Source organism: Bacillus sp. 491mf (assembly GCF_900112415.1).
Taxonomy (GTDB): domain Bacteria; phylum Bacillota; class Bacilli; order Bacillales; family Bacillaceae_G; genus Bacillus_A.
The window spans coordinates 1-55,844 of record NZ_FOLV01000017.1; the positions used below are offsets into that span (position 1 = coordinate 1).

The 55,844-nt window shown below is 36.6% G+C and carries 65 protein-coding genes and 2 pseudogenes; 35 read left to right on the plus strand and 32 right to left on the minus strand.

Annotated elements, in window-relative coordinates:
• Positions 1-298, plus strand: a 298-nt coding sequence (locus BM211_RS15730; protein ID WP_305728499.1) for a thiol-activated cytolysin C-terminal domain-containing protein, incomplete at its 5' end; no start/stop codon positions are given.
• Between the two features lie 118 nt (positions 299-416).
• Here BM211_RS15730 and BM211_RS15735 read toward each other — a convergent pair.
• The 4 genes from BM211_RS15735 to BM211_RS15750 all read right to left on the minus strand — a co-directional run bounded on the left by BM211_RS15735 (position 417) and on the right by BM211_RS15750 (position 2,566).
• The gene (locus BM211_RS15735; RefSeq protein ID WP_231559709.1) at positions 417-641 is read right to left on the minus strand and encodes a VanZ family protein; all 225 of its coding nucleotides are present in this window, start codon (positions 639-641) and stop codon (positions 417-419) included.
• An 83-nt stretch (positions 642-724) separates the two neighbouring features.
• The gene (locus tag BM211_RS15740) at positions 725-1,330 is read right to left on the minus strand and encodes an ABC-2 transporter permease (RefSeq protein ID WP_035433095.1); all 606 of its coding nucleotides are present in this window, start codon (positions 1,328-1,330) and stop codon (positions 725-727) included.
• Positions 1,323-2,189 carry an ABC transporter ATP-binding protein gene (locus BM211_RS15745; protein ID WP_035433093.1) on the minus strand — a complete coding sequence of 289 codons (867 nt, stop codon included), beginning with the start codon at positions 2,187-2,189 and terminating at the stop codon, positions 1,323-1,325. Before BM211_RS15745 ends, BM211_RS15740 begins: the two co-directional genes overlap by 8 nt.
• Before the next feature lie 5 nt (positions 2,190-2,194).
• A complete protein-coding gene (locus BM211_RS15750) occupies positions 2,195-2,566 on the minus strand; it encodes a GntR family transcriptional regulator (protein WP_035433092.1) in 372 nt (123 codons plus the stop codon).
• Between the two features lie 241 nt (positions 2,567-2,807).
• Between BM211_RS15750 and BM211_RS15755 the strand changes: the two genes are divergently transcribed.
• The 3 genes from BM211_RS15755 to yunB all read left to right on the plus strand — a co-directional run bounded on the left by BM211_RS15755 (position 2,808) and on the right by yunB (position 5,359).
• Entirely contained in the window at positions 2,808-4,199 is a 1,392-nt protein-coding gene (locus BM211_RS15755; protein WP_090998495.1) for a bifunctional metallophosphatase/5'-nucleotidase, read from the plus strand.
• A gap of 67 nt (positions 4,200-4,266) precedes the next feature.
• Positions 4,267-4,569, plus strand: coding sequence for a YunC family protein (locus BM211_RS15760; RefSeq protein WP_035433091.1), 303 nt, complete (start codon positions 4,267-4,269; stop codon positions 4,567-4,569).
• Positions 4,570-4,621: 52 nt separating this feature from the next.
• Entirely contained in the window at positions 4,622-5,359 is a 738-nt protein-coding gene (yunB, locus tag BM211_RS15765) for a sporulation protein YunB (RefSeq protein ID WP_035433089.1), read from the plus strand.
• A 23-nt stretch (positions 5,360-5,382) separates the two neighbouring features.
• Here yunB and BM211_RS15770 read toward each other — a convergent pair whose 3' ends face one another.
• On the minus strand, positions 5,383-6,372 hold the full coding sequence (locus tag BM211_RS15770) for a M23 family metallopeptidase (protein WP_090998497.1): 990 nt from the start codon (positions 6,370-6,372) through the stop codon (positions 5,383-5,385).
• Between the two features lie 189 nt (positions 6,373-6,561).
• Between BM211_RS15770 and lipA the strand changes: the two genes are divergently transcribed.
• Both lipA and BM211_RS15780 read left to right on the plus strand, forming a co-directional pair.
• Positions 6,562-7,458 (plus strand): lipoyl synthase, encoded by an 897-nt coding sequence (lipA, locus tag BM211_RS15775; protein ID WP_090998499.1) that lies wholly within the window; start codon positions 6,562-6,564, stop codon positions 7,456-7,458.
• A gap of 77 nt (positions 7,459-7,535) precedes the next feature.
• Entirely contained in the window at positions 7,536-7,868 is a 333-nt protein-coding gene (locus BM211_RS15780; protein ID WP_035433083.1) for a DMT family transporter, read from the plus strand.
• A 29-nt stretch (positions 7,869-7,897) separates the two neighbouring features.
• Here BM211_RS15780 and BM211_RS15785 read toward each other — a convergent pair whose 3' ends face one another.
• From BM211_RS15785 to BM211_RS15805, 5 genes are all read right to left on the minus strand, one after another.
• Complete coding sequence (locus BM211_RS15785; protein ID WP_090998501.1) at positions 7,898-8,365, minus strand: YbaK/EbsC family protein; 468 nt, start codon at positions 8,363-8,365, stop codon at positions 7,898-7,900.
• Between the two features lie 22 nt (positions 8,366-8,387).
• A complete protein-coding gene (locus BM211_RS15790; protein ID WP_081904868.1) occupies positions 8,388-9,080 on the minus strand; it encodes an N-acetyltransferase in 693 nt (230 codons plus the stop codon).
• A gap of 58 nt (positions 9,081-9,138) precedes the next feature.
• Positions 9,139-9,705 carry a histidine phosphatase family protein gene (locus tag BM211_RS15795; RefSeq protein ID WP_090998503.1) on the minus strand — a complete coding sequence of 189 codons (567 nt, stop codon included), beginning with the start codon at positions 9,703-9,705 and terminating at the stop codon, positions 9,139-9,141.
• A gap of 137 nt (positions 9,706-9,842) precedes the next feature.
• Entirely contained in the window at positions 9,843-10,619 is a 777-nt protein-coding gene (locus BM211_RS15800) for a YhfC family intramembrane metalloprotease (RefSeq protein WP_090998506.1), read from the minus strand.
• Between the two features lie 124 nt (positions 10,620-10,743).
• Positions 10,744-11,316, minus strand: a complete 573-nt coding sequence (locus BM211_RS15805; protein WP_090998508.1) for a YhcN/YlaJ family sporulation lipoprotein — start codon at positions 11,314-11,316, stop codon at positions 10,744-10,746.
• A 184-nt stretch (positions 11,317-11,500) separates the two neighbouring features.
• Here BM211_RS15805 and BM211_RS15810 point away from each other — a divergent pair, with 184 nt between their 5' ends.
• Positions 11,501-11,803 carry a YutD family protein gene (locus BM211_RS15810; protein ID WP_090998510.1) on the plus strand — a complete coding sequence of 101 codons (303 nt, stop codon included), beginning with the start codon at positions 11,501-11,503 and terminating at the stop codon, positions 11,801-11,803.
• 55 nt (positions 11,804-11,858) lie between these two features.
• On the opposite strand, the gene BM211_RS15815 is transcribed toward BM211_RS15810, so the two are convergent.
• The 3 genes from BM211_RS15815 to glpX all read right to left on the minus strand — a co-directional run bounded on the left by BM211_RS15815 (position 11,859) and on the right by glpX (position 13,982).
• A complete protein-coding gene (locus tag BM211_RS15815) occupies positions 11,859-12,359 on the minus strand; it encodes an Hsp15 family protein (protein ID WP_090998512.1) in 501 nt (166 codons plus the stop codon).
• 369 nt (positions 12,360-12,728) lie between these two features.
• A complete protein-coding gene (locus tag BM211_RS15825; protein ID WP_020063086.1) occupies positions 12,729-12,995 on the minus strand; it encodes a DUF3055 domain-containing protein in 267 nt (88 codons plus the stop codon).
• Between the two features lie 15 nt (positions 12,996-13,010).
• Positions 13,011-13,982: a class II fructose-bisphosphatase gene (gene glpX, locus BM211_RS15830; protein ID WP_035433069.1), complete on the minus strand. Its 972-nt coding sequence runs from the start codon at positions 13,980-13,982 to the stop codon at positions 13,011-13,013.
• Positions 13,983-14,130: 148 nt separating this feature from the next.
• Between glpX and BM211_RS15835 the strand changes: the two genes are divergently transcribed.
• From BM211_RS15835 to BM211_RS15860, 7 genes are all read left to right on the plus strand, one after another.
• The gene (locus tag BM211_RS15835) at positions 14,131-14,571 is read left to right on the plus strand and encodes a type VII toxin-antitoxin system HepT family RNase toxin (RefSeq protein WP_035433066.1); all 441 of its coding nucleotides are present in this window, start codon (positions 14,131-14,133) and stop codon (positions 14,569-14,571) included.
• A gap of 67 nt (positions 14,572-14,638) precedes the next feature.
• Positions 14,639-15,274, plus strand: a complete 636-nt coding sequence (locus tag BM211_RS15840) for a helix-turn-helix transcriptional regulator (RefSeq protein WP_035433064.1) — start codon at positions 14,639-14,641, stop codon at positions 15,272-15,274.
• A 92-nt stretch (positions 15,275-15,366) separates the two neighbouring features.
• Complete coding sequence (locus BM211_RS15845; RefSeq protein ID WP_035433244.1) at positions 15,367-16,131, plus strand: TIGR01457 family HAD-type hydrolase; 765 nt, start codon at positions 15,367-15,369, stop codon at positions 16,129-16,131.
• A gap of 141 nt (positions 16,132-16,272) precedes the next feature.
• Positions 16,273-16,335 carry a tetracycline resistance efflux system leader peptide gene (locus BM211_RS27575; RefSeq protein WP_141771655.1) on the plus strand — a complete coding sequence of 21 codons (63 nt, stop codon included), beginning with the start codon at positions 16,273-16,275 and terminating at the stop codon, positions 16,333-16,335.
• Positions 16,336-16,409: 74 nt separating this feature from the next.
• Positions 16,410-17,750, plus strand: a complete 1,341-nt coding sequence (locus tag BM211_RS15850; protein WP_371261887.1) for an MFS transporter — start codon at positions 16,410-16,412, stop codon at positions 17,748-17,750.
• A gap of 316 nt (positions 17,751-18,066) precedes the next feature.
• Positions 18,067-18,855, plus strand: a complete 789-nt coding sequence (locus tag BM211_RS15855; protein ID WP_090998514.1) for an ABC transporter ATP-binding protein — start codon at positions 18,067-18,069, stop codon at positions 18,853-18,855.
• Positions 18,839-21,412, plus strand: coding sequence for an FtsX-like permease family protein (locus tag BM211_RS15860; RefSeq protein ID WP_090998516.1), 2,574 nt, complete (start codon positions 18,839-18,841; stop codon positions 21,410-21,412). Before BM211_RS15855 ends, BM211_RS15860 begins: the two co-directional genes overlap by 17 nt.
• Before the next feature lie 114 nt (positions 21,413-21,526).
• On the opposite strand, the gene BM211_RS15865 is transcribed toward BM211_RS15860, so the two are convergent.
• Positions 21,527-22,108, minus strand: coding sequence for an NAD(P)H-dependent oxidoreductase (locus BM211_RS15865; protein ID WP_090998518.1), 582 nt, complete (start codon positions 22,106-22,108; stop codon positions 21,527-21,529).
• A 172-nt stretch (positions 22,109-22,280) separates the two neighbouring features.
• Between BM211_RS15865 and BM211_RS15870 the strand changes: the two genes are divergently transcribed.
• On the plus strand, positions 22,281-22,754 hold the full coding sequence (locus BM211_RS15870) for a GNAT family N-acetyltransferase (RefSeq protein ID WP_090998520.1): 474 nt from the start codon (positions 22,281-22,283) through the stop codon (positions 22,752-22,754).
• Positions 22,755-22,842: 88 nt separating this feature from the next.
• Here BM211_RS15870 and BM211_RS15875 read toward each other — a convergent pair whose 3' ends face one another.
• From BM211_RS15875 to BM211_RS15910, 9 genes are all read right to left on the minus strand, one after another.
• Positions 22,843-23,844, minus strand: a complete 1,002-nt coding sequence (locus BM211_RS15875; protein ID WP_090998522.1) for an ABC transporter permease — start codon at positions 23,842-23,844, stop codon at positions 22,843-22,845.
• A 1-nt stretch (position 23,845) separates the two neighbouring features.
• A complete protein-coding gene (locus BM211_RS15880; protein WP_090998524.1) occupies positions 23,846-24,709 on the minus strand; it encodes an ABC transporter permease subunit in 864 nt (287 codons plus the stop codon).
• Between the two features lie 241 nt (positions 24,710-24,950).
• On the minus strand, positions 24,951-25,124 hold the full coding sequence (locus BM211_RS26515; protein ID WP_177206949.1) for a hypothetical protein: 174 nt from the start codon (positions 25,122-25,124) through the stop codon (positions 24,951-24,953).
• Complete coding sequence (locus tag BM211_RS15885) at positions 25,121-25,723, minus strand: MauE/DoxX family redox-associated membrane protein (protein WP_090998525.1); 603 nt, start codon at positions 25,721-25,723, stop codon at positions 25,121-25,123. The genes BM211_RS26515 and BM211_RS15885 overlap by 4 nt, the downstream gene beginning before the upstream one ends.
• The gene (locus tag BM211_RS15890; protein WP_090998526.1) at positions 25,720-27,525 is read right to left on the minus strand and encodes an ABC transporter ATP-binding protein; all 1,806 of its coding nucleotides are present in this window, start codon (positions 27,523-27,525) and stop codon (positions 25,720-25,722) included. The genes BM211_RS15885 and BM211_RS15890 overlap by 4 nt, the downstream gene beginning before the upstream one ends.
• 21 nt (positions 27,526-27,546) lie before the next feature.
• Positions 27,547-27,945, minus strand: a complete 399-nt coding sequence (locus tag BM211_RS15895) for a hypothetical protein (RefSeq protein ID WP_218160814.1) — start codon at positions 27,943-27,945, stop codon at positions 27,547-27,549.
• Between the two features lie 306 nt (positions 27,946-28,251).
• Positions 28,252-28,431, minus strand: a complete 180-nt coding sequence (locus tag BM211_RS15900) for a hypothetical protein (RefSeq protein WP_090998531.1) — start codon at positions 28,429-28,431, stop codon at positions 28,252-28,254.
• A 172-nt stretch (positions 28,432-28,603) separates the two neighbouring features.
• Complete coding sequence (locus tag BM211_RS15905) at positions 28,604-28,783, minus strand: hypothetical protein (protein WP_090998533.1); 180 nt, start codon at positions 28,781-28,783, stop codon at positions 28,604-28,606.
• 525 nt (positions 28,784-29,308) lie between these two features.
• A complete protein-coding gene (locus BM211_RS15910; protein WP_035433359.1) occupies positions 29,309-29,800 on the minus strand; it encodes a phosphatidylglycerophosphatase A family protein in 492 nt (163 codons plus the stop codon).
• 116 nt (positions 29,801-29,916) lie between these two features.
• Between BM211_RS15910 and yutH the strand changes: the two genes are divergently transcribed.
• Positions 29,917-30,918: a spore coat putative kinase YutH gene (yutH, locus tag BM211_RS15915; RefSeq protein ID WP_035433358.1), complete on the plus strand. Its 1,002-nt coding sequence runs from the start codon at positions 29,917-29,919 to the stop codon at positions 30,916-30,918.
• 279 nt (positions 30,919-31,197) lie between these two features.
• Here yutH and BM211_RS15925 read toward each other — a convergent pair.
• Positions 31,198-31,416: pseudogene (locus BM211_RS15925) on the minus strand (NifU family protein); the annotation flags it as partial.
• A gap of 178 nt (positions 31,417-31,594) precedes the next feature.
• On the opposite strand from BM211_RS15925, the gene BM211_RS15930 reads away from it, so the two are divergent.
• From BM211_RS15930 to BM211_RS15940, 3 genes are all read left to right on the plus strand, one after another.
• Positions 31,595-31,903: a YuzD family protein gene (locus BM211_RS15930; protein WP_035433357.1), complete on the plus strand. Its 309-nt coding sequence runs from the start codon at positions 31,595-31,597 to the stop codon at positions 31,901-31,903.
• Between the two features lie 81 nt (positions 31,904-31,984).
• A complete protein-coding gene (locus tag BM211_RS15935; protein ID WP_035433356.1) occupies positions 31,985-32,275 on the plus strand; it encodes a hypothetical protein in 291 nt (96 codons plus the stop codon).
• Complete coding sequence (locus tag BM211_RS15940; protein WP_035433355.1) at positions 32,263-33,060, plus strand: nucleotidyltransferase domain-containing protein; 798 nt, start codon at positions 32,263-32,265, stop codon at positions 33,058-33,060. Before BM211_RS15935 ends, BM211_RS15940 begins: the two co-directional genes overlap by 13 nt.
• Positions 33,061-33,452: 392 nt before the next feature.
• On the opposite strand, the gene BM211_RS15945 is transcribed toward BM211_RS15940, so the two are convergent.
• On the minus strand, positions 33,453-34,397 hold the full coding sequence (locus BM211_RS15945) for a helix-turn-helix transcriptional regulator (protein ID WP_035433354.1): 945 nt from the start codon (positions 34,395-34,397) through the stop codon (positions 33,453-33,455).
• Between the two features lie 147 nt (positions 34,398-34,544).
• Between BM211_RS15945 and BM211_RS15950 the strand changes: the two genes are divergently transcribed.
• Complete coding sequence (locus BM211_RS15950) at positions 34,545-35,048, plus strand: DinB family protein (RefSeq protein ID WP_035433353.1); 504 nt, start codon at positions 34,545-34,547, stop codon at positions 35,046-35,048.
• Positions 35,049-35,093: 45 nt separating this feature from the next.
• Here BM211_RS15950 and BM211_RS15955 read toward each other — a convergent pair whose 3' ends face one another.
• Positions 35,094-36,164: an NAD(P)/FAD-dependent oxidoreductase gene (locus BM211_RS15955; protein WP_035433352.1), complete on the minus strand. Its 1,071-nt coding sequence runs from the start codon at positions 36,162-36,164 to the stop codon at positions 35,094-35,096.
• A gap of 403 nt (positions 36,165-36,567) precedes the next feature.
• Between BM211_RS15955 and BM211_RS15960 the strand changes: the two genes are divergently transcribed.
• From BM211_RS15960 to BM211_RS15985, 6 genes are all read left to right on the plus strand, one after another.
• A complete protein-coding gene (locus BM211_RS15960; protein ID WP_035433351.1) occupies positions 36,568-36,807 on the plus strand; it encodes a YuzB family protein in 240 nt (79 codons plus the stop codon).
• Positions 36,808-37,028: 221 nt separating this feature from the next.
• Complete coding sequence (gene dapF / locus BM211_RS15965) at positions 37,029-37,895, plus strand: diaminopimelate epimerase (protein WP_090998537.1); 867 nt, start codon at positions 37,029-37,031, stop codon at positions 37,893-37,895.
• 41 nt (positions 37,896-37,936) lie between these two features.
• Positions 37,937-38,290: a HesB/IscA family protein gene (locus BM211_RS15970; RefSeq protein ID WP_035433349.1), complete on the plus strand. Its 354-nt coding sequence runs from the start codon at positions 37,937-37,939 to the stop codon at positions 38,288-38,290.
• A 455-nt stretch (positions 38,291-38,745) separates the two neighbouring features.
• The gene (locus tag BM211_RS15980; protein ID WP_090998539.1) at positions 38,746-39,999 is read left to right on the plus strand and encodes an ATP-binding protein; all 1,254 of its coding nucleotides are present in this window, start codon (positions 38,746-38,748) and stop codon (positions 39,997-39,999) included.
• Between the two features lie 86 nt (positions 40,000-40,085).
• On the plus strand, positions 40,086-40,256 hold the full coding sequence (locus BM211_RS26520) for a hypothetical protein (RefSeq protein ID WP_177206951.1): 171 nt from the start codon (positions 40,086-40,088) through the stop codon (positions 40,254-40,256).
• A gap of 482 nt (positions 40,257-40,738) precedes the next feature.
• Positions 40,739-42,076: an amino acid permease gene (locus BM211_RS15985; RefSeq protein WP_035433345.1), complete on the plus strand. Its 1,338-nt coding sequence runs from the start codon at positions 40,739-40,741 to the stop codon at positions 42,074-42,076.
• Between the two features lie 160 nt (positions 42,077-42,236).
• On the opposite strand, the pseudogene BM211_RS27580 reads toward BM211_RS15985, so the two are convergent.
• Positions 42,237-42,373: pseudogene (locus BM211_RS27580) on the minus strand (IS4 family transposase); the annotation flags it as partial.
• Between the two features lie 252 nt (positions 42,374-42,625).
• Between BM211_RS27580 and BM211_RS15990 the strand changes: the two are divergent.
• On the plus strand, positions 42,626-42,772 hold the full coding sequence (locus BM211_RS15990; RefSeq protein ID WP_081904872.1) for an FbpB family small basic protein: 147 nt from the start codon (positions 42,626-42,628) through the stop codon (positions 42,770-42,772).
• A gap of 196 nt (positions 42,773-42,968) precedes the next feature.
• Here the strand turns inward: BM211_RS15990 and BM211_RS15995 are convergent, their stop codons facing one another.
• On the minus strand, positions 42,969-43,421 hold the full coding sequence (locus BM211_RS15995) for a 2-thiouracil desulfurase family protein (protein ID WP_090998541.1): 453 nt from the start codon (positions 43,419-43,421) through the stop codon (positions 42,969-42,971).
• A 98-nt stretch (positions 43,422-43,519) separates the two neighbouring features.
• Between BM211_RS15995 and BM211_RS16000 the strand changes: the two genes are divergently transcribed.
• The gene (locus tag BM211_RS16000; RefSeq protein ID WP_035433343.1) at positions 43,520-44,410 is read left to right on the plus strand and encodes a helix-turn-helix domain-containing protein; all 891 of its coding nucleotides are present in this window, start codon (positions 43,520-43,522) and stop codon (positions 44,408-44,410) included.
• A gap of 16 nt (positions 44,411-44,426) precedes the next feature.
• Here the strand turns inward: BM211_RS16000 and BM211_RS16005 are convergent, their stop codons facing one another.
• The 4 genes from BM211_RS16005 to BM211_RS16020 form a co-directional block, all read right to left on the minus strand.
• On the minus strand, positions 44,427-45,677 hold the full coding sequence (locus BM211_RS16005; RefSeq protein WP_035433342.1) for an MFS transporter: 1,251 nt from the start codon (positions 45,675-45,677) through the stop codon (positions 44,427-44,429).
• A 172-nt stretch (positions 45,678-45,849) separates the two neighbouring features.
• Positions 45,850-46,167, minus strand: coding sequence for a magnetosome magnetite crystal formation protein family (locus BM211_RS16010; RefSeq protein WP_035433341.1), 318 nt, complete (start codon positions 46,165-46,167; stop codon positions 45,850-45,852).
• A 183-nt stretch (positions 46,168-46,350) separates the two neighbouring features.
• Entirely contained in the window at positions 46,351-46,827 is a 477-nt protein-coding gene (locus BM211_RS16015) for a GyrI-like domain-containing protein (RefSeq protein WP_371261886.1), read from the minus strand.
• 262 nt (positions 46,828-47,089) lie between these two features.
• On the minus strand, positions 47,090-48,079 hold the full coding sequence (locus tag BM211_RS16020; RefSeq protein ID WP_035433339.1) for an NAD(P)/FAD-dependent oxidoreductase: 990 nt from the start codon (positions 48,077-48,079) through the stop codon (positions 47,090-47,092).
• A 572-nt stretch (positions 48,080-48,651) separates the two neighbouring features.
• On the opposite strand from BM211_RS16020, the gene BM211_RS16025 reads away from it, so the two are divergent.
• The 7 genes from BM211_RS16025 (at position 48,652) to BM211_RS16055 (ending at position 55,499) form a co-directional block, all read left to right on the plus strand.
• On the plus strand, positions 48,652-49,860 hold the full coding sequence (locus tag BM211_RS16025) for an NAD(P)/FAD-dependent oxidoreductase (RefSeq protein WP_035433338.1): 1,209 nt from the start codon (positions 48,652-48,654) through the stop codon (positions 49,858-49,860).
• A 187-nt stretch (positions 49,861-50,047) separates the two neighbouring features.
• Positions 50,048-50,545: an NUDIX hydrolase gene (locus tag BM211_RS16030; protein ID WP_035433337.1), complete on the plus strand. Its 498-nt coding sequence runs from the start codon at positions 50,048-50,050 to the stop codon at positions 50,543-50,545.
• A 15-nt stretch (positions 50,546-50,560) separates the two neighbouring features.
• The gene (locus BM211_RS16035) at positions 50,561-50,878 is read left to right on the plus strand and encodes a YuiB family protein (protein WP_035433336.1); all 318 of its coding nucleotides are present in this window, start codon (positions 50,561-50,563) and stop codon (positions 50,876-50,878) included.
• 85 nt (positions 50,879-50,963) lie between these two features.
• Positions 50,964-51,590, plus strand: coding sequence for a 3D domain-containing protein (locus BM211_RS16040; RefSeq protein WP_035433334.1), 627 nt, complete (start codon positions 50,964-50,966; stop codon positions 51,588-51,590).
• Between the two features lie 87 nt (positions 51,591-51,677).
• The gene (locus BM211_RS16045; protein WP_035433332.1) at positions 51,678-52,058 is read left to right on the plus strand and encodes a DUF309 domain-containing protein; all 381 of its coding nucleotides are present in this window, start codon (positions 51,678-51,680) and stop codon (positions 52,056-52,058) included.
• 62 nt (positions 52,059-52,120) lie between these two features.
• Positions 52,121-53,608, plus strand: a complete 1,488-nt coding sequence (locus tag BM211_RS16050) for a leucyl aminopeptidase (protein WP_090998543.1) — start codon at positions 52,121-52,123, stop codon at positions 53,606-53,608.
• Positions 53,609-53,771: 163 nt separating this feature from the next.
• Positions 53,772-55,499 carry a phospho-sugar mutase gene (locus tag BM211_RS16055; RefSeq protein WP_090998545.1) on the plus strand — a complete coding sequence of 576 codons (1,728 nt, stop codon included), beginning with the start codon at positions 53,772-53,774 and terminating at the stop codon, positions 55,497-55,499.
• Positions 55,500-55,844 lie beyond the last annotated feature (345 nt).

Sequence of the window (55,844 nt, forward strand, 5' to 3'; positions counted from 1 at the left end):
ATATGTTGCTCAATTTGATGTATCTTGGGATGAATTCTCATATGATCAAAATGGAAAAGAAGTATTAACTCATAAAACTTGGGATGGAAACGGTAGAGACAGAACTGCTCATTTCAATACAGTAATCCCACTACCACCGAATGCGAAAAATGTAAAAGTTCTAGCAAAAGAATGTACAGGTCTTGCATGGGAATGGTGGAGAACAATTATTAATGAACAAAATGTTCCATTAACAAATGAAATAAAAGTTTCAATTGGAGGAACAACATTATACCCAACTGCTAATACTAGTCATTAATTAGAAGTGGAAGCGCCCTGTTTACAGGGCGCTTTTTTCATGACCAGAAATATATCGGCGCTTCGACATGGAAAAAAGATTCCTCGACCACGTTCGACACAAAAAAGCCACCTCATCATCAAAATGAGGTGACTTTATTAGTACGCTTATAGCGAATCCATAATTTTTTCATGCCGATGAAAATGCTGTAGCCGATTAATGCGCCGCTAGTATTCAGAATAATATCGTCCACATCAAAAATACCAGTAAAAGTTAGTGATTGCAGTAATTCGATAAAGAATACGATTTTAATAAAAAGCTTACAAGCTAATTTCCAGTTGTTTACTTTCGGGCATACATACAAATCGGATGAAATCTCACCGGATTTTTCTCCTTTAACAAGGATAGTGTGTTAAATTTTTGTTTTATAATATGGAAAATTTTGAATTAAAATGCTTTACGTTGATAAATGATTAATGATACTCCCCATGAAATCATATAAGCACATGCGATTATAACTGTAGCTATGCTACACAATGCAGGTATAGATAAGCTGAAAATAGCATCGGTAACTGTATTAAACTCTGTTGCAAGAAATTGTACCGCACCTGGACCAAAGAAAGTTAATACTAAAAATAAGCCCATAATAATCAAAAATAGATGATCTTGTTTAAATTGATAAAATAGTGGAAATGTAAAGGCGGCAAATAGTAAAAATAATGCATTGCTCATTATAATATGCTCTACAGTAAATGACTTTTGAAAGATGATAAGCATTGCGCTTGTTACAGTAATTGCTAGCAACATGTAAACAATTGCTCCAATATAACGTGAAGCGACAATTTCCTTACGTGTATATGGTAAAGAATTTAATAAAATATTTGTTTCTGCCTTTGCATCGTAGGCATGCGTATTAACTGGAATCAAAATACTTGCAATCGTAAATATTAAAATAGGATGCTTGTTCATCACAATAAAAAAGATAATAAAGCCTAAATAAAAGAGCAATTGTTTCTTCTGTAAAATTAAATCGCGTTTGATTAAATTAAGCATGATGCCCTACTCCTTTCGAGTAATACATAATATCTTCTAATGAGGCGTGTTCAATTATAACCTCATTACCAAAAATTTGTTCAACCTCAGCTACATTATTCGTTAATGCCTCAAAGCCAGTCGGTGCACGATGAACATGCATAAAGGCTTTTTCTGTATCGCGGTCTAATAAATCTGTACGACCTTTTACTAAGGCATAGTTTTCTTCCACCTCATGAATCGACTGATTAAACATTAATTTTCCCTCTTTTAAAAAGGCAATAAAATCAGCGATGCGATCTAAATCTGTCGTAATATGTGTAGAGAAGAAAATTGTGCGATTGCCATCAAGCATTAATTCATGTAGTAAATTGAGTAACTCACGTCTAAATATTGGGTCTAAGCCTGCTGTTGGCTCATCCATAATAATCAACTCGGCATGATGTGATAGCGCAAGTGCTAATGAAGCTTTCATCTGCATACCTTTTGAGAAGGTTTTAATCGCTTTATTCATCGGCAGTTCAAACTGCTCTACATACTGCTTAAATATCATTTCATCCCAGTTTTTGTAAGCGGGTGCGACCATTCGCTTAATATCCTTTAGATTTAAGCCCTCATAAAATACGTTACTATCAAAAACAAAACCGATGCGCTCTTTAATTTCCTTTTCGTGCGATGCGTAGTCTAAGCCGAAAATTTTAATCTCACCTGCATCTGGCTTTAATAAGTTCATCATCATTTTAATGATTGTCGATTTACCTGCACCATTTGCGCCAATGAAGCCTGTTACAAATCCTTTTTTGATTTGTAAATTTAATTGCTCTATCGAAAAACCTTGAAATGTTTTACTAACATTGTGTAGCTCTACTATATTCTCCATACATTTTACTCCTCATATAAAATAGTTAATAATTCTCGCAGTTCCGTTAAGGGTAGCCCGATTTCCTTACTATTAGTAATGACAGACAATAACTGTTCTTCAATAACTTTTAATTTTTTCTCACGTACTACATCTAAATTTTGTTCAGCAACAAAAGAGCCCCTACCTACAATTGAATAAATAAAGCCTGCTTTTTCTAACTCCTCATACGCGCGCTTTGTTGTGATAATACTGACTTGTAAATCCTTGGCGAGCTGGCGCATTGATGGGAGTGGCGATCCCTCTTTTAAATCACTACTCAAAATTAGTGATTTTATTTGATTGGTAATTTGTTCGTAAATTGGCTCCTTAGAACTGTTTGAAATAATTATTTGCATGCAAATCCCTCTTAGTCTTTATATTGTATATATACTTTATATACAATATATATATTTTGTATTAAAAATGCAATGTTTTTTCAGAAAATTTTTAAGGAGAATCTTTTGCTTTTTCACCCAATGAGAGTACAATGTAAAATAGCAAGAAAAGACGAAAAGTATTTACAGGATTTAAGCTTATATATAGCGTAAACAAGAAGTATGAAATTGAGAGGAGGTTTTTTCTCTGCAAGAAGTAACGATTCATCTTTATCATACGAATGATATACATAGTCATTTTGAAAATTGGCCGCAAATTTCTCGTTTTGTGTTAGAAGAGAAAAAGCGTCGTCTTGCGGCTGGTGAAGCGGTCTTTACTTTAGATATTGGCGATCATGTTGATCGTTTTCATATGATTTCTGAGGCAACGAGTGGAAAAGGAAATGTGCAGCTTTTAAATGAAGCATTGTACGATTATGTAACGATTGGGAATAATGAAGGGATTACACTTGCTAAAGAGCAACTGGATCATCTTTATGACGATGCGAATTTTGAAGTGCTTGTTGCTAATTTATTTGAAAGTGATCAAACGCGTCCGAAGTGGGCAAAACCATATGTACTGCAAACGCTTGATAACGGAATTACGGTCCTATTTATCGGTTTAACAGTTGCATATCCTGATTTTTATGCGAAGCTAGATTGGCATGTTGAAGATCCGTATTTGCATTTAGAAGCGATTTTAGAAGAGGTGCGTTCGCAGGCAGATGTGATTGTTGTTTTGTCTCATTTAGGGAAGAATGCAGATGAATATATGGCAGAGCATTATGACATAGATGTGATTTTAGGTGCGCATACTCACCATTTATTTGAACGCGGCGTATTGGTAAATGGAACGCTTCTTTGCTGCGGAGAGAAGTGGGGGCATTACGTCGGACATGTGCAAATAGACGTGGATGTAGAGACAAAGAAAGTGACGAAAAAAGATGGGCGGACAATTAGTACGAGGCGATTAGGTGCATACAGGGACTCACAAATTTTATTAGAAGAGCTTGAGCAAGAGAGTAAGCTGATTATGGCGGAGCCTGTTGTTACTTTAAATGAACCGTTAGAAATGGATTGGTTTCAGAAAACGAAATTTGCTCATATGCTTGCTGAATCGCTCAGAGAATGGTGCGATGCTGAAATCAGTATGGTAAATGCAGGCGTTTTACTTGAAGGACTGCAAGAAGGTGTCGTGACAAGAGGAGATATTCATCGCATTTGTCCACATCCAATTAACCCGTGCCGTTTGCAGATAACAGGAAAAACATTACGAGATGTCATTTTGAAAGCGCGTCGTCCCAATATGGAACAGCTTGAAGTAAAAGGTCTAGGATTTCGCGGAAAAGTTATGGGGAAAATGATATATGCGGGCGTTGAGGTGATTCCAGATACGATTCCGGGGAATAAACGATTACTCAAAGATATTATAATTAACGGAGAATCCTTAGACCTAGAACGAATTTACACAGTAGGGACAATCGATATGTTTACATTTGGCTATTTGTATCCAGAGCTTGCAGTTGTATCGGAAAAAGAATACTATATGCCAGAACTACTCCGTGATGTTTTGACAAATACATTACTGACATCTGTATCATCTGTAAAATTATAGACTACTGCGTTTGTATTCACATTCGTTTTTCTCTTTTCATACAGATAAAGAGAGAGGAGTGTGAGCTATGGTTAATATAGAACCTATTGTAATAAATGAACATACGTTTATAGCAGTGAGTGTACAGCTTCCGAAAACAAATCTGTTAGCTGTTAAGAGCGATAAAGGATATATTATGTGCGGCGCTCTGGATGTGGGGTTATTAAATGAAAAGTTAAGTGATCGTGGCATTCTTGCCGGGCGCGCCGTTGGGGTGAGAACAATTGAGCAGTTGTTAGAAGCCCCCCTTGAATCGGTTACGGTTGAAGCAGAGAGATTAGGAATTACAGCTGGTACAATTGGAAAAGAAGCATTGTTAAAAATGATTTAATATATCGTCCCTCTTTTTTGCATATACATGTGTAAGAAGGAGGGATTTTGTTATGCGTGCGTTTCGCCCCCGAACTTCTCGATTTCGGAAAGGACCATTGCCATTTCGTTACGTATTGCTGATTTCATTCGCTATTTTTATTTTGCTTACCTTACAAGGATTGTGGATTGTGAATAAAAGCATTCAGCCGACTTTAATGAAATATGCAGAAATGCAAACGAAGCGGACGGCGACAGTTGTGATGACGAAGGCAGTGAAAGATAGGGTTGCAAAAGGCATCAACGTTGATTCATTAATGAAAGTGCAAACGGATAAGAACGGAAAAGTTTCGACAATGGATTTAAATACAGAAGCAGTTAATGAAATTTTAACGTCAACAACAACGTACATAGAGGAATATTTACACCAGGTTGAAAAAGGAAATACGAAAGCGTTAGGATTATCAGAAGATGACGGGACGGCACTATCTGTTCCGCTCGGAAGAATTACGGATAACGCATTGCTCGGTAATATAGGACCAGATATTCCGGTTACGTTTACAACAATTGGTCATGTAACGACAAATATTAAACAAGATTTCCAGCAGCAAGGGATTAATAATACGGCGATAAAAATTGTGATGGAAATTGAAGTGGCACTGCAAGTGATTATTCCGTTCCATACAAAAGAAGTAACTGTGAAGCAAGATATTCCAATTGCCACGCGCATTGTTCAAGGTGAGGTGCCTGATTATTATGGAAACGGAGGAGTTGTTGTTCCAGAAAAGAGCGAGAAAAAAGCGGCTAACTGAAATGAGCCGCTTTTTTAAAATCATTATTTCTTGGAGTTCATTCGTTCTTTTCGTTCCCATAAGCTTAAATGCATGTATGGATCAAATGCCCACTCTGTATAGCCATTATCTTTATATAACCCAAAGTGCAAGTGAGGTGGAAATTTACCAGCTGTCCCAGGGGGGCCATAGCCAGTGCTGCCGACAAATCCAATGACGGTTCCGGGTTCAATGATTTGTCCAAGCTGTATTTCTTTTGAAAATCCGCCTAAATGTGCGTAGTAATGGTAGTTGTTGTGTAAGTCACGAATACCGATGCGCCAGCCGCCAAGACGATTCCATCCTTTCGTTTCAATAATGCCATAGCAAGTAGAACGAACAGGTACACCGTGCCCAGCAAAAATGTCTGTTCCCTCATGCATCCGCCGTCCGCCAAAGCTTCGTTTCGCACCAAATGTGCTGCGGTAGCTATGACTGCTGTGAATGGGCAAGGGAAAGGCATTTCCTTCTAAATCAATTCGATTGTAATGTTTATACATACGAGCATACCCTAATATTAACTCTACTGTTTTAGCCCGATGATAATATTCCCACAGCATAATTTTTAGTTGTTCGCGATCTGACCCGCGTTTTCCTAATATGGTAGCCATTGTATAGAGAACATCTTTTTCATTATTCTGGTCTGCCAATCCATCGTTATTTCCGTCTAACCCTATGCCTCCAAATAAGGAAATTGTGTACGGTCTTGTATCATGGAGGTCTGAATTTGCTGGACCGGACCATGCTTCTGGTTTGAAATAAATTGAAATCGTAGCATCTGGTTTTTTCGGAATATCGCGGCGTACAGAACGAATATTTCGCTCGTACTGATCAATGGCAGCGAAGTAGTACCATGGAATAAGAGAGACGGTCTCCATTTCTTTATATAATGTTATTCGCTTCTTATATATATCTTGCTTGTTTTCTTCCCCGTATACGATATTCGCTTGAAGAAGAAAAAAAATAACAAGCAAAAGGAAAAGTTTTCGATGCACGGTAGTAAGCTCCTTTCCGAATCACTACCTTTAGTGTGAGATATACACGATATTTCATTATAAGTAATAATTGGAAAGAATTCTTGCAATCTTCATTTGAGCAAATCGCTTTCATGCGATAGAATAGATATGTTACATTGAAAAAGGCGAACACGGTAAACTATTTCATATTGTGCGGAGTTGATGAACATGACAAAACAAACAGAATACAAGCGCAAGCCCGAATGGTTAAAAATTAAATTAAATACAAATGAAAACTATACAGGGTTAAAGAAGATGATGCGTTCTAAGAACCTTCATACCGTTTGTGAAGAGGCGAAATGTCCGAATATTCACGAATGCTGGGCTGTTCGTAAAACGGCAACTTTTATGATTTTAGGTGCAGTTTGTACACGTGCATGTCGTTTTTGTGCTGTTAAAACAGGCCTACCAACAGAGCTTGATTTACAAGAGCCAGAACGCGTAGCGGATTCCGTGTATCAAATGAACTTAAAACATGTTGTTATAACAGCGGTTGCACGTGATGATTTGAAAGACGGAGGAGCAGCTGTTTTTGCGGAAACAGTGCGTGCGGTTCGTCGTAAAAGTCCATTTACATCTATTGAAGTTTTACCATCTGATATGGGCGGGATAGAAGAAAATTTAAAAATGTTAATGGATGCACGTCCTGATATTTTAAACCATAACATTGAAACAGTGCGTCGATTATCTGACCGAGTTCGTGCAAGAGCAAAATATGACCGTTCATTAGAATTTTTACGTCGTGCAAAAGAAATGCAGCCAGACATTCCAACAAAATCAAGTATCATGCTTGGACTTGGTGAAACAACAGAAGATATTATTGAAGCAATGGATGACCTGCGTGCAAACAACGTTAACATTTTAACGCTTGGTCAATATTTACAGCCGTCTAAAAAGCACTTACCGGTTATTAAATATTACACACCAGCAGAATTTGCAGAGCTAAAAGAAATTGCACTTAGCAAAGGCTTTAGTCACTGTGAGGCTGGTCCACTTGTGCGTTCTTCTTACCATGCTGATGAGCAAGTACAATCTGCAAAAGAGAATACAGTACAAGCAAAATAATGAGGAGATCCTTCTTAGTAAATCTAAGGAGGATTTTTTTTCGAGAAAGATTACTAGATATTGAAAGGACGGAATTCATGAAAGGATTTATATTATTAGGCTTTGCAATTGTAAGTGAGGTTTTTGGAACAACGATGCTAAAGTTGTCAGAGGGTTTTACGAAAGTATGGCCAAGTATCGGAGTTGTTTTTGGCTTTGCATCTGCCTTTTATTTTTTGTCACAAACATTGCAGCATCTTCAAATTAGCACCGCTTATGCGATTTGGTCCGGAGTTGGTACAGCGTTAACGGCAGTAATTGGTGTTCTTATTTGGAAGGATGCTTTTACATGGCAGACACTCGTTGGTTTAGTACTTATTATTGGCGGGGTTGTTGTATTAAATATGTCGGGTTCGGGTGCACATGGATGAAACAAGAGCTGAAATGTTCAGCTCTTGTTTCATCCATATTCTAATACGGTGTTTCCACATGTGGATAAAATTTTTCGTAATTCTTCTGTGGATAAAGAAATTGTAAATTCAGGAACACCAGGTGAAATTAATATTTTTTCGTGTTGATAAACAGAAGAATCCACAATAATTGTTACATCTTGTGTATAACCAAACGGAGCAACGCATCCTGGAATGCATCCGGTTTGCTCTCTTAGTTCATCAGGTGAACAAAGTGATACGCGTGTACCGATGATATCTTTCATTTGCTTCATATCAATACGAGATCCTTCTAACGTAAAAAAGACATAGTAAGCCCCAAATTTTGTTTTCATAAACAGGCTTTTACTCGGTTCGCCATCTAAACCAAGGCGGTTTCGAATGAGCCGATCTGTTTCGTAATCTAAAATGGGTTCGTGTTCAAATTTCTCATATAAAACATTCGTTTTATGTAGCAACGAGATGACTTCTTCGTACATCGGAATACAAGCTCCTTTCGGCTCACTTTTGGAATGTTTTCCACAACTTTTCGAATTTCTTTTTGTTGATAATTTCATGTGTAAGAAATTGCCCATTATAAAAAGCGCTATATGTTGTAAAAGCACACGGCGCGGTTTGAGCAGCTTCTCGGTTTGAAATTTTATTGCGCTGAATGGCAATATTGTATTCTTGTTCAATTTCATTCAGTTCTTGCTGGACATAATAATCGGTAAACGGGCACTGATCTGTATAATAGACAACCAATCCTTCTTGTGTTTCAACGTGCATTTCTTTTGCGTTCGTATGAAATTTCGGAATAGGTGCCCCGGAATCAAACTTATACACAAGCAATTCAAAGTAAGGCGGCGCTGTATCACAAACTTCGAATCCTTTTTTCTTGAAATAACCGCCATCAGATAAATACGGGCGTTTCTTCTTGCTTGAAATCACAACAACACCGTGTTTACCGCCACTTTTTGCATCTTGTATACATTCGTCTAACAATGCCGCGCCGTGCCCATGTCCTTTAAAGCGTCCGGACACCCAAAAGCAGTTTATACACAAATATCCCGGAGCTATAATAGGTACCCAGGCGTATTCAGCTGGAAGGTATTCGATAAATACTTTTCCGTTTACATCTAGTTTTTTGAAGACAAGCCCTTCTTCAATCCGCTCTTGCAACCATGCTTTCTTTTGCTGGACTCCGCGTGCCATTCTCTTGTCGAATATAGCACAGCAAATATGTTCTGATTCTAAATTCTCGGTAGTTACTCTAATTTGTTTCACAATACATACCCCACAATCTGTGGATAATTGCTGCATCTTGTTCGATCGTAATTTCGTATACGTCTGGATTGCTTAAGCTTCTCCATGTGGAAAACTCAATGCTTTCGTCAAAAATCCTTAAGATGAGTGTGAATAAGTTACCGTGTGTAACGAGTAGTGTTACTGTTTGTGTATCATCTTGTAATATGCTGTGGATAAGTGATTGAACTCTCTCTGTCGCTTGGCGTGTAGATTCTCCGCCGGGAAAAGCGATATCTATGTCTGTAAATGTTTGCTCTAGCATTTGTAACCAATTACTCATTGGAGCGCTGCTTAATATACGCTCAGTTAATCGTTCATCCTTTTGGATAGGGAGTCCTATATGTGACGCATAAGGTGTAATGGATTGGACAGCACGAATAAAAGGACTAGAGATAATATTTTCGATTGGCAGCCGTTTTGTGATAAGAAAATTGGCAAGATCGTTTGCTTGTTGCTCACCTATTGCTGTAAGGGGAGCATCATGTTCTTGTCCAGTTGCTGCGCAGTGGCGCACAACAATTAATTTTTTCATAATGTATCCTCTCTTTTCTAACGGGTAGTAATCGTGTATAGGCGAACCTGTACGTACTTCGACAAATAGAGCGAAAAATCCTCTTTTTTCTAATTATTGGGAGCTAGTGACTACAAAAAAAGCTAAGCCAGATTGGCTTAGCTTGCATGTTCTAATGTGAATTTTGTTTTTATGTTACGAATGATCATGTAAGCACCGATACCAAACAGTATCATAAGTCCTTCGATTACGAACAAATGAATTTGTCCGCGTTGGTAGAGTGCTGCGAAAAAGTCAACAAACGCATGAAGGAATACCGCTAATCCTACAAACATGTACTTTTTATACTTTACACCGTATAAGACAAGCATTGTAAGAGCAATTTGCATAATAAAAGCAATGAGTCGTTCTACGCCGCCAAATAAATAGAGATAAGGCGAATTATGTACTAATGCGTCCTGGATAGCGCTAAGCCCTGGTGCCTTTTCAATCATTTTGGCGAAGGTGCCGTTATTAATAGCGAAAGCAAATACAAGAGTTTGGGCGCTGACAGTTGCTCCAATTAATAATGATTCAATTCCCCCGTGACCAATTCCATAAGCGAGACCGTCTTTATATTCTTGATACTTTTTGAGCAGGAAGTAAAAGGCGATAAAACGTCCAAGTTCTTCAAAAATGCCAGCTGTTAATCCGCCATATAGGGCATAGATAAACGAATTTTTTAACAGGGAAGCTGTCGCTGGATTCCCAAATATAAATACATGTAATGTTTTCTCTAAAATTTGTGAGAATCCAATAAAAAATACAACTCCGACACCGACAATTTTGAAAGAAACTCTATGTTTTTTCCGAAAATAAATGAGAGCAATAATCGGAATAAGAACAGAAATCGCGATTTGGACGATTATACTTCCAATTGCTGCATTTGAAACCATAATTTTCACCACTTTCTAATATATATACTCTATATTATGCATGAAAAACGGTGAAATGTTTAGGAAATAACCTGAGATTATCTTCCCAGGTTATTTAACGCACCCCGTTCTAACGGGCCGTACTTTACTTCATCGTATTAGGCATTGTATCCGTTTGCGTATTATTTAAATGTGTTTTTTTGCTCATCTCATGTTTGAGCATATCAATTGTTTGGGCATATTCTTTATCGTTTAATGTTCCTGACTTTAGCCCTTGAATTTGTGATATTAATTTTTGTTCTGTTGATACATATGCTTTGTAATAGCGGGGAACGATAGACAGTGCTGTTTTTTGGACTTGATCAGCAACTAAAGCTGGATCTGTTGTGTTTGCTCGGTAGACAATAAACACTTCGTCATCTGTTACAAGTGTTGCGGCGTTCATTACATCTGGTAGTTTCACGGTTAAATCTGTAATCATTTCTGCTAATCGTTCCTTGTTAATGGAACCAACTTGGCGATTGGACACTTCATCTTTTTGTTTGTGAGAATAGCCAACCCTTGTTAACATTCGGTTTGGGACGTCCTTCCCGTATAGGTCTTTATGTTCTGACACGAGTACACGGCTTCCTTCTTCACGTTCCATTTCTGCTTTCTTTGTTTGACATCCAGTAAAAATGGAAAGAGTGAGAAGGGTTAAAAGCAGTTGTTTTTTCATGATGATGTTCTCCTTATTTGATGTAAGCCCGATTAGTTCAACTAACCTTTTGGAGAAAAGCGCTCCAAAAGGAAGTTTCACCTTATAGCATTTCCCACTAAGAAGGTTTTTTGTATTTGAAATTGTTGGTTTTGTGGCTTTATGATACGATAAAAAGAAGAAAGAATAGGAAAGGGATTGGAAAATGGAGCAGAAACAGGAGATTCGCACTACAGTTTATGTGAATAATATCCATTATGAAGTAATCGAAGAGAACCGAAATGGATTTAATGAAGAAGCATTTAAAGCTCGTTATGCAGAAATTTTAAATAAATATGATTATATTGTGGGCGATTGGGGTTATGATCAGCTTCGTTTACGCGGCTTTTTTGATGATAGTAATCAGCGCGCGACGTATGATACAAAAGTTAGTACGTTATCAGAGTATTTATATGAGTACTGTAATTTTGGATGTTCCTATTTTGTATTGAGAAAAGTGAAGAAATAAAAAGAAGGAGCTGGCTTTAAAAGTCCAGCTCCTTTTTGCTTGGATAGGTTTCAAATTACATGTATATAGAAATGAAGTCACCAGCTGCAAGTTTGGCATTTGGTTTAATTTGTTGCCCGTTTAGTTGAATAGCGCCTTCTTTAATTTTTTCTGTAATGATGGTACGGCTCCATTCTGAAATGTAGCTGGCAAGTGCTTTGTCGATGCGAAATATGCCGTACACGGATTGTAATAGAATGGTTAGTTCAGTTGTTCCCGCAGCTTGATAGGGCGTGATTGAAATGTTGTTGATTGTTTCTTGTTGTTCTTCTTGAAAGGTATTAACTGTTTCGATGTGCTTAGTATAGGTTTTATAAATACGTAACTTTTTGTTCCACGTATGTCCTTTTTCGCATTTGTAAATCGCAAAGCGGTAAATGTTTTTACCGTTCGCGTTATGTCTGCGAATCTGTGTATCCGTAAAAATAACTGTGTAACCACAATTTTTACAATGTTTTTCGATAGTTGTTTCTAATTCAGTTTTATATAAGTTCCAAGAAAGTTGTACGTTCTGCATTTTCCTTCACCTCGTATTTAGATAAAGGAACGTGAGACATCTATTTGGATGTCTTGCGGTATGAAATATAGAAAAAAGAGAAAAATAAAAGAAGGTTCCCCTATGAGGAACCTTCGTAACCATCATACTGCAGATGTGCTACGTTCCTTTGTAATGGGAATTGGGCAGACTACTCCCTTGAAAAAGCATTGTGCTTTTTTGAGAGTAATGCTATCCAGTTGCTGATCCATTACAAAGTATATGTTGGCATACGTAGTGTAACATCCTTTCCATCCAAATAGATTTGTTATTAGTGTACCACAGTAAACTGAAAATTCAAAACTAATAATACAAAAAATTACCAGCTCTATGATAAGCTGGTAATTTGGATTACATCAGTTCAAATAAAAATGAGCGTAATTCTTCTGCGTTTTCTTCAGAAATCGAAAATGCATGTTCTAAGTAGCCAGGTTCTTCTAAATCGTCACGACCGATAATTGCAAATTTATTGCGCTGCATATCAAGGACGATTGTTTTGCCATAATGACGATCGGAGTACAAAAGCGCTAAATCGTGGCGCTCGTTTTCTCCCATAAAGCTTACGAAACGCGTTTTTGTTTCTACTGTGTCATCGTAAAGAAAAAAACGTTCTTCCATGAACATGACTCCTTTTTAAATATCTAAATTTAAGTGTGGTTTATGATCTAAATGATGGTGCGTTTTAATAAAGCGCACTGTTCTTGTTTTATAGCGCATAACGATTGAATATGTTTCTGCTAAATCGCCGCCAAGGAATTTCACACCGTCTAATAACTCGCCAGCAGATACACCTGTTGCTGAGAAGATGGCATCATCACCAGATACTAAATCATCTAGCATTAGCAGTTGACGCGGGTTTTCTAAGCCCATTGTTAGGCAGCGTTCTTCTTCTTCTTTATTCATTGGGACGAGACGTGCTTGCATCTCTCCGCCAAGGCATTTTAGTGCAGCCGCAGAGATAACGCCTTCTGGGGCACCACCAGTACCGATAAATAAGTCGATTCCTGTGCCTGGAAGAGCTGTTGCGATAGATGCACCAACATCACCATCACCGAATAATTTTACGCGTGCACCTTTTGCGCGAACACGGTCAATAATCTCTTGATGACGTTCACGTTCTTGGATAATAATTGTTAAGTCACGAATTTTTTTATTGTTTGCTTCTGCTACAATTTCAATTGTTTTTTCGATTGGATCATCTAAGCTAATTTTACCAGCTGCATTTGGGCCAACCGCGATTTTTTCCATATACATATCAGGAGCATGTAGAAGGTTTCCTTTATCAGCGACAGCGATAACAGCCATTGCGTTTGCAAGACCTTTCGCTACGATATTTGTTCCTTCTAACGGGTCAACGGCAATGTCTACTTCTGGACCGTTTCCTGTTCCGAGCTTTTCCCCAATGTAAAGCATCGGTGCTTCATCTAGTTCCCCTTCGCCTATCACAACAGTACCTGCCATGTTAACAGAGTCAAACATTGTACGCATTGCAGTTGTTGCAGCGTCATCTGCTTCATTTTTCTTCCCGCGGCCCATCCATTGTGCTGATGCAAGGGCTGCTGCTTCTGTTACACGGACAATTTCTAATGCGAGTTCACGTTCCATTGTGACATTCCTCCAATTTCGAAAATCATACAAATATAACTATAACAAAGAACGTGAAAAAGGTGAATTCGAAAAATTGTCGATTTTTTTTGAATAAAGGGTTACAATTGGGAATGAAAATGCTTTAATTTCCAGGTAGGTGACATATATGTATTTTGTAGACCGTAAAAAAATTGAACAAATGTTACAGTGTTTAGAGAAAGTTGTTGCAGCATTTCAAGCAAATCAAGAATATAAGGGAGCGCTTGAGGAATATGCGTTAGAGCGTATGGCGCATCTTATGATTGATTGTATTTTAGACGTAGGTAATGCCATGATTGATGGATTTATTATGCGCGACCCGGGTAGCTATGAAGATATTATTGATATTTTAATGGATGAAAAAGTGGTTACAAATGAAGAGGGAGAACGTTTAAAAGAAGTCATTCGTCTTCGTAAAATGATTGTGCAGGATTATATAAGTATGAACCATGAAGAAGTGTATCATACAGTGCAAAAGCATATTGATATGATCAAACAATATCCTATTAATATTCGCCGTTATTTGGAACAAGAGCTTGGTCCTGTATCTGCGTTTGTGGGAGAATAGATTATTTTTAGCTCTAATGGACCATGATGTATGCTGTCCATTAGAGCTTTTTAGAGGGGAGTAAACAATGGGGGAAGCGGCACGTTCCACAAGGGAGGAACTTATCCAACTTTTGAAAGTACGAGGAGAACAAACTGTTGCGTTATTAGCAGAAGCGTTGCAAGTTACAGAGATGGCCGTACGTCGTCATTTAAGTAAGCTTGAAAAAGATGAGCTCATTGAAATGAAAATGGTACGGCAGCATGTCGGAAGACCAATGTATGTCTACTGTTTAAGTGAAAAAGGCGAGGACTTGTTTCCGAAGCAGTATAAGCAGTTTGCAGTCGAAATGCTAGAAGATTTACAACGTATTGGTGATGAAGAACTTGTTAATGTACTTTTGCGGGCGCGAACAGACCGTATGGAAGAACAATTAGCGAAACGTGTAAATCGAAAGGAAACAACATTAGAGCGCTTAAAAGAAATTGCAATTATGCAAGAAAAAAATGGGTATATGGTACGCGTAGAACAAGAGAGTGAGCATTCTTTCATCCTACAAAAGCAAAATTGTCCGTTAATAGAGGTAGCTGAAAAGTTTCCGCAAATTTGTCATGATGAGAAAAGTATGTATAATAAGCTATTGCCAACCGCTGATGTAAAAGTATTATCGAGTATGTGCGGGGGAGACTGTTTCTGTTCGTATCAAATCATGGAAAAAAAATGAACTTTATGGGACGCTTTTTGAAAAAGCGTTTTTTTCTTTTGGAAAAGAGGATACGATAAGAAGCGAGTATGTATCAAGAAGGAGTGACACCTGTGTATAAAGGCTATTTAATTGATTTAGACGGAACAATGTACCGAGGCGAAGAACGAATTGAAGAGGCGAGCGATTTTGTAAAGGCGCTGCAAGAGCGTAACTTACCTTATTTATTTGTGACAAACAACTCAACACGTAAACCAGAGCAAGTTGCAGACAAGCTTATGCAGTTTGATATTCCGGCCACGCCAGAGCAAGTCTTTACAACAAGCATGGCCACAGCGAATTTTATATATGAAAGAAAACAAAATGCTTCTGTATATATGATTGGAGAAGAAGGGTTACGCGTTGCGCTTGTGGAAAAAGGATTCACACTTGTGGATAGTAATCCGGATTTTGTCGTTGTTGGGTTAGATCGAGAAGTTACATATGAAAAACTAACAAAAGCATGCTTAGCGGTTCGAAACGGAGCGACATTCATTTCAACAAACGGTGATATTGCCATTCCGACAGAACGCGGCTTATTACCAGGGAACGGTTCCTTAACATCCGTTGTAACAGTATCCACAACAGTAAATCCGATTTTCATTGGTAAACCAGAATCCATTATTATGGAGCAAGCATTAAAAGTGCTCGGAACAACGAAAGAAGAGACTTTAATGGTTGGGGATAACTACGACACGGACATTTTAGCAGGCATGAATGCGGGCATGGATACATTACTTGTCCACACAGGAGTCACATCTGTGGAAAAACTAACTGAATATGACGTGCAACCAACGCATGTTGTCCACAGTTTGACGGAGTGGATTGAGAAGATGTAAGAAGAGATAGGCAATCGTAAATGATTGCCTATTTTTTATTACAAAAAAATTCATGTGGTCGAATTGTGTGAGATTTTCTTTCTTTCTTGTTGAATAGATGAATGGTATAATTTGGAACAAATATGATGAGGAGGCGTACATATGAAGTGCACAAAAATGATGAGGGTACAAATTCAAGGGGATAACGTATCATTTACCCTATAAACTGCGTGGTTCCCCTTTAATATGGGGGTATCATCCTGATGGAAAAAGATTTGCCGAATTATTTGTTTACTGATATGAAGAAGGCTTTTTTATGGCTTGGTTTTCTTGCTTTCTTCAGTGTATTGAACGAAATGGTATTTAATGTAGTTTTACCTGATATCGCGAAAGACTTTGGTATACCACCGTCTTTGGCTAACTGGGTAAATACAAGTTTTATGATTTCATTTGCGATTGGGTCAATCGCATGCGGAACATTAAGTGATAAATATAGTGTGAAGAAATTACTTGTCTTTGGTTTGCTAGCTTATAGTGGTGGATCAATTTTAGGGGTGTTGGCACATTCTCATTTTTTTGCTGTAATTGCTGCGCGTTTTATTCAAGGTGTTGGGGCATCGGCAGTGCCAGCGCTTATTATGGTAATTGTTGCACGCTACGTGAAATCAGAAGACCGCGGGAAAGCATTTGGTATAATCGGCTCGTTAGTAGCCATGGGGGAAGGAATAGGCCCAGCTCTTGGCGGGATGATTGCCCATTATGTACAATGGCCCGTTCTTTTTCTGATCCCGATAATAACACTTTTCACGATCCCTTTTTTTCTAAAAGAACTTCCGAATGAATCCACAAAAGAGAAGAGGGTAGATACTTTTGGGATAGCGTTACTGTCCTGTGGAATTGTCACATTCACTATATATACAACGCAATATAATTGGTTGTATTTGGCGATTAGTTTTGCATTGTTTGCAGGTTTCACTTGGCATATACACAAGGCTGAACAGCCTTTTATAGAACCAAGATTATTGATGAACCGAAAGTTTATATTTGGAGTTCTAACTGGTTGCATTCTTCTAGGTACTGTGGCGGGTTGTATATCAATGATTCCTTATATGATGAGAGGTGTACACCAACTGTCTGCAAATATGATTGGGTGGGTGATATTCCCGGGAACGATGAGTGTCATACTATTTAGCACTGTTGGTGGCAGTCTAGTTGATAAACGAGGAACGACATTTGTTCTATGGCTTGGCTCATCTTTCATTCTTGCAAGTTTTTTTATCCTTTCATTATTTGCAGATCAAACACCATTGTTAGTTTCAGGTATGTTAATTGTAATGTTTGGTGGACTCTCTTTCGTTAAAACAGTAATTTCTACGAGTGTTGCGGCTGCTTTAGGGACGAAGGAAGTCGGTGCGGGTATGGGATTTCTCAGCTTCGCCTGCTTCTTAGCAGAAGGATTAGGGATGGCTCTAGTTGGCGGGTTATTAACAAAACATATACTAGAATATCCGTTACTTTCCACTATACAAAATGCGAAAGCGTACTTGTATAGTAATTTACTACTCGTTTTTATTGTTGCCGTATTAATTGGAGCAACCATCTATACGGTAGCTTATAGCCGAAGAAGAAATGAATTGTAATGGATGTTGAGAAGCCGAACAAAGTGTTTGGCTTCTTTTCATTCACCGGAATTTTTTCAAGAACAAGACGATTATGCAAAACTGCAAACTTTAATCATAATGCCTTCACAATCAGTAAATTTATAGAACACTTGCGTTTTGTCTTGTTTCAGGATTTATGTAAGAAACGATTAAATCATTGTGATTTTTTAGATTAGAACATGAAACCGTTACTTATATAAAGTTTGCGAAATGTATAATCTATATATTCTTAATTATAAAAATTGTATAATATTGTTATGGTTTTAAATGGAATTGGATAAAAGGGGTAGATAATATGAATATTATTGAAATTGAAGGTGTAGAAAAGTCATTTGAACTAGGGGATAGTCAAACAAAGGTTTTAAAAGGGATTAATCTTCAAATACAAAAAGGCGACTTTGTTTGTATTATGGGGGCGAGTGGATCAGGAAAGACAACGCTGCTACAGTTACTTGGTGGATTAGATATTCCGACAGCCGGAAATATTAGAATAGATAATACAGAAATATCATCTTTAAAAGAAAAAGAGCTTGCCTTGTTTCGTAGACATAAAATAGGATTTATTTTTCAACAGTTTAATTTAATCCCGGTGTTTAATGCAGAAGAAAATGTGGGTTTGCCTCTTTTATTAGATAACGCCCCGCAGAAGGAAGCGACAGCAACAGCAAAACGGTTGTTAGAGCTTGTTGGATTAAAAGGAAAAGAAAAACATTTGCCGTCACAATTATCTGGTGGTCAGCAGCAACGTGTAGCAATTGCAAGGGCATTTGCCAATGATCCTGCAATTATATTAGCCGATGAACCTACAGGGGCATTGGACTCTGAAAATAGTAAAAATATTATTGCAGCCCTTCGAAATGCGTGTGATGAGCTCGGGCAAACAGCTGTTATTGTAACGCATGATCCGTTCGTCGCAGCTCATGCAGATAAAGTTATTTTTTTATTAGATGGAGAAGTAATTCATGAGCACGCGGAAAAGAAAAGTTGGAAATTCCGTAGCATTCCCCAACAAGTTGCACATATTCAACAAATTATGAATATGCATTTTAAAGTTGGAGGTAGGGACGATGCGCTGGGTAATTAAATATGCTGTGAGATCGATAAAACAAAATTGGCTAAGAAATATGCTAATTGCCCTTGGAGCGGCCCTTGGTGTCATGCTGGCAACAATGTTACTTCTCGGAAATCAATCTGTAGAACAAACCGTTCAGCAGCAAGTTACAAGTCGCTATGGTGACTATGATATGCAATTTGGTTATATGAAAAATGATATTTATTTAACGAATGCACAATTAAAAGAGGTTGAAAGTCTTGGAAATGCCGAAAAAATATCGAAGGTGCTAATTCCATACCCTTTGCAGAATTATCAAGAACTTACTGGTAAGCCGTCCTATTGGGGCGTTGAACCGGACTCACCTGATATGTTGGCAAATAAGGTGGCAGAAGGGCGTTATCCAAAAGAAGGAGCAGAGGTTGCACTGACGAAAGCCTATGCTGATCGGGAAAATATAAAAGTAGGACAAGAAGTGAAACTGCCATTTCCGCCCCATGGTGAAAAAACAGTTAAAGTGGTTGGGGTTTTGAAGCCGCCGATGATGGCAGCGATGGGACATAGTGCTTATTTTCCAATCAAATGGCTACAAGAAGAATTACAGCTAAAAGGAAAATTCAATCTTGTTCAATTAAAAGTTTATCACCCAAGTGAAAAAGGGATAATTGCTGCCGATCTTAATAAGCAATTAAAGGATATAAAAATTGATCAACGTACATATGTGGATAAGGCATTTGAACGACTAAATGTAATGAAACCTTTACTATTTAGTCTTGGAGGAATTGCTTTATTCGTTGTAGCACTGTTAATTATGGGAAGCTTCTTCTTATCAGTTCGAAGCAGATTTAAACAGTGGGCGCTTCTGCGAGCGTTAGGAAGTAATCCAAATAAAGTTATTATGGTTGTATTGTTGGAAGCGCTAGTTATAGGTGGAATCGGATCTTTAGCAGGAGTTATTTTAGGTGCTTCTACACATCAACTTACGGCATCTTTGATTAATAAGTGGGTTAATACAGAAAGTACGGGAAATGAAGTCTTTTCTATTTCAGGAGAAATTTTAATTATAACTTTCTTCTTAGGAGTGATTATGTCTGTATTAGGAGCACTCATTCCAGCTCTTATGGTAAGAAAAATCCCTCCAGTACAAGCTTTGAGACCGGGGCTTCCAAATAATCAAAAAAAGGAAAGAAAGTGGAGTGTTGTTAGTCTCATCATCTTAGTAATAGGGACGATAATTGGTTTAGGTGGAACGACTATTGAAAAATACATTAACTTTAATCCAAGTGCAATTGGAGCGATTTTATTTGCGATCGGTTTATTATTTACAATTCCTTTATTGATTCGTCTCATTACTCCAATCGTTGCGAAACCTTTTTCTGTACTATTTCGAATTGAGACAACGATTAGTAGCCGAAATGTTATACGATATCGTCAAAAAGCAGTTGTTTCAGTTGCGATACTTGCATTTGGTTTTATGTTATCTCTTGTTGGTACGATGTATGTAGATTCTATGTATGCAGGTATGAAGAAGAGTTTGAATAAAATTTTGCCAGCAGATTTAGTCATTCGTGTTCCCGTTGAAGCTCAGGGGACAGAATTTTTACCTTTTAATTGGTTGTCAAAAATTAAAGGACTTAATGGTATCGAAGAAAGTGTAGGAATAGCTTCTGATGATACAGTTAAGTTACTTAATTATAACTTTAAAAAGGCAAATCAAGAATGGTATGAGTTTATGAAGGAGCGTAAATTTGATTACAAGCAGATGGAGGTTGCTGGAGTAGATATTGTAGCATTTCTAAAAATTACGAAAATGGACGTAGTTTCTGAAGGAAGCTTAAATACTCCTTTAAAAGATGGAGAGGGAGTTATTACGAAAGAAACTGCTAAAAATTTAGGGATAAAGGCAAATGATACAATTACAGTACAAGTAAAAGGAAAATCAGAACAGAAAATTAAAATTGTCTCTATTATTGAAAGAGATATACGCTTAAAAGGCTCGTATGTGTTTGTAAACGAAGAATGGGTACGCAATGCATTTCATCCAAAAGGATACGAAGCAATTCACATTAAGACGAATGCAAAAGTACCTTTCGATAAGGTTCAAAAAGAAGTAAAAGAGATTACGACGGGGAGAGATAATGTAGAGGTTATTAATAGTCGCGATCTTTTAAAAGAGCAAGAGCAATTATTATCCCAAATGGTGATGTTAATTCGTTTACTAGTAGGAATTATCTTTGTTATTTCAGGTATTGGATTGATGAATGCAATCGTAGCAAGTTTACATGAAAGACGCGCTGAAATTAGTATGATCCGGGCTGTCGGTGCAATCCCAAAACAAATGAGAAAAATTATATGGTTAGAGGGGACATTACTGGGAGCCATAGCTGGAACGATAGGAATTGGAGGTGGGATGATCTTTAGTTACATTGTATTATCAAGCTTAGAATTAACGACTTTTATTATCCCTTATAATCAAATTGTATTGCTTGCTGTTGTCAGTATTTTACTAGGAACAGGAGCAGCAATGATTGCTTCACTTCAAATTCGTCAGTTTAAATTAAGTGATACGCTAAAGGAATTATCGGCGTAACGTACGAGCAGTAAAGAAGAATGTTTTGGACCGCATTTCAAATGCGGTCCTTTTTGTTCTATTTCAACTGAATTTTACAATAAAAGGGTTCTTGCTGGTTTTCTTTCATTTTCATTAAAACAAACCATCCACAAGCCCTTTCACTTCTTCAAGGTATCGTTTTCTCGTCTCATTATCCACAGATGGAACGCTTGTATAAAAAGCGTGCTCTACTGTCTCAATACCAGTAAATTCAAAAATACCTGCACCAGTTGTTTTCTTGATTGCCTCAAACATACCGCTTGCCTCATAATTTTCTTTCGAATTACCCATTGTGGATAATAATAAACCTTTTTTACCTGTTAATAACTTTTCAATGCCATTTGCACCGTATGCATAAGCAAATCCGTGGCTAAATACACGATCTACATACCCTTTTAAGATGGCAGGAAGACCTGTCCACCAGACTGGATAAATGAAGGTAATCACATCTGCCCATGTAATATGCTCTTGCTCGGCTTTAATATCAGCTGGTGTATTTCCTTGTGAAAATGAAATGAAATCATCAGCAGCTAGTACAGGATTGAAGTTGATCGCATATAGATCGCGAACGCGCACTTCGTGTCCTTTTTCTTGTAGTTGTCCCTGCAGTGTTTCTAAAATTGCATGATTAAAACTTTGTGGATTCGGATGTGCATAAACGATTAAATGTTTCATTACAAGTCCTCCTATATGTGGATATGTGAGTAGTATGTTCAAAATCAATCAAAAACACCTACTGTAACCATTGTAGTTACTAGTTAGAAAGATAGCAAGGAAGATACTTTGCACAACAGGAATTCTTTTCGTCTGAGCGAATTGGTATAAGGAAAGCGAGGAGAACGTACAGATGAACATTCATAACCTTACATTAGAAGAAGCGAGAGAAATCAATACGTGGCAATATGAGGCCCCGTATGAACTGTATAGTTTTACTGGGAAAGATGAGACGCTAAAAGAATTGCTTGATGGTACGTATTACGGCGTTTGTGATGAACAGGATGAATTCATCGGTTATTTTTGTTTTGGGGATAACGCACAGGTACCAGGCGGAAGGGATGCGAAGTTATACACAGGTGAGCGCATTGTGGATATCGGACTTGGCATGAAACCAGCATTAACAGGAAAAGGGCTGGGGATATCTTTTTTACAAGCGGGATTACGGTTTGCGAAGGAAGAGTTTAGGCCAGAGAAAATTCGGTTAAGTGTTGCGGTTTTTAATGAGCGGGCTATTCATTTGTATATGAAAATGGGTTTCCAAAAAGGTGTAGTATTTATGAGTAGAGGTCGGGAGTTTGTATTAATGGAATATGAATTAAAATAATTATAGTGTTACCATGTGATCAGAGGTAAAGATTGACTCTTTTGTATGAAAAAAGTCAATCTTTTTTGTTTATAGTCTGAAAAGAGAGTTAACTCTCTTTATGAAAGGTGAAGGAATTTACGGAGTATGCCGTAATATGTTGATTTGTTTGTTTGTTAGATTCTTTTTCGGATGTCTTTTGTATGTTTTGATTTTCAATCGCAATTTTGATGCGCCGTGAAATTACATTAGCAGCAATAATAGTGAGGATGAAACATCCTATTGGTACCATTGGAATCCAAGGGTGAACAGTGAAAGAACGGAAGTAGAGTCCGATTAATCCAGACCATTCATTGCTGTCAGATTCCACCTCGTTAGCAGAGAAAAGGATTGTCCCTCCAAAATATAATTCTAAAATTCCTAAATGGGATAAAAGAATTAAAGCTTGTATAAATTGTTGCGTTAAGACAATCATAAAAACAGAAAATAAATGAGGGAACAAATGTCTTTTTATAAGATGCCATTTACTTCCCCCAAGTATTTGAGCGGCATGCATAAACTCTTCGGAAAGAAGTTTTTTTGTTTCATTTGCAAAATAAAATGATAGGGTAGGTAGGGCTAAAATGATAAGTACTATTATTTCAAATAAAGCACGCTGATAAAATGGAGGGGGCACAGCGCCATTATCAAATTTCAATACAGTGTTTAATATAAAGTAAGCAATCAACGTCATTGGGATAACTGTAAAACTATCAAAAGTAGCCTCTAATGTTTTAAATTTTCTTTTTACATAAAAAGCCATACAAATCCCAATGCCTATTCCTAAAATTGTTCGTATGAACGCAATGAGGAAGGTAATGCCAATGCTCCATTTTGCCCCTGCTACAACGCGGTGTAGTAGGTCATATCCTTTTCTATCTGTTCCTAATAAAAAAGTGGAAGATGGAGGGAATGGAGCGGCTTGTACATTGCCATTTTCATCAGATCGAATGGACACTTGGCGAATTTTTCCATCAGTAAGTACGGAATTCCCCATACTTGCTAGTACAAAGAGAAGAAGAAAGGAAATGCTAATAATAAAATATTTATCTTTTTTTAATGTACGCCACATGTTAGGCCTCTCCTTTCAATTCATCGGGAATGAAGATATGAAACAACTTGAATAAGAAGAAAATAGGAATATAAATGAGCATTAGAGCAATGGTGAAAATTTCAGGTGTTCCATAGTCTTTTAAAAATGTAAAAATGCCAGAAATGTTAAATAAATATTCAATAATATATAAATTAGATAGCATAAACCATATGTTTGTTTTTGAAAAATATAGCATACTAAGCAATACGTTTCGTAAAACATGATGATTTAAAATATAAAATTTATCAAATCCTTTGGAACGGGCTAACAACACGTAGTCTTTTTGTAGTTCTGTTTCAAATCGCAATAAGAGTAATTTTGTGAACAGTAAAGTGGTGGGGAGGCTAAGGCAAAGGATTGGTAATAATACGATAGATTCTTCACCTACTCTAGCGATATTTATAACAAGTAGATCTGTTTGTTTATAAATTAAAATAACGAGAAATTGAAGTCCGATAATAAGTAAAATATCGGGAATGGCCTCAAGAAACTCGAAAAAAATCTTTATTTTTTCTTTTCTCTTCTCAGACATTTGCAAGAGGAAATAAACGATAAGAAATGAGATAATTATAGAAGTAAGAAGTGACATAAAAAAAATAAACACAGTTTCTTTATACTGTATTAAAATTTGTGGAAATAAAGGCCTCATGTAAGCTGAATATGTTATAGGGGTATTGCCAATTAGTTTAGAAAATGTTGATGTGATCGCATTTATATAATTTGTGATATCAAATTTCATGCCAACAAATAATTGGGGCAATGTTCCTAAAAATAGAATAACAATGATTGATAAAATGAAATGAATTGGTATTTCTGTATATTTGTTGGTAAAAAATTTTTTCATACACAGCCCCCCATAGTTATTGCAATAACGTCATTAGTTAATGTTTTTTACTTTTTAATCTAATATGCAATAAAACCTTATAATAAAAATTGTGAAAGTGAAAAACTGTACTTATAAGTACAGTTTCCTTCCTATGGATCTTTTAGTAATCATCTTCTTTATATGTAGCGGAAAAACTAGTTTTTTGTCGATATCTTTTAAATGTATACGACAGAATATTTCGAAAATCCTTCTTGCCATTTTATATGTTTGTTATATCTTCTTCTTTATCTTCTTCGCTGGAATGAATCATTTTAATAATACCAACCTGTGTTTGAAATCGATTTAAAAAATCTGTTACGAGCTTAATTAATAAAAAAAGAACGATAATTTGAATAATCATACATGCCCAAAGTAAATAATCAGACCAGTTCATGTTTTTCTCTCTCCTTTTAAGTTCTTTGTAATTTCTAAAAATTGCTCTATATGACGATGCATAGCTATAAATAGACGGAAAATTGAAAAGAAAAATACGAAACAAATCGAAATACATATAGATAGAATGGCGCTTTTATTAAAGATATAAGAACCAGATTGTTCGTTAAAAAAAAGCTCTTGTAAACTTCCTAAATATGTTTCATTTTGTAAAAGAACATAAAGAGCTCCTAGCAGAATAGTGTTACGTAAAACTAGAAACCAAGATAATTGGTGATTCCCAGCCATTCCTCCACAGCCACATGAAATATGAGTTCGTTTCCTTAGTAAATTAACAGAAATACCAAGTGTATATAATGTTAATAAAATTAACAATCCCAAGCTTGCAATGGTAGAAAAAAGCCCTACGAGTAGAAAGAAAGCACATAACAATTCAATAATAACTTCAATTGTTGCAAAGAATTTAGCAGTTTGATTTGGAATGATTTGATATTCTTTTATAATAATTATATGTTCGCTAAAATGGGTTAGCTTACTTAGAGCTGTAGAAATAAATAGACAACCAATGATAATTCGTAATATAAGTATTAATTCATTCATATAACAACCTCGCTTTTCTCTTTCTCATACAAGTTAGCTTGTGTTGTATATAGTTTGTAATATGTCTGCTTGTTTTCCATAAGATTTTCATGAGAGCCAATTTCGACAAGCTTTCCATTATCGAGGACAATAATTTTATCAGCTAATTTAGCAGCAGACATTTTGTGAGAAATCATAATTGCTGTTTTTCCTTTTGTCATTTGATTAAATTTATCAAAAATCTCCTTCTCGGATAAAGGGTCTAAAGCGGACGTAGGTTCATCTAAAATCATAATTGAGCTATTTTTAAATAAAGCACGGGCTATTGCGATTTTTTGCCATTGACCACCAGACAATTCCTCACCATCTTGAAGAAATCTTCCTAAATATGTTTTTGATTTATTTGGAAGGTTCTCTATATACTTATAAATACCCGCCTGTTTAGCTGCTTTTTCAATTTTATTCTTGTCATATTTATTTGATATGTCTCCAAAATAAATATTTTCATCAATTGTAAAAAAATAGCGAGTAAAATCTTGAAAGATCACAGTTGTGTTCTCTCTTAATGAGTGTAAATTGATGTTGTGAATTGGAATATCATCAAAATAAATATTTCCAGATGTGACAGGATATAGTCCAATCATACATTTAATTAAAGTTGTTTTTCCAGATCCGTTATGCCCTACAATAACGATATTTTCCCCAGGTTGAATGGAGAAAGAGAGGTTCTGTAAAATTTTTTTATCACTATTTGGATAAGAGAACGATACATTTTCAAAACGAATTCCTTTTTTTAAAACAGCTGGGAATGGTAAGTATTCTGTTTTATCTAATTCAACTTCTTCAAATGAATCAATATAGTTGAAGTAATCATATATGTATAATATATCTTCATACAGTTGTGCAAAGTTTGTTGAAATAGCATGTAGGGCACTTTGTGTGCTATGGACAGCTTGTCCAATTGAAACAAAATCCCCAATTTTTACAGCTGATTTTTTTATAAGCCATATGATGATCCCAGCTGCTCCACAATATGAAATAGCAATGATGCCATCAAGAAAAATTTCAGCCTTACTTTTCACTTTTATAAAAGATAGAGAGTACTTCATATTTTCTTCATATTTTTTTTTCCATCTTTGAATAAAGTGAGGGTATAAGTTAAAGAGTCTTACTTCTTTAGAAGAGTCTTTTTCCATAATGAGATTTTCAATATAAGTTGTTTCCCTTATAATGGGAGTTAATGTTTTACTGAGTAAGAATCCTTTTTTTCCTAAGTGAGATTTGATCATAATCGTAGGAATGAAAACGATAGTGCTAATAAGTGCTAAACTCCAATGGATAGAAATTAATAAAATAATTAAAGACGAAATTGTAATTAGGGATTGTGTGATAGAAAATATGCTATTAATCGGCGACAAAATTCGTCTTCCAGTGTTTGATTTGACACGGTTTGTATGATTATAAAAGTCTGGATTGTCAAAATAAGAATAAGGAATTTTAATTGTTTTTTGTGCAATTTTTTCTGTTAAACATTTATTAAGTTCAAAGTGTAGTTTCTCATCAACATAATGTTGTATCTGTTTTATTACAGTTTCAGCAAGTAAAAGCATAAATTGTAAGATGAGTAAAAAAATTGCTAAATCATAATTTTGCTCGTTATCCATAATTAATAGAGACACTGTATTTACAAGTTCTTTTGTTACCCAAATTGTTGCAGCAGGTAATATTCCTAATATGAGCATAAATAATATGGAATAAAAGAGCCAAGACTTTTTTAGATTCCAGATGAGTTTATACGTTCTGAGAATATAGGAAAATAACATGTTTCCTCACCTTCTTTTCATTTAAATCGCTTTATCAGCTAGTGTGGAAAATTTTTTTATAATTCCTTGTGAGTCAATATGAATAAACGTCGGAAATAGAAAAATATTGAGACGATGTTGTTGCTTTTTTGAAAGTGGGAATACAATTAAATTACTTTTTTTGCTTATATTTTTTGTTATTTCTTCAAATATGATTTTGTCATCAGATTCTAAATACAAGATAAGATTATGAGAAAGATGTTTTTTCTTTGTTATAATTTCGTCTAGTTTTTCATGGCAAAGTTTACAAGTTGCTGACATGACCATAACAATAGATTCTTTATGATACTCATAAGAATGAGGTAAAGTTAAAATGTGTGTAATGTTTTGATCAAGTAAAGGATCTTTATATGGTATAGAAGAATTTAGTTTTGGGAGCATCTGAACTGCTTTTTTAAAAAATTGCAACTTAATAGCTAGTATTAAAATTAGGGATAACCACAGTGAAAATAATAGAATATATGTAATCATGGTAAACGCCTTTCTAAAAAAATGTAATCCAAAGCTAAGGATAGATATCTTTGGCTTTGGATTAGTGAGTATTAGCAACAACCGTTTTTGACTATTCTTCCAGTTGGAAGTAGACGGTATCCTTGTAGGTACTTTGGATTTGTTGAACAAAGTTCATCTCTTTGGCAACCATCTTCGGTCCTACAAATTCACCTTTTGTCACTCCAAATAATTTTGCTAAAATGGCCAGCAACAACCGTTTTTGACTACTTTTCCAGTTGGAAGTAGACGGTATCCTTGATAGTAACCTGAATTTGTTGAACAAAGTTCAGTTTTTTGACAACCATCTTCATAGTATTGCGGTCCCACAACTTCGCCTTTTGTTACTCCAAATAATTTTGCTAAAATGTTACTCATATTATTACCTCCATTTTCGTTTTTTGTAATGAAAGTAAAATTTTACTAAATGGAAGTAGACGATATCTTTGTAGGTACTTTGGATTTGTTGAACAAAGTTCATTGCGTTGGCAACCATCTTCACATCGTTGCAGTCCTACAACTTTACCTTTTGTCACTCCAAATAATTTTACTAATATGGCCAGCAACAACCATTTTTGACTACTCTTCCATTTGGAAGTAGACGGTATCCTTGTAGGTACTTTCGGTTTGTTGAACAAAGTTCATCACTTTGACAACCATCTTCATAGTATTGCGGTCCCACAACTTCACCTTTTGTTACTCCAAATAATTTTGCTAAAATGTTACTCATATCATCGCCTCCATTTGAATTTTTTGTAATACAAGTAAAATTCTACTAATTTTTACAAAAAATTCAACAATTATACTTTTTTATCAAGTTTTTATCATAATTTTAATTTGGGAATGATGAAGAAAACGTTGGAGAACTCATATGTTTATAGTAATAATATAGATTCATATGGGTTTAATTGGATATCGGGAAATCTTTATTATGTAGAGTGGTTATGTTTTTTTTATAAAAAGTTGAGAAAATTTTTTATGCTATTTATTTTAATTCTGATAAGGAGAACGAATGATTTTTGTATATAAACTTATGCAGAGGTTCTTTGTTTTCAAACAAATTCCATAATTTTAATTTTTGGGGGTGAAAAATAAGGAATCGGTGGTTTAGTATTGATATCGTGCTGGTAACAATAGATTGATGTAATAGAAAGAGACGAAAAAATACAACGGACCATGATTTGCAAATCATGGTCCGTTATATTTTAGTTGATTTTTTTGTATTTAAATTATGCCAGCTAAATAAATTCTAACTTTATTCAGCATGTTCAGCTCTATGCGCCAAGCGGCTTGAAGCAGCAGCAGCAATCGCCCCAACGATATCATCGAGGAACGTATGAACTTTACCTGTAGATTTGTCGTTTAAATATTGTAAAATACCTGGCTTTAATTTATCGATATAGCCAAAGTTTGTGAAACCAATTGAACCGTATACGTTGACGATAGATAAGGCAACAACTTCGTCTACACCGTATAATCCTTCATCGCGATGGATGATGTCTTGAAGAGGTGCACTTAGCAAACCTTTTTCGGCAAGAACATCTAATTCAATTCCTGTAATGAGGGCATTTTGTACTTCACGTTTGGATAAGACGCGTTCTACGTTATAACGGCATTCTTCCATTGTTAAATTTGAATGATAATTTTTTTGAAGAAAATGAACGAGATCTGCAATATCGTCAATTTTCACACCGCGTTCTTGTAGTAATTGTAATGCTCTTTCTTGTAGTTCATTTCGTTGTGTCATGTTTATCACCTTTTTTTCTTTTTAATATTGTATACGTATAGGTGTATGATGTGCATAGGCATGAAAGTTAATTACCGGCTCATATATATATAGAAAAAATGTAGGTGGCGAGTACGATGATTCAACATATTTATGAGAACTATCATATACACGTTAAAGAATTTACACCTCTTGGTCCTTATAACAGTTTTTGGGTTCGTAATAAAATTTATGTGCTTCTTCCTAGCGGTCATTTGCAAGAAGAAGAGCTTGTTGAAATGAAGAAATTAAGTGATTATATGAATCAGCAAGGTGATATTACCGTTGCGACGTTTGTGCCAAACGTACAAGGTTATTACGTTAGTGAGATAGAAGAAACAAATTATTGTTTGTTTAAAGGAATACGTACGTTAGAGCGTAATGTCATTTCACCAGGAAGTGAGCTATCGTTATTTCATAAGCGCGGTGCATTCTTTTCGGAAGAAATTGAACATCTCAGCCGAATTGGTGAATGGAAGTCGCTTTGGGAAAAACGATTAGATCAGCTCGAACGTTTTTGGCAATCTAAAATGGTGAGTCACCCTACTGATATGTTTGAACAATTATTTATTGAATCATTTCCGTACTACTTAGGTCTTGCCGAAAATGCGATTCAATATGTAGTAGATACAGAAATTGATGATACTCCTCAAGTTGCTGATGCTGCAACCATTTGTCAGGAACGATTTACACCATTGCTTTGGCGACAGACAAAGCGATTAAAGCTCCCGGTTGATTGGGTATATGACCATCCAAGTCGCGACTTAGCTGAATGGGTACGTCATACTTCTTTGGAAAAAAAAGAGAACTGGGAAGAAACGATTGCTCAGTTTTTAACCGACTACGAACGGAACTATCCATTATCTTCGTTTGGCTGGCGGTTATTATTTGCTCGTCTTCTCTTTCCGCTTCATTATTTTGAAACAGTTGAAGGATATTACTTGGCGGGAAGTGAGTCGCAAAAATATGTATATCAAGATAAGTTAGAAACCATTTTGAAGCGCGTAGATCAGTCGGAACAATTTCTTAAACAGTTTTATGACCTCATCCGTCTACCCATTGATAAGTTAGGGATTCGTAAGCTTGATTGGCTTACGTAATATGTAATTTAGAAAAAAGAGACCGTGGTGGGTCTCTTCTTCTAGTTTCAGCGGCTAGAACAGTCGGTGGCTTCGCGTCTTCCGCCGAGGCAAAAAGCGCCTCTATGTCAGAAGCTCCATCCCCCTCTTGTTCTGAGCGAGCCGCTTCCGCTTTTAAATTATCCAGCTCCGCCTCCCAGCCCCTTGCGTCTAAGAACCTTTCCCGCGAGAAGATAAAAAGCATCTTCTGCGGGAAAGAACCTTAGCCGTCGGGGCTAAACGGTCGGCTCCGCTTTTACATTAAAATACTTGTTCTACTTCAATTACTCCAGGTACTTCTTCTAAAAGAGCACGCTCGATACCAGCTTTTAATGTGATTGTAGAACTTGGGCAGCTGCCGCAAGCACCTAGAAGGCGTAATTTAACGATACCGTCTTCGATATCTACTAATTCTACGTCACCGCCATCGCGAAGTAAGAACGGACGTAATTTATCTAATACTTCTACTACTTGTTCGTGTAAGTTTTCGTTTTCCATTTTTATCGACTCCTTTCATCAGTTTTATTATAATCAAGATACAGGGGAAAATCTATTTTTTCTGTCTTTCTTATGTTGTCAAAATAGTTTATGGAAGTTTCCAGCTTATATGTGACAATAAGGTACGGAAAAAAATATATGTGCAAATGGGGGAGAGAATATGATAAAAGTAAGTGTTTACGGAGCAAAGGTTGTATGTGCAAGCTGCGTTGGAATGCCGTCTTCAACGGAAACGTATGAATGGCTACAAGCAGCGATCGGACGGAAATATGAAGGACAAGAAGAGAAATTCCATTTTGAATATGTGGATATTCATGAGGAGCAAGAAGAGGAAGAAAAACGCGCTTTTGCTGAGCGTGTCATTGAAGATGACTTGTTTTATCCTGTTGTTCTCGTAAATAATGAGATTGTTGGAGAAGGAAATCCACGCTTAAAGGATGTATACGAAGAAATTGAGAAATATTTATAATATAACTTATCACTCACAGAGCTCTTGCAACGTAGATTTCAAATCGCAAGGGCTTTTTCTGTGCTTAGGAGGATGAACGAGATGAAGAAAGGGTTTGTAATAGGGATAATCGGGCTTTTTGTAGTCAGTGGTATTGCTTATATGACAGGGGATGCAGCGATGGTTTATCCGTTTGCAGGTTGGCTGGGCCTCTTTTTCTTAGCTAGTGCAGTATTTCTTTGTATAGATGGATTCATTTTAGGAGCACGTGGGACATTTACTTCGGCAAAGCCGACGCGAAAAGAATCTCGCTTTCAATCTGCTAAAATGAACGCATTTGCCGCAATTCCTAATATGGCAGCATCGTTAGGAGTATACTTATGGCTATCGTAACGGAGCGTTCTATACCAAAAGAAGTGGAGTTCTTTTTAAATCAATATGTGAATGAACTTCAAAAAGTCATTTCAAAAGAAAAGCTAGTTGGTGTGTATGTGTATGGTTCATTAGCGCTAAATGCGTTTCATCTGGAAACGAGTGATATTGACTTTGTAACGGTTATGAAAGAACAAGTCAGTGAAGCAGAGAAAGTGAAAATCCGTGAATTACATAAGAGGCTCCGTACAGATGACCTCGGTAAACGAATGGATGGGATGTATATTCCGCTTGTTCATGTCGGAAAGCAAAATCATGAGATGTCACCGTACTTATATTGTTCAGATGGAAAAATAAATGAAGGACATTGGGACATTAATTCTGTGACGTGGTGGACGATAAAAAATAGCGGTATTACGTTTTTTGGTCAACAGGCAAACGAGCTTCCGTATGAGGTAACGTGGGATGATGTTGTAAGCACAATGAAATACAATGTGGAACAATATTGGAGTGAGAAAGTAAAGCGTCCATACTTATTTTTGTCTACAGAATGGGTAGAGTCTGCAGTTGTGACAATGGGACGTATTATGTGCACGCTAGAAATGGAACGGATTGTTTCGAAAGATGAAGGGCTGCAATATATGATGAAACGTTGTAAAGAATGGGAACCGCTTCTGCAAGAGGTGTACTGGGTTCGTCAAAAAGAAGGATTAAAACCGTCTTTATCAAGGTGGAGACGCGCTCAGATGACGAAGCAGTATTTGTTGTTTTGGATAGAGGAATGTAAGAAGAGGTGGGAAAGATAAAATGAAACTTTAATCAGTGGGGGGCATCCCCCACTAATTATTAGCCCTCACCAATCGGGCTTTTACGGGCAATTTATCTCCCGCCTAACTTCTTAAGAAAAGCGGAAGCGGCTCGCTCAGAATCGCAGGACGTTGGAGCACCCGACAGAGAGGCGCTTTTGGCCTCGTCCGAGGGGGTGAAACGACCGGAGATTCTAGCCGCTAGAGCTGGACAATGCATCCGCTGAATTTTGAGGCGGAGTATTACTGCCCGTTAATGCGGGATAAAATGAAACTGCCATCAGTGGGCCATATTTCCTACTGATGGCTAGTTTTACTTTCATATCAACATCGGTATATCACTAACTAGTAGGAATATGTGCAGAAGAATAACACCCATTTTTTATCTTAAACTAGTCATATTGGTTTAACATGTTAGTTAATTTTTCTTTTGTATATTTAATTAATTCAACAGGTTTTTTTATAATTGCATTTTCTCCATATGTGATAAAGTAATTTGAAAAAAAGATAATATCATGTTTTGAGATAGTGCCTCTTACAGCTCCTAAACCATCTTCTCTTTTAATCAACTGAGTATTTGGCCATGTAACGGATTGATATTTTTCTACACCTTTCTGAGTTAACTCTACATATAATTCAAATGTTTCTTTGGAATCATTCAGGATGGAAAAACGATTTTTTAAAGTAATATTGGATAAGTCAATTGGATTCGTATTTTCGTCGTGTTCGACAGATTGTATACGATCACATCGAAAGACTCGATAATCTTTTTTAGAAAAACAATAGGATGGACAATACCACTTTCCTTCATTCGCATAAATGCCAATCGGTTGAATACTTCTATTGCTAGTCCTTCCATTTGTTTCATAATTAATTATAATAACGTGTTGTTGAATGGCTGCATTTAACAATTGTCTTAAAAATGGGATTTCTTCTTGTTGATGTATCGACACAAAATCAACTCGATCTTTCATATTGTCAATCGTATCTCTAATATCGCCAGAAAGATTTAAATAAAATTTCTTTTTTATTGATTCATATTCTATATCAAATGGAAGGGAAATATAGTGTCTTAATGTATGAAGGGCAAAGAATATAGAGACAGCCTCATCCTCACTAAATGCGATGGGAGGAAGAATTCTTTCGTTTAAGACTTGATAACCGCCATGCGGACCTACTTCTGAATAAAGCGGTACACCCATTTCACTTAATTCTTGTAAATCTCTCAAAATTGTCCTTGTTGAAACACCAAACTCTTGTGCTAATCCCCCAACAGTAAATCGTTTCATTCGATTAACCATCATAATCAATTCATTTAATCTTTTTGCTTTAGACATAAATACCTCCAATAACTATGACACAATCTGTCACTATTATAATATACAATCATTAATAGAAAAATGATTCAAGAAGTTAGTTATGTAAATACTGAATGAAGTGATAGTACAGATTCGCAAATAATTATTTATAATGGAGGCATAACTATGTATGTAACAATTTCAGACTTTATTAAAGAATGGAATAGGGAAGCAATGCTAACTCAAAAAGTTTTGGATGGTTTGACAGATGATTCATTAAAACAACAAGTTTATCCAGAAGGTCGTACTTTAGGGAGAATTGCATGGCATTTTACAACAAGTATTCCAGAATATTTAGCTCATTTTGGGTTGAAGATAGATGGAGTAGAACATGCAGAAAGTGTACCAACTTCAGCAGAGGAAATTGCTGAAACCTTTAAGGATATAAGTTTCAGTGCATCCAAAGTTATTGAAGAGCAATGGACGGATGAATCCCTAGAGCAAATACAAGAAGCGTTTGGAAGGCAAGAATCAAATGCTACAATCCTAATGGGACTAATTAAGCACATTGTTCATCATCGTGGACAAGTTACAGTTCTTATGCGTCAAGCAGGAATAAAACCATTTGGTGTATATGGTCCACCAAAAGAAGATTGGGCTCATTTAGGGATGGAAAATCCACCACTTTGAAGCAACAGAAAAAACAAGAGCTGCATGGCGGCTCTTGTTTTTTGTTTAACCATTATGATGTTTATACATCCAAAGAATACCTGATTTTAAAAGGCGAGGTACGCGGCCCATTAACGGCTGGTTTGCGAGTAAACCGAAGCCATGTTTTTTACCAAGAGAACCGAGAACACCTTTTAGTTTAATAACAGGCAGTTCTTCTGGTAATGCTTCATTGTTCCAACGTTTTAATAATATTTGGACAATTTGTTCACCTTGACCTTCTGCAAGCTGTGCAGATGGTGCATGTGGCAGCGCAGCGCAGTCACCTAGTACATATACATTCTCGTAATCTGGAATATTATGATATTTTGTTAATACAACCCGGCCGCTATTATCATGCTCGACAGGCAGATTACGAACAATTTCACTTGCTTGAATGCCAGCTGTCCATACAATTGCATCACATTCAAGTGGTTCATCGTGGTTATACACAATATTTGGTTCTACTTTTGTAATGTTCGAATTGCGAATGATTGTAACATTGTGCTTTAAAAACCACTCTTCTACGTATTTACTTAATTTTTCTGGGAACGGGAAAAGAATGCGATCTTTCCGGTCGAATAAATAAATGTTTAAGTCTGGACGACTTTCGCGAAGCTCACTTGCGACCTCAACGCCGCTTAGCCCAGCTCCTACAACAGCAACTGTTGCATGTGGTTCTAAACCATTTAGTTGTTGATATGTTTGACGAACTTGCTCAATGGATTGAAGGCTGTATGTATTTTCCTTCGCTCCTGGAACGTTGTGATAGTTATCTTCACAACCAAGTCCGATAATTAAGTCATCATAATTGACAACTTCACCGTCCTCAAGATGAACAGTTTTGTTTTCTAGATCAACGTTGGTTATAGTACCGTATTGAATGTTTAATCGTGGATGCTCTGGAAATGGAATGCGAATATGCGTTTCAGAAATCGTTCCTGCCACTAATGCGTAGTATTCTGTTTTAAAACAGTGATACGGTACTTTGTCGATTAATGTTACTTGAACATCATCTGGAAGTTGGTTGCTCGGAAGAAGACGTTGTAAAACTCTCATTCCACCGTAGCCGCCACCAAGTATTACGAGGTGCTTCATGATGGATTACCCCTTTTCTGTTGAAATATCCCCTAATCATAGAAATTTTTATATTAAAAAAATATTTTGACTTTACTCATTCAAATTATATCGAATTTTGAAGTAAATAACAATGCGAGAATGTATACTCTGTTGTACAATAGTAAGAAAGTGAAAGCGATGTTAAAGGCCATTCTATATAAAAATAAGTAGAAGAACGACATAAAGCCCTTTTCTTATTAGGTGAGCGAGTGAAGGTCATGGTGTATTTTGCATAGTAGCGACTCGTTCAGAATTAGTAGAATGTTGTGGTTTTCTAGTAGGAAATGATTGGGTATGTCAGTTGTTTTCGCTGGATTTAGACGAACATCTTAGGCTTACTGTTATAAAACAAGCTTTGAAATAGATACAGGAGGGATTAAGGTTGATTAAACCGTTAATTGAATTTTGTGTTGGCAACCTTGCGAGCGGTGCACAAAAGGCACGTGAACAATTGGAGAAAGATCCAAATTTAGATGTGATTGAGTACGGGTGTCTTGGGTATTGTGGCGTTTGCTTTGAAGGACCATATGCACTTGTAAACGGTGAAGTTGTCAAAGGCGAAACACCGGATGAACTTGTGAAAAATATATATGATTATTTAGATGAAAACCCAATGTTTTAGGGCGTTGCAATGAGGCAGCGTCTTTTTCAATTGAATGTATTAGGAGATATAAAAAAAGAAAGCCCTTTTGTTGAAGGGCTTTTTGCTTACACTATATGTGTAAGCACGACATTGTTACACCAAAATTGTCGTTGAATATGAGAAACGGGGGACATTCTTATTGTTTTCCAAAAGCGCTCATTTTATACTTATAACAATCAAAAATTTTGGAGTGAAAAACAATGGCACAATTTTCTTTCACAAAAATGCACGGACTTGGGAATAACTACATTTATGTAAATATGTTTGAAGAACAAATTGCAGAAGAGCATCTTGCACAAGTTGCTGAAAAAGTATCGGATGTGAATACTGGAATTGGTTCTGACGGAATGATTTTGATTTGCCCATCTGACGTTGCGCCTGTGAAAATGCGTATTTTCAATAAAGACGGTTCAGAAGGAAAAAGCTGCGGGAATGGACTGCGCTGCGTTGCAAAGTACGCATACGAGCATAAACTAGTAGAAGAGACTGTTTTCACAATCGAAACATTAGCAGGAATCGTCACAGCAAAAGTAAAAGTTGAAGGTGAAATTGTAACTTCGGCTACAGTTGATATGGGGGCACCTAGGTTAAAACGCGTTGATTTACCGATGTTAGGTGAAGGGGAAACGCCGTTTATTCGTGAAGATTTCCTTTATAATAATCACCGCTATACATTTACAGCTGCCTCAATGGGAAATCCGCATGCTGTTATTTTTGTAGAGGATATTGAAGAAGCACCGCTGATAACGTTAGGACCTGTATTAGAAACACATGAGATGTTTCCAGAAAGCGTAAACGTCGAATTTATTGAGGTACTGAATGATCGTGAAATGCATTTTCGTGTATGGGAACGCGGCTCTGGCATTACACAAGCATGCGGAACAGGAGCATGTGCTGCAGTTGTAGCGGCAATCTTAAATGGAAAGATGAAGCGAGGCCAAGAAATCACGGTTCATTTAGCCGGCGGAGATTTAATGATTACATGGACAGAAGAAGGAACAGTTCTTATGAATGGTCCAGCAGAAGTCACTTGCAGCGGTGTATATTATTATAAGATTGAAGAGTAAAGATGTATAATAGAACGAGAGAAGAAAGGAAGGTGGATTCTATGATTACTGTAACAGAACAAGCAGCATATCAAATTAAAGATATGTTAAAAGACGCTGAAGAAGGAGAAAGATACGTTCGCCTTGCTGTACACGGCGGTGGATGTAGCGGTCTTTCTTACGGTTTAGGATTTGAAAGAGAACCAAATGAAGACGACACAGTACTTGAGTTTTTCGGTGTTGAATTTGTTATTGATAAAGAAAGTACTCCAATTGTAAAAGGAGTAAAAATCGATTATAAACAATCGATGCTTGGCGGCGGATTTACAATCGATAATCCAAATGCTATCGCATCATGCGGCTGCGGATCATCATTCCGCACAGCGACGAATGCTGGTAAGCCTGAGGAATGTTAGCACTAGATAACATTTGCATAGTGTGCATTTATAATGATTGATCATACAAACCTTCTTGACGGTGAATGACAAAATTCATTCGTTAAGAGGGTTTTTATTTTGCTTAGAACGAAAAGGGGGAAAATGGCGAAAAAAGTAGAAATTCGAGCTTTTTTGTTGTTATTTGCTTATTTTCATGTTAAGATGAATAATCATATAGAAGAGAAGATGGTTTTTCTTTTTAAATTGACAGAATTTTCTGTAATTATTTCCGTGTGGCTTTTCCCGTTTCCTCTTCCTTGTATGTCTCTACACCGAATGAATATAAACAATAAAAAGCACTTATACCTATCTATTATTTTTAACATCAGAAAACATAACGAACTAGCAAATTCGAATAACATAATATAGAATTAAGGGAGTTTTCAGGGAAGAGTACATGGTCCCCCTTACAAAAAATTAGGAAGGTACAGAGTATGGGAATTTCTACACTATTATTAAATGCATTTATTATTATCATTTGTATCCTTAGTTATCAAGTATTTTGGTTGGATAAGGCAGAAAGAAAACCACTTAATCATATATTAATTTCTTTTTTTTCATCGATTGCAATTGTTCTTTGTATGACATTCCCTATTCATTTACATGATGGGTATATTTATGATTTGCGTTTTATTCCGTTTCTTTTAGTGATTCTATACGGAAATAAAAGAAGCATTGTTTTTACAGGTATTGTATATATTGCTTATCGATTTTACTTAGGTGGAAACGGTTTTTTTTTATCAGTTATTATATCTACTATCATTACAACGATTACGATCATATTACGTTATTTTCTTCCCGTTTATTTTAGACGAAACAAAGTATTATTTAACACACTATTGCTTTTAAGTTGTACTAGTTCTTTTTCTGCTTTTGCTATAATGAACGAAATTAAAATATATGGTAAAATCGAAACAGTTTTTATTTGGTTTTTGATTAATTATGTAGTGGTTAACGCCTTCACAGGATTATTATCTATTTATTTAATAGAGGGAATGATCGAGAAATTTAAAATGAAAGAAAAAATTCAAAGAGCTGAAAAATTTTATACAGCTAGTGAATTAGCGGCATCGATTGCACATGAAGTTCATAATCCGCTGACAACTGTATATGGATTCACTCAATTATTCCGTGAAAATGAGCTTTCAAAAACGTCTCAAGATGAATACTTGAAAATTATGTTGATGGAATTAGAAAAAGTACAATTGGTTATCAATGATTATTTATCTCTAACAAAACCACAAAATACAGTGAAAAAACCACTGAATATAAATTGTGTTTTTCGGGAAGTAACAAATATGATTTCTCCGCTAGCGCTTTCATATAACGTTGAAATACATAAAGATATTCCAGAGTGTTTGAATATAAATGCGAATCCTGAAAAATTAAAACAGTGCATCACTAATATTTTACAAAACGGAATTGAAGCTATGAAAGATGGCGGAGTATTACAAATTCATGCGCAAAAAATTAAGGGCAATCTTGTAATCGATATCATTGATTCGGGAGTTGGAATGTCCCAAACAGAAATAAAGCGGATTGCCACGCCATTTTATTCAACAAAAGAAAAAGGAACTGGGCTAGGCACCATGATTGCGTATAGCATTATTAGAGAGCTAAATGGAGATATAGAAATAGAGAGTACAAAAGGAAAAGGAACACGATTTTCTATCATTATACCTTGCTGACTAAAAACGAAATCAAGCGCTTTTTTTATTAGAGATTTTAAATAAAATCATGACAAAAATTCAATAATAAAAAAGAGGTGATTTTGATGGGAAAATGGAACGAACAGGCCACGCCGAATAATAATTTGCCATCCAGCACAATTCGGTCATCTGAACTACTGTTAGGAAAGAAAGCAGACCATGAATTTTCAGAGGAACTTTCCGATGCTGGAGAAAGAGACAAAAACATTCAAATACTCAAAAACAGTTCTAAATAGAAAAAATAGTGGTGATGAAAAAATCGCCACTATTTTTTTGTTTTAAGCAAAAATCAAGGGCTAAAAGTTAAAAACATCACGATACCTATAAAGTGAAACTTCCATCAGTGGGGGGTTTTTCATCCCCCACTGATGGTTAGTTGAACCAATCGGGCTTTTACGGGCAGTTATATCCCCACCTATCTTCTTTGCTTCTCTTTCAATCTTGAGGTGGGGGTCTTAATGCCCGTTAATGCGGGATAAAATCATTCATTCCATAAAAAGGTTCTTTTTACTAACTTAGGATGTTTCAAAAAACGTTCCCCGCCATATTCTCACAACATACGTTTCAAAAATATATGCCAAGATTAAAAAGATTATTGTATAGTTTAAATATTAAGACAATTCTACAGGACTATGCAGCAGTTAGTGATGTTACGTAATCACTTTCGAGAAAAAGATATTAACCTTGTTTCTATTTTATTACTAAAGGGGGAGTAGACATGGCACAACAAAGCTTGAAACGCGAACTGCAACCGCGCCATATTAGGCTTATGGCAATCGGTGGGATGATTGGGACAGGGATTTTCAAAGGAAGTGCAGATACAATTTCAGCTGCAGGACCCGGCATTGTTTTTTCTTATTTATTTGCAGGATTTCTTCTTCTCATTGTTATGAGTGCAATAGCGGAAATGGCGATTGCTTATCCTGGTTTAAACATTCAAGGGATGATTCAAAAAGCTTTCGGTTCACGTTTCGCCTTTGTCATTGGTTGGCTCTACTGGATCGACTGGATTTTAGTTATTATTGTTGAGGTTTTAGCTGGGGGGAGCTTTTTACAATATTGGATTCCATCCGCTCCTTTATGGTTGCTTAGTTTAGCATGTACTGCGCTTCTTCTTTTTATCAATTTGGTTAGCGTTAAACTTTACGGTGAAATAGAGTTTTGGCTTGCGAGTTTCAAAATTATTACTCTTGTTTTATTTATTTTGCTTGGTTTTGCCTTATTATTTGGCTTCATTCCAAATCATGAAGCAACATATTTTACAAACTATACGAGTCACGGCGGATTCTTTCCAAAAGGATGGGGAAGTATTTTCACAGCACTCCTAATAGTCGTCTTTTCTTTCGGAGGCTCAGAATTAATCGGGTTAACTGTAACAGAAACGAAAAACGTGGAACAGACACTTCCGAAAGTAATAAAAGGGGTCATGTTCCGAGTGGTTTTATTTTACACATTACCTATTCTCATCATCACTGGACTTATCCCTTGGGACGAAGTAGGAAAGCAAGGCAGTCCTTTTGTACAGGTTTTCTCTGCAACTGGATTACAAGGTATAGCGCATATTATGAACTTCATTTTATTGACCGCTGTGTTGTCGGCTGCCAATTCAGGAATGTATGCTACTTCTCGCATTTTGTACTCTCTGGCACAAAATAACGAAGCGCCTGCTCTATTCTCTCGTCTTACTAAGCGCGGTGTTCCTATATGGGGAGTTCTTGTCAGTTGTATTGGTTTATTAATTGGAGCTTTTATCGCGTTCCTCACACCAGAGCACGTCTTTGGTTATATGATGTCTATCCCAGGGTTTACTGTTCTGCTTATTTGGACTAGCATCTGCCTTGCGCAATTCAAGTTGCGTAAACAGTATTCTAAAATGCCGTATTTTCGTGTGTGGTTATTCCCGTACAGCACCTTGTTTGCGGCAGCAGCCTTGGCAATTATTTTTATTTTCTTCTTGTTCAATGCAGGCAATATAATTAACTCTATTGTATGCGTAAGTATTCTTCTCCTTTTATCTGGTTTATCTATTTTTATTGGAAGAAAGGAATCGAAATAATGATTCTTAGTTTAGGAGTATTCATTCTATAGGGGTATTGCTATCAACTTTAGAGAAATGCCCTTGATGCCATTGGCATCAGGGGCATTTTTTTACGGCCTTTGAGTAAAATCAATACGCAAAGACAGCTTCCCTTGATCCGCTCTTGCTCCTATTTTGCGTCGTTACTAGTGCCGTGGTCTGCCTCCATTTCTAGAAATTCTCTAAAGAGTAGCTCATACTCCAACTGAATCTTCACACCTGCTTCAGAAGCACTCCCCCAGATCCTTTATAGCTCTCTGCATAGGAAGTTGACAATGGTCTAAAGATGGACACTCTTTTTGTGTGAAAACTAGTTTCGCGTCATCTGCATAGTATCGACTTCTATGATGGGAAAATAAATGTATTTTTTCGTCGGAGTTTATAGATTTCATGAAATGTTCAAATAATTATCCTTTGAAAACAAGAAAGTTATAGTATCATCTAATTAAGTAGAATTTTTCGACAAATAAAGACAAGTTTTTCATAAAGAGTGAAAAGTTTTATAGAAAATAAGGAGGAATGATTAAGATGAAAAAGCATAGTAAATTAGGAAATAAATCTTTTAAAGAATTGGTGCAAGAAAATAAACAAAATATATTGAATGATAAACAAGCGATGGAAAGAATCGAGCAACGAATTGAACAGCGTTATGAGACGAAAAAGTCGGCTTCGTAATAAAGCGAGTTTGTGTAAATAATGAAAATTTGATTCACAGATAGAAAATGAAAAGAAGATAACAATCTATATAAATGTAAACGAAATGAATTTATCCCGCTATTCGTGGACAGTAAGACCCCCACCTCAAAATTCCGAGAAAATCGAAGAAGATAGGTGGGGGATGAAGAAAACCCCCACTGATTAAAGTTTCACTTTATTCTTTTGTAAAATCCTCCTCGGAAATCACTGTAAACCCATGTCGTCTAAATAATGCAGTCGTAACGCCGTAACCATTTTGTTTTTGCCCATTAAAATCCCCAGTGTAAATAATAGAACTTCCGCATGACGGACTGTGTTCTTTCAAAATAATATATTCAGGATTTAAGTCTTTTATTTGATTCAATGCTTTATAAGCACCTGCAATAAAGATGTCTGTTACATCATTTCCGTCTCGGTCTATTACCTTTGCAGTTCCGTCCAAGACATCGTCTCCGTTTCCGCTGATAATTTCAGCAGGTGTACGAGGCGTTGGTAATCCGCCTAACACTTCCGGACAAATAAGAATTGTTTCTTCTTTTTCGAGTAGTTCCCCAATCTTTGCGACGAGATTATCGTTTCCGTCATAGCGGCACGCAACGCCAGCTAAACATGCACTAATTACGATCATTTTTTCACCTCAGTTTGATAAATTTTATTTTAATCATACAACAAAATCTTCCGCCACTTTTATGTTTTTACTCTTATTTATACATGGGGGCGATAAATATGAGTAAATTGTATTCATTAATGAAGCAACATAGTGAATTCCAAAATAAAGAAGAGTTTAATACATATCAAGAGCAGATTTTGATGCAGTATCAAACTGAGATTAACAAAACGGATTTCCTTGTCATTCGTTTGTTAGGGAGATATGCGGTGAATGAAAAACAAAAAACAGTTGGCGTTGCATGTCCGTTAATGGAAACAATCGCGGTGAAAATAGAAAAAAGTATTCGAACTGTGCGCCGCTCTGTTGCGAAGCTTGAACAACTTGAGATTATTAAGCGTGTGTTTACGAAAGAAAGACATAAGCGCGGCGGATATAGTGCGAATTTGTATGTGTTTTGTAAACAGGCTGTTGACCGCATGAGTGACCGCATGCAAATGACCGCATGTGAAAATGGCGAAAGTGCAGAAGACTGTAAGGAGGAGCGCTTGAATGAGGAGACGGAAACTAGTGTTTATGAAAACAATTTCAAAATACAACAGAAAACAAAAACGTATAACATGGATGCGACGTATTGTCGTCATGATATACCACAGCAATTTATAAATGCAATTGCACCGATGTCGCAAAATCCACAAACAATTAATTTTGCTTGGAGTAAAGTGGAACTCGCTTACAAAAAGAGTGGTTTGTACGAGGTAGGGCTGTTATGGGAGCAACTGATGATTCATGATGATATACAAGTGCAAATCATGCGGCGGACAAAAAGTGTTGTTAGGGCGTATAAGTGTGGTGAAATTCGCAAAGATTTTGGAGCGCTTTTATATAGTACGATGCAGGCGTTATTTCTAGATGTTGCACTAGATTGGGGGGCGGCAGCAAGGAGGAATAGCGGGATTGTTTTATATAATCCATTTGAAAGTGAAAAAAGAAAAGAGTTATGCGTCTGAGGCATAACTCCTACTTTTAATCAAATTTCCGTACAACTGGAACGCGAATTGCGATAAAGAGTACAAAGACAATGACCGCAATAGCGCCGCTTTTCATCACTGTAACAATCGGTATTCCGGCTGCTAAGGCAAGTGATGTAACTGCATAAGAAATCGGGATAAAGCCCATTGACGATAGCATGAGTAAGCTCATTACGCGGCCCATCATTTCTTCTTTTACAGTCGATTGAATCATAGCCATTAACGGCACAATTGCCATTGCGATTGTAATGCCGTAAAAGCAGCCGGAAAGAAGCGCTTGCCAAAGTGTTGTACTGAAATTAATAGACAAGAAGAAAACACCTGACAATAGCATCATAATAATGCAAAATAACCCGCGGCGGCGATTAATATTTCGCAGTCCAACGATAACAGCGCCAATGGCCATCCCGCCGCCAACTGCTGCTTCTAAATAACTAAATTGCAAAGAGTCACCGTGCAGTACATTTTTAATAAACAGCGGAAATCCAACTTGCATTGGCCCAATCAAAAATAAGTTTAAAAAGGCGCTGCAAATAAGAAACGTTGATAAAAACGATGATTCTTTCACATAAAGAATGCCTTCTTTAATAGAAGTGAACATGCTTTTATTTTCATTCTTTTCTTCTTGTCCTACATTTGAATGGACTTTTTGAATTAGTATGGCAGCGATAATTAATAATAGAATGGTTACTGTAAAGATTGTCTCGTAATTACTAAATTTAATCAGTATCCCGCCAAAGACGGGGCCGAAGATAACTGATGCTTGGTTTGTCATTTGTGTAAGTGAATTTGCTTGTGTAAGACGCTGCTTCGCTACGAGCTCAGGTAAGATAGAACCATCAGCGGACCAGAAAAAGGCATCAGCTAAGCCGAAGAAAAGTGCAAATAAAGCAAATGTGTATAGTGTGACGTGACCGACAATAAACCAAATGAGAATGATCGCAACAAGAAATGCCCGAATAATATTAGAATAAAACATAATATTTTTTTTCGGAAATTTGTCTGCGACAGCTCCGCCGATAATCATGAAGATGAGGCGTGGAACACTAAGAGCGACAAAAACAACGCCAAGTGATGCTTCTAAATTTAACGTTTTTGCTATGTACCACGTTTGAGAAAACGTAAAAAATGCTAAGGCAAAGCTTGAAAATAGAGTAGCTGCCCAAAGAAATAGGAAGTTTGTATTTTTTAATAAAGGTACTTCCGTTTCTTCTAAGGCGGGTTTACTTTTCTGTAATTCCTCCATATGAATCCCTTTCTGTCATATGTCTTTTTATCTTTGTTAACAGTTTCGAATCTTTCTATACAGATACTTTTTTATTGTATTCAAAAAATCGGGATTTGCCCAGCGGATTTTTTAGCTGAAAAAGGAAAAACCACCAAATGTCTCTTAGGGGAGGTATTGGGTGGTTGTATTTTTATCCTTTAATAACTTGAATTCCTTTTACCATATTCCAAATAAAGTAGTATAGGCTAATTAGGGCACAAATACATGCCACAATTACTGAGCCAATCGCAAGTGTCTCATCTGGTTGATTAAAACCAACACCCAGAACTCCTAATACTGCAAGTCCTATCAAGATTGCAATGCTTGGAAGAATATGTGTCCATAGAGCGCGTTTAGCATGACCTCTTGTTTCATAATCGCCTACAATCCAAACGATTACCGGGAACAAGATAGGGGCAAAAAGAACACTAAAGTAAGAAAGCGCAGATAATATTTTATTTCCATTCATATATATCACCTCATAAAGTTGTGTTTGCTTGTTGTTTATATGCTTATTATGTAGGAGAACTTGTTGGCTTACTATCGCCTAATCTTACAGAAACATAACAGTTTTGTAAGATTAGGCGATAGTAATGTAAGGTTTAAAACGAATGCACAAAAAGACACAGCCGCCGCTGTGTCTTTTTGTGCATTAAGATAGTGCAATGTAAATATCAACTTGAGCATCGTTTGGATCGAAAGCTCGTTCGTCATACAGTTCGAAGTCTGCTGTAAAGGCGCGGTTATTTTCTTTTGACCAGTCCCAAATGTCTTGCCATGTTTCTGCGATGATTTCGGATAGTGGTCCTCGGCGCGTTGTAAATACGGCGTACGTAGCAGCTGGGATTGTGAATGATGTCATGTTTTCTGGTGTATCAATGACAGTAGAAACAGGAACAGCAATTGTATACGTATAGCGACCTGTTTCATCAGATTCATAGTTGGAATATAGTGCAAGTGTTTCTGTTTGTGTAGCTTTGTTTGGAATTTGATTAGTGATTTGTTCTTGGAAGTATCGATTCCATAGGTGAGGGATGTTTCCAGCACTGGACATTTCCAGTTCGTTGTTTGTAGTAATAGAAATCCCGGTGGCTTGAAAAGCTTCTTTTTTTATAAGTGTAGGTTGCATTATTATATCATCCTCTCTTTTTTTCGTTGGGAACAAACGTTCTTATCGATTGTACCATAATTATACAGTGGGAGGGTAGTCGATTGTGTGTCGAACATCGTCGAGTGGTCTTTAAATTGTGTCGAAGCGCCGATAAACGTTCCAATTCCGTCGATATATCGTAAAAAGCGCCGATAAATGCCTCAATTCCGCCAATATATTGTTGGGCGCATAAAAAAGAGACTGATTCCAAATGTACATCTTTGGAATCAGTCTCTTTTTATTAAAACATGCTAGAACTATGCATTGGTTGCAGCTTTGCATTTGGATCGAAGTATGCTTTTGCGTTGTTTACTGCTGTTGGTGCTTCGCCAAATCCGCATGCGATTAGTTTTACTTTCCCCTCGTATGTGCAAATGTCACCAGCTGCGTAAATACCAGGGATGTTTGTTTCCATTTTGGAGTTTACAACGATGCTGTTCTTTTGGATATCTAATCCCCAGTCTTTAATTGGACCGAGAGAAGAGACGAATCCATAGTTAACGATGACATCATCAACATCAATGATAAATTTCTCTTCTGTTTTCACATGTTGTAGGACAACTTGTTCAATTTTCTTCTCACCGATCAGCTCAACTGGAACGTATGGTGTTTTTACTTGTGCGCGTGAGTTCATTAACGTTTCGACGCTATGCTCATGTGCGCGGAATTTATCACGGCGGTGAACGATTGTTACTTCTTCTGCGATTGGTTCTAACATCATTGTCCAGTCCACTGCAGAATCTCCGCCACCAAAGACGATAACGCGTTTGCCGGCAAATTTGTTCATATCATCAACGAAATAGTGTAAGTTTGTTTTTTCGAATTTTTCTGTACCTTCTAATTCTAAACGACGTGGCTGGAACGCACCATTTCCAGCTGTAATGATAACGGATTTAGAATAGTGTGTTTCTTTATTTGTTACAAGTTTGAACACGCCATCTTCTTGTTTTTCTAATGTTTGAACAGCCTCTTCTAAGCAAATGGTTGGTTCGAACTTTTTCATTTGTTCTTTTAAATTGTTAATCAGTTCTTGTGCACGAATTTTCGGAAAACCTGCGATATCATATATGTACTTTTCAGGATATAATGCGGATAATTGACCGCCGAGTTGTGGCAAGCTTTCAATAATTTTTACGCTTGCTTGTCTCATACCGCCATAAAAAGCTGTGAATAATCCAGTTGGGCCTCCACCAATAATAGTGATGTCGTATACCTTTTGATTTTCTGTCACTGTTTACTCCCCCTATAATTAGGAAATTTTTCGTGCGTATCCTATATACACTCGTATGTATGTTATACGAAACTTCCATGAGCGGAGTGCAAGCGCACTCAAGACAAATAATATCATATTTTATGAAAAAATACTGTAGAAACGACTGAATTGTGTATGCACTTCGTATAGATTTATTATATAGAAGAAACTCGCCAATAAGTAAGGATGTAATGTTTGGTAATTATGTGTATTTTTGTTGGTATTTCAGTATATATACGGCATAAGAGAAAGTGAAGGAATCCAGTAAGAAGCTGTATTTGCTTCGCAAATAAGCAAATGTCGAAAACTTAAAAAGACCATGTTATTTTAAAATATCGATAATTCTACAAGTGCTTGAAAAGTAAAGAGAAAACGACTAATATAGGAAAGTAAATGTGGTAATTTTTTGTGACAAATTTCGTAACATTTTTTGAACTTGTTATTGATTTTGTTAAGAATGTGAAAAAATCTACATTCTTAGCAGTTAATTTGTTTTAGCACTATTTTTATTATTTTTAAATATCTATATAAAGAAGAGGGGTGTGATTAGGTTGAAGAAGCCAAAAATCGTAGTTTTAGGCGCAGGTTATGGCGGAATGATTACTACTGTTCGTCTGCAAAAAACATTATCTGTAAGTGAAGCTGAAATCACATTAGTAAATAACAACAGCTATCATTATCAAGCAACTTGGTTACATGAAAGTGCAGCTGGTACGTTGCATCATGATAAGGTTCGTTTAGACATTAAGGATGTAATCGACACAAACAAAGTAAACTTCGTGCAAGACACAGTTGTAGAAATTAAAGCAGCTGAAAAGCGCATTATCTTAAAAAATGGCGAGCTAGAGTATGATTACTTAGTAATCGGTCTTGGTTTCGAGTCTGAAACGTTTGGAATTAAAGGATTAAAAGAGCATGCATTCTCTATCGCTAACATTAATGCAACTCGTCAAATTCGTGATCATATGGAGTACATGTTCTCTTTATATGCTTCAGAAAAACGCGATGAGTTAGTTACAATCATTGTCGGCGGTGCTGGATTTACAGGTATCGAGTATGTAGGTGAGCTTGCGAACCGTATTCCTGAGCTTTGCAAAGAGTATGATGTTCCACGCGAAAAAGCGCGTATTATCTGTGTTGAGGCTGCTCCAACAGCACTTCCAGGTTTCGATCCAGAGCTAGTTGAGTACGCTGTAAAACAATTAGAGAAAAAAGGTGTAGAATTCCGCATCGGTACAGCAATTAAAGAAGCAACTGAAGAAGGTATTATTGTTGCAAACGGCGACGATGTAGAATTATTGAAATCTGCAACTGTAGTTTGGGCTGCAGGTGTTCGCGGTAACGGTATTGTAGAAGAGTCTGGTTTTGAAGCAATGCGCGGCCGTGTAAAAGTGGATGAGTACATGCACGCTCCAGGTCATGAAGAAGTATTCATGGTTGGTGATGCAGCGTTAATTATTAACGAAGAAATTAATCGTCCATATCCACCGACAGCACAAATCGCAATTCAACAAGGTTACAACATTGCACATAACTTAGCTGTTCTTGTTCGCGGTAAAGGCGAAACGCAGAAGTTTGTATTCGATAACAAAGGTTCTGTATGTTCACTAGGTCATGATGATGCAATGGGCGTTGTAATGGGCAAAAAATTAACTGGTTGGAAAGCTTCATTCATGAAGAAAGTAATCGATAACCGTTACTTGTTCATGCTTGGCGGACCTTTATTAGTTCTGAAAAAAGGTAAATTAAAACTATTTTAATTTATAATTCAAAACAGAAATGGCTATCATAGCTATTTCTGTTTTTTATTTTTGATTTTACTGAATATTTGGATGTTTGTAAAGTTCTTTTTACAAAGGGGGTCTCATTCTCCTTTTGGAATCTTTATAGTATAATGAAAGAAAAGAATGAATATTCTGTTCGTTTGTCCGGAAGGGGTTTCTAGTAATGAGTAAACGTGGAAAGGTGTGGTTAGCTGTAAGTGGCCTTGTCATAACATCAGATGGAAGATGGCTTGTCGTTAAGAAGACATATGGCGGATTAAAAGGAAAATGGTCATTGCCTGCTGGTTTTGTTAATGAAGGCGAAACGGTCGATCAAGCAGTGCAACGCGAGGTGTTAGAAGAAACGGGAGTTGCTACGAGTGTAAAAGGAATCATGGGTGTTCGATCGGGTGTCATACAGGGTGAGATTAGTGATAATATGATTATTTTTCTTTTAGAGCCAAAAGGAGAAGACATTGTCATTCAAGAGCGAGAATTGTCTGAAGGAGCATTTTTGTTTCCAGAAGATATCATTCATGATGAAAATGCTTCTGTGTTAATAAAATATTTATTAGAAGCGATGCCAGCTCCGCTATTACAAATGGACGGGATGTTAAATCCAGGGGAACAGTTTGGTTATACAGCATATAACGTTTTTGTTGGAGATACAGAAAATAAGTAAGAAGGGATGGAAATAATGAGCATACCTGTTTTGTTAATTTCTATGATGTTATTCTTAGTTTTATTTTTTGGAATTGGTTTTTTATTAAATATGATTTTACGGGCAACATGGGTGATGCTTGTTGTATATCCGCTTATTTGTGTATTTATTATTGATAAAGTTGATTTCTTAGATTATTTTGTAAAGCCGAAAGAAGCATTTTCTTCATTAGGAACAAGTTTTCTTCATCTTGGACAAGCTGACATTTTCATTTTATCAACGGGTTTAGTTGGTGCTGCTCTGTCTGGTATTGTAATTAAATCATTGCGGCAACGTGGATATCAAATGTTTTGAAGTTCCTTTCTGAGGAGCTTTTTTTCATGAATATTTTCTTCATCGGTTGGGGCACAATAACGATGAAGGAGTGTGGAAAATAAAAATGATAAAACGATATAGCATTCGGATAATGATGGTTTGTTTATTTGTATTTGCATTGTGTGTAACTTGGCAAGCTATGTCAGGAATCTCTCTTTCTGAAATGATTCATATGTATAAGAAAAATGAAGTGAAAGTAGTACACGCAGCTGAACAAAATAAGCAGGCGATTCCAAGTACCGAAGTTATTCGTGCTTTAGAGAATGCAAAAGATTGGTCAAAGTATCGCCAGATGGAAGTTACGGCAACAGGATATACGGCTGGTATGGAGTCAACAGGAAAAACAAAAGGACATCCTGGGTACGGGATTACATATTCCGGTGTGAAAGTAAAGCGGGATATATATTCAACAATAGCAGCTGACCTTCGCGTATTTCCGATTGGGACAATCTTATTCATACCTGGATATGGATACGGGGTTGTGGCGGATAAAGGCGGTGCAATTAAAGGGAATCGTCTTGATTTATATTATGAAACCGTGCGAGATGTATACGATCAATGGGGAAAGAAAAAATTGAATGTTTACGTTGTAAAAACGGGAAATGGCAAACTTACTGAACAAGATTTAGTACTTTTAAATGAAGACGAAACAATGCAAGTGTTTCGCGCACAATATTTAAAACAACAGTAGTCTAGACGCTTGTGGCGCTAGACTATTTTTTGTTAGTTATTATAAAGTGAAATGGAGAAGAAAAAGCGCAGTAAGGGGAGAGAAGTCATGGAAGATTATCCTTTAGCGTATTATGAGTTTTTTATAAAGTATAACGAAGGCGATTATTATACGTGTCATGATTTATTAGAAGAAATGTGGCTTGAAGACCGAGAGAATTTGTTTTTAAAAGGTTTATTACAAATGACAGTCGCACAGTATCATTATAGCTACGGGAATATAAAGGGCGCACGAATGATGATGGAAGTAGCTGAAATGTATTTAACTCCGTATTGCAAGGTTTATTGGGATTTAAATGTTGAAAAAGTTGTACAATTCATTCAAACGTGTCGTAGAATGTTACCGAAAGAGATCGATCAAATTCCATATGAGCAAATTCAGGATTTGCCCAAATTCCCGCCATTTAATTTATATATGGAAGAAGTTTGAATTGTCGCATTTTCCTGAAAACAAGAGTATAATAGGACATAGAAAAAACAGGGGGTGCTGATATGTTTCAAGTACAAAAAGAATTAGCAAGCCATGAAGCAGTAGTTGTTGCTTTATTTGAAGATGAAGTAATGAGCAGTTTTGTAAACGAATTAAATCAAGCGTTCGATGGATATGTACAAGTGCTACTAGATGAAAAGGAACTTTCTCCAAAGAAGAAAGTCATTTCAAAAGTACATAGTTTAGGAAAAACAAAAGCAAAGCGTTATTATTTTGTCGGTCTTGGCAAAAAAGAAAGATATACGACAGAAACGCTGCGCGGTGCACTTGGAAAATTAGCGAAAACATTGCAAAATGCGAAAGTGAAAAATGTTGCATTTATGTTAGATTCATTCGTTACAGATAAGATGGATGCTATTGATGTTGCGCATATTGCAGCAGAAACATATTCTCTTGGCACATATGAGTTAGTAACATATAAAACAGATAAAAAAGAAGCTCATCAATTAGAAAGCTTTGCTGTGATTACAAAGGAAGATTCGCAAGAAATTGAAGCTGCATTAACAGTTGGCTATGTGCACGGACAGGCTACAAACTCTGCGCGTACGCTTATCAATATGCCGCCAAATATGTTAACGGCAACAGCTTTAGCTGATTATGCGGTTGAACTAGCAGAAAAGTACGATATGGATTATAAAGTTCTTGAGAAAGAAGAGATGGAAGATCTTGGAATGGGCGCTCTGCTTGCGGTAAACCAAGGTTCTACAGAGCCGCCAAAAATGATTGCTCTTTTATATAAAGGGAAAGAAGAATGGACAGATGTAATTGGTTTAGTTGGTAAAGGGATTACATATGATACTGGTGGGTATTCTCTAAAACCGCGTGAAAGCATGGTTGGCATGAAAGGCGATATGGGCGGTGCGGCAGCTGTTCTTGGCGCAATGGAAGTTATCGGTGAACTTCGCCCAGAGCAAAACGTAGTGGCTGTTATTCCTTCTACAGACAATGTGGTGAGCGGCACTGCATTTAAACCAGATGATGTGATTACATCGATGAGCGGTAAAACGATTGAAGTATTAAATACGGATGCAGAAGGTCGTTTAGCGTTAGCGGACGGTATTACGTATGCGAAGAAGCTTGGAGCAAATTATCTTGTTGATGTTGCAACATTAACAGGTGGTGTGATTGTTGCTCTTGGAAATCATACAACAGGTGCTATGACAAATAATGAAGCATTTTATGAACAAGTGTTAGAAGCATCGATGGAAACAGATGAGACAGTTTGGCAATTACCAATTTTTGAACGCGATAAAGAACGTGTTCGAAATAGTAAGTTAGCCGATTTAAATAACTCGCCAGGACGTGAGGGCCATGCGATTATGGCAGGTGTATTCATTGGAGAATTTGCAGAAGAAACACCTTGGGTACATTTAGACATCGCAGGAACATCTGATACAACGAGCGCACATGACTTAGGTCCGAGCGGAGCAACAGGGGTAATGGTACGTACATTGGCAACACTTGTTGAGAGCTTTGGAGATGAAGAATAAATGAGGAAAGGATTGGCATTTGCCGATCCTTTTTTTTTTTGAGTGCGTTACTGTTTTTTTGTGATAAATAGGGAATTAAATGTTGTAAAAAAATAAAAAATATTGAGGGAAGCATAATTTTTTTCATATAATGGGACTATGCTGATTGAGAGGAGAAAACAACATGGAATGGAACAAAGAGTATGAACGCTGGATTTCCTTTGCAGATTTAGATGCAGAGTTAAAGCAGCAACTAGAAGAAATGAAAAGTGATGAAAAGAAAATTGAGGATAGTTTTTATAAAAATTTAGAATTTGGTACAGGGGGTATGCGCGGAGAATTAGGCGCTGGTACAAATCGCCTAAATGTGTATACTGTCCGTAAGGCAACTGAAGGTTTGGCTCGTTTCATTGAAAAACAAGGTGAAGAAGCAAAAGCACGCGGTGTTGTTGTTGCATACGATTCTCGCCATAAGTCTCCAGAGTTTGCGCTGGAAGTAGCAGCAACATTAGGTGCTCACGGAATTAAAACATACGTATTTGAAAGTCTGCGCCCAACGCCAGAATTGTCATTTGCAGTGCGTTATTTACATACGTACAGTGGTATCGTTCTTACAGCGAGCCATAATCCACCTGAATATAATGGCTATAAAGTGTACGGAGACGATGGGGGACAATTGCCTCCAAAAGAAGCGGATGAGTTAATTCATTATGTAAATCATGTAAGCGATGAATTGACAGTAGAGGTTGCTGATGTAGAGCAACTGAAACAAAATGGTCTTTTACAGATTATCGGCCAAGAAGTTGACGATGCATATTTAGAGCAATTAAAAACAGTTATTCTAAATAAAGAGCTTGTGAAGGAAATTGGACAAGACTTAAAAATTGTCTTCTCGCCTTTACATGGAACATCTAACATCCCGGCTCGCCGCGGATTAGAAGCAGTTGGATTTAAAAATGTAACCGTTGTAAAAGAACAGGAACAGCCAGATCCAAACTTCTCAACAGTAAAATCACCAAACCCAGAAGAGCATGCTGCGTTTGAATTGGCAATAGGGTATGGTGAAGAAATTGATGCGGATGTCTTAATTGCAACAGATCCAGATGCGGATCGTCTTGGCGTTGCAGTTCGTAATCATGATGGCGAGTATCAAGTGTTAACAGGAAACCAAACGGGTGCTTTAATGCTGGATTACTTATTATCACAAAAGAAAGAACAAGGCATTTTAGCAGCAAACGGTGTTGTATTAAAAACAATCGTTACATCCGAGTTAGGACGTACAATCGCAAAATCTTACGGACTTGATACAATCGATACGTTAACGGGCTTTAAATTTATCGGTGAAAAAATTAAGCAATATGAAGCGAGCGGAGAATATGAATTCCAGTTCGGTTATGAAGAAAGTTACGGCTATTTGATTCGTCCGTTCTGCCGTGATAAAGATGCGGTACAATCTGTATTATTTGCATGTGAAGTTGCCGCTTATTATAAAGCGCAAGGTAAAACATTATATGATGGTTTACTTGAAGTGTTTGAAAAGTACGGATACTTCCGTGAAGGACTAGTTTCCTTAACGTTAAAAGGAAAAGACGGAGCAGAACAAATTCAAAATATGATGACATCGTTCCGTGAGAATAGACCGACAGAAGTGGCTAATTTAGAAATAACGATTGCAGAAGATTATAAAGCGAGCGTTAGAACAAAAGTAGAAGAAAATGTGACGGAAGAAATCAAATTACCAAAATCAAATGTATTAAAGTATTATTTGGCAGATGGTTCTTGGTTCTGCTTACGCCCATCTGGAACAGAGCCGAAAATCAAGTTTTACTTCGGTGTACAAGGAGATTCCTTACAACATAGTGAAGAGAAGCTTGAAGCGATTAAAGAAGATATTATGAATCGAGTACAATAAAAAAGGGAGAAATCCCTTTTTTTTGTTGTATAAAGATGTGATAAATTAGTAAAAGGTAAAGATATTAAGAATTTTTTCATTGTAGAAAATGGTGGAAATAAGGAATGTGCATAGTAAACCGTTTCATGGGAAAGGACTTCTCAAAATAAAGGGTTTCTTTCGCAAAATCAGTTCACATATCGTTCGCTTATTATGTTATCAATCTATGACAAGTTTGAGGAAACCTTGACTAATGAAGAGACAATCATGTAAAATTTGTAGGGAATGTCACCTTGTCATAAAAAACAAGGGAATATTACAAAGCAAAAAGGGTGTAAGATTCCTAGAGCGAGATAATACAAGAGT

What these genes read in the sequence shown, in the direction of transcription:
- BM211_RS15750 (WP_035433092.1), bottom strand. Translation starts at nt 2,566, where the DNA reads ATGCAAATAATTATTTCAAACAGTTCTAAGGAGCCAATTTACGAACAA.
- BM211_RS15780 (WP_035433083.1), top strand. Translation starts at nt 7,536, where the DNA reads ATGAAAGGATTTATATTATTAGGCTTTGCAATTGTAAGTGAGGTTTTT.
- BM211_RS15795 (WP_090998503.1), bottom strand. Translation starts at nt 9,705, where the DNA reads ATGAAAAAATTAATTGTTGTGCGCCACTGCGCAGCAACTGGACAAGAA.
- BM211_RS15825 (WP_020063086.1), bottom strand. Translation starts at nt 12,995, where the DNA reads ATGGAAGAACGTTTTTTTCTTTACGATGACACAGTAGAAACAAAAACG.
- BM211_RS15885 (WP_090998525.1), bottom strand. Translation starts at nt 25,723, where the DNA reads ATGAATGAATTAATACTTATATTACGAATTATCATTGGTTGTCTATTT.
- BM211_RS26515 (WP_177206949.1), bottom strand. Translation starts at nt 25,124, where the DNA reads ATGAACTGGTCTGATTATTTACTTTGGGCATGTATGATTATTCAAATT.
- BM211_RS15805 (WP_090998508.1), bottom strand. Translation starts at nt 11,316, where the DNA reads ATGAAAAAACAACTGCTTTTAACCCTTCTCACTCTTTCCATTTTTACT.
- BM211_RS15810 (WP_090998510.1), top strand. Translation starts at nt 11,501, where the DNA reads ATGGAGCAGAAACAGGAGATTCGCACTACAGTTTATGTGAATAATATC.
- BM211_RS15980 (WP_090998539.1), top strand. Translation starts at nt 38,746, where the DNA reads ATGGGAATTTCTACACTATTATTAAATGCATTTATTATTATCATTTGT.
- BM211_RS15985 (WP_035433345.1), top strand. Translation starts at nt 40,739, where the DNA reads ATGGCACAACAAAGCTTGAAACGCGAACTGCAACCGCGCCATATTAGG.
- glpX (WP_035433069.1), bottom strand. Translation starts at nt 13,982, where the DNA reads ATGGAACGTGAACTCGCATTAGAAATTGTCCGTGTAACAGAAGCAGCA.
- BM211_RS15875 (WP_090998522.1), bottom strand. Translation starts at nt 23,844, where the DNA reads ATGTGGCGTACATTAAAAAAAGATAAATATTTTATTATTAGCATTTCC.
- BM211_RS15835 (WP_035433066.1), top strand. Translation starts at nt 14,131, where the DNA reads ATGTATTTTGTAGACCGTAAAAAAATTGAACAAATGTTACAGTGTTTA.
- BM211_RS15840 (WP_035433064.1), top strand. Translation starts at nt 14,639, where the DNA reads ATGGGGGAAGCGGCACGTTCCACAAGGGAGGAACTTATCCAACTTTTG.
- BM211_RS15900 (WP_090998531.1), bottom strand. Translation starts at nt 28,431, where the DNA reads ATGAGTAACATTTTAGCAAAATTATTTGGAGTAACAAAAGGCGAAGTT.
- BM211_RS15905 (WP_090998533.1), bottom strand. Translation starts at nt 28,783, where the DNA reads ATGAGTAACATTTTAGCAAAATTATTTGGAGTAACAAAAGGTGAAGTT.
- BM211_RS15935 (WP_035433356.1), top strand. Translation starts at nt 31,985, where the DNA reads ATGAAGAAAGGGTTTGTAATAGGGATAATCGGGCTTTTTGTAGTCAGT.
- BM211_RS15800 (WP_090998506.1), bottom strand. Translation starts at nt 10,619, where the DNA reads ATGGTTTCAAATGCAGCAATTGGAAGTATAATCGTCCAAATCGCGATT.
- lipA (WP_090998499.1), top strand. Translation starts at nt 6,562, where the DNA reads ATGACAAAACAAACAGAATACAAGCGCAAGCCCGAATGGTTAAAAATT.
- BM211_RS16030 (WP_035433337.1), top strand. Translation starts at nt 50,048, where the DNA reads ATGAGTAAACGTGGAAAGGTGTGGTTAGCTGTAAGTGGCCTTGTCATA.
- BM211_RS16050 (WP_090998543.1), top strand. Translation starts at nt 52,121, where the DNA reads ATGTTTCAAGTACAAAAAGAATTAGCAAGCCATGAAGCAGTAGTTGTT.
- BM211_RS16005 (WP_035433342.1), bottom strand. Translation starts at nt 45,677, where the DNA reads ATGGAGGAATTACAGAAAAGTAAACCCGCCTTAGAAGAAACGGAAGTA.
- BM211_RS15740 (WP_035433095.1), bottom strand. Translation starts at nt 1,330, where the DNA reads ATGCTTAATTTAATCAAACGCGATTTAATTTTACAGAAGAAACAATTG.
- BM211_RS15815 (WP_090998512.1), bottom strand. Translation starts at nt 12,359, where the DNA reads ATGCAGAACGTACAACTTTCTTGGAACTTATATAAAACTGAATTAGAA.
- BM211_RS15865 (WP_090998518.1), bottom strand. Translation starts at nt 22,108, where the DNA reads ATGAAACATTTAATCGTTTATGCACATCCGAATCCACAAAGTTTTAAT.
- BM211_RS15785 (WP_090998501.1), bottom strand. Translation starts at nt 8,365, where the DNA reads ATGTACGAAGAAGTCATCTCGTTGCTACATAAAACGAATGTTTTATAT.
- yutH (WP_035433358.1), top strand. Translation starts at nt 29,917, where the DNA reads ATGATTCAACATATTTATGAGAACTATCATATACACGTTAAAGAATTT.
- BM211_RS15945 (WP_035433354.1), bottom strand. Translation starts at nt 34,397, where the DNA reads ATGTCTAAAGCAAAAAGATTAAATGAATTGATTATGATGGTTAATCGA.
- BM211_RS16010 (WP_035433341.1), bottom strand. Translation starts at nt 46,167, where the DNA reads ATGAATGGAAATAAAATATTATCTGCGCTTTCTTACTTTAGTGTTCTT.
- BM211_RS15995 (WP_090998541.1), bottom strand. Translation starts at nt 43,421, where the DNA reads ATGATCGTAATTAGTGCATGTTTAGCTGGCGTTGCGTGCCGCTATGAC.
- BM211_RS16045 (WP_035433332.1), top strand. Translation starts at nt 51,678, where the DNA reads ATGGAAGATTATCCTTTAGCGTATTATGAGTTTTTTATAAAGTATAAC.
- BM211_RS15855 (WP_090998514.1), top strand. Translation starts at nt 18,067, where the DNA reads ATGAATATTATTGAAATTGAAGGTGTAGAAAAGTCATTTGAACTAGGG.
- BM211_RS15790 (WP_081904868.1), bottom strand. Translation starts at nt 9,080, where the DNA reads ATGGCACGCGGAGTCCAGCAAAAGAAAGCATGGTTGCAAGAGCGGATT.
- BM211_RS16055 (WP_090998545.1), top strand. Translation starts at nt 53,772, where the DNA reads ATGGAATGGAACAAAGAGTATGAACGCTGGATTTCCTTTGCAGATTTA.
- BM211_RS16000 (WP_035433343.1), top strand. Translation starts at nt 43,520, where the DNA reads ATGAGTAAATTGTATTCATTAATGAAGCAACATAGTGAATTCCAAAAT.
- BM211_RS15760 (WP_035433091.1), top strand. Translation starts at nt 4,267, where the DNA reads ATGGTTAATATAGAACCTATTGTAATAAATGAACATACGTTTATAGCA.
- BM211_RS15745 (WP_035433093.1), bottom strand. Translation starts at nt 2,189, where the DNA reads ATGGAGAATATAGTAGAGCTACACAATGTTAGTAAAACATTTCAAGGT.
- BM211_RS15850 (WP_371261887.1), top strand. Translation starts at nt 16,410, where the DNA reads ATGAAGAAGGCTTTTTTATGGCTTGGTTTTCTTGCTTTCTTCAGTGTA.
- BM211_RS15940 (WP_035433355.1), top strand. Translation starts at nt 32,263, where the DNA reads ATGGCTATCGTAACGGAGCGTTCTATACCAAAAGAAGTGGAGTTCTTT.
- BM211_RS15860 (WP_090998516.1), top strand. Translation starts at nt 18,839, where the DNA reads ATGCGCTGGGTAATTAAATATGCTGTGAGATCGATAAAACAAAATTGG.
- BM211_RS15910 (WP_035433359.1), bottom strand. Translation starts at nt 29,800, where the DNA reads ATGACACAACGAAATGAACTACAAGAAAGAGCATTACAATTACTACAA.
- BM211_RS15890 (WP_090998526.1), bottom strand. Translation starts at nt 27,525, where the DNA reads ATGTTATTTTCCTATATTCTCAGAACGTATAAACTCATCTGGAATCTA.
- BM211_RS15955 (WP_035433352.1), bottom strand. Translation starts at nt 36,164, where the DNA reads ATGAAGCACCTCGTAATACTTGGTGGCGGCTACGGTGGAATGAGAGTT.
- BM211_RS16015 (WP_371261886.1), bottom strand. Translation starts at nt 46,827, where the DNA reads ATGCAACCTACACTTATAAAAAAAGAAGCTTTTCAAGCCACCGGGATT.
- BM211_RS15870 (WP_090998520.1), top strand. Translation starts at nt 22,281, where the DNA reads ATGAACATTCATAACCTTACATTAGAAGAAGCGAGAGAAATCAATACG.
- BM211_RS15880 (WP_090998524.1), bottom strand. Translation starts at nt 24,709, where the DNA reads ATGAAAAAATTTTTTACCAACAAATATACAGAAATACCAATTCATTTC.
- yunB (WP_035433089.1), top strand. Translation starts at nt 4,622, where the DNA reads ATGCGTGCGTTTCGCCCCCGAACTTCTCGATTTCGGAAAGGACCATTG.
- BM211_RS26520 (WP_177206951.1), top strand. Translation starts at nt 40,086, where the DNA reads ATGGGAAAATGGAACGAACAGGCCACGCCGAATAATAATTTGCCATCC.
- BM211_RS16035 (WP_035433336.1), top strand. Translation starts at nt 50,561, where the DNA reads ATGAGCATACCTGTTTTGTTAATTTCTATGATGTTATTCTTAGTTTTA.
- BM211_RS15990 (WP_081904872.1), top strand. Translation starts at nt 42,626, where the DNA reads ATGAAAAAGCATAGTAAATTAGGAAATAAATCTTTTAAAGAATTGGTG.
- BM211_RS16040 (WP_035433334.1), top strand. Translation starts at nt 50,964, where the DNA reads ATGATAAAACGATATAGCATTCGGATAATGATGGTTTGTTTATTTGTA.
- BM211_RS15930 (WP_035433357.1), top strand. Translation starts at nt 31,595, where the DNA reads ATGATAAAAGTAAGTGTTTACGGAGCAAAGGTTGTATGTGCAAGCTGC.
- dapF (WP_090998537.1), top strand. Translation starts at nt 37,029, where the DNA reads ATGGCACAATTTTCTTTCACAAAAATGCACGGACTTGGGAATAACTAC.
- BM211_RS15895 (WP_218160814.1), bottom strand. Translation starts at nt 27,945, where the DNA reads ATGCTCCCAAAACTAAATTCTTCTATACCATATAAAGATCCTTTACTT.
- BM211_RS15950 (WP_035433353.1), top strand. Translation starts at nt 34,545, where the DNA reads ATGTATGTAACAATTTCAGACTTTATTAAAGAATGGAATAGGGAAGCA.
- BM211_RS15970 (WP_035433349.1), top strand. Translation starts at nt 37,937, where the DNA reads ATGATTACTGTAACAGAACAAGCAGCATATCAAATTAAAGATATGTTA.